The organism is Chryseobacterium caseinilyticum, from assembly GCF_014837145.1.
In the GTDB taxonomy this organism is placed as follows: domain Bacteria; phylum Bacteroidota; class Bacteroidia; order Flavobacteriales; family Weeksellaceae; genus Chryseobacterium; species Chryseobacterium caseinilyticum.
The window spans coordinates 1-57,671 of record NZ_JACYFS010000005.1 but is presented as its reverse complement, the minus strand read 5'-3'; the positions used below and the strand labels follow the sequence as shown (position 1 = coordinate 57,671).

The following is a 57,671-nucleotide window of genomic DNA, read 5'->3' as shown; positions in this document are numbered from 1 at the left end:
CCTGAAAGCAGGAAAAAAATCTGATGTGTTGAAAAATCAGATTGTGTGTCCCGGGCAAAGAGCTCTTTTGGATGCGGGTTCAGGCTTTACTTCTTATTTATGGAATACCGGTGCTACTACACAGAGTATTTTGGCTGGTGAAGGCAATTATTATGTTGATCTCACATTCAACGGATGCGTTTACAGGCAAAATGTAACGGTAACAAATGCTGTTTTACCAACCATTACAAGCATTACCGTAACGGCAGGAACTGCCACTATCAATGTAAGTGGTGGAACACCTCCATATCAGTACTCTATTAACGGATTCGATTATCAGACAAGCAATATTTTCACCGGACTTTCCAGAGGGCCATTTAAAGCTTATGTAAAAAGTGCCGACGGATGTGAGCCTGTTGTAAAAGACTTCCTCATTATTAATCTCATCAATGCAATTACACCAAACGGGGATGGTCATAATGACTATTTAGATTACACCGATCTTCAGATCAAACAAAATGTAAGCATTGAAGTAGTAGACAGATACGGAGCACCGCTTTACAGATCAACAGACAAAAATTACAAATGGGACGGACGAGTAGGAAACAGAAACCTGCCAACCGGAACTTACTGGTATGTAATTAAGTGGATAGAACCAGAAACGAAGTTACCGGTTTCCTATTCTGGTTGGTTATTAATCAAGAATAGAGAATAATCTTTAAATTTTTGTTAATATTTTTTAATATATCTTAATAATTTGTTTTACTTTTGTAGAAATCCTAATTCCAACTACTATGAAAAGATTTCTACTAAGTTTTACTTTAGTGTTTCTGACGTTCACCAGTCTTTTTGCCCAAAGAGACACAGATCACTGGATAGCACCCTATTACAATTCTAGCTCTACATACGTTAATAGGCTTTATCTTTCCACAGATTCTGTTCAGCCTTTTACTGTAGACATATACAATAACAATGTTGTCATAGAAACCGTAACAATCAGCAAAGGAAATCCCGCAACTTATACTGTTGACAATACTATAATTACAGCAACAACGTCAACACAGGCATTTACAGTGATAGATAAAGGGCTCTATTTAAAGGGCTCAAAACCATTTTACTGTACTTTGAGATTGGCACAATCTGCACATGGAGAAGTCATTACAAGTAAAGGAAAAGCAGGTATTGGTAAAGAATTCTATGTTGCCAATACACCATCTCCAGCAAATTTCACATCAAATAACTTCACTGCTGGAGTTATGGCTACTGAAAACAACACTTCAGTTACAGTAACATGGAATGGATCAATAACTTTTATCGGTGGGCCAGCTGGAATACAAAACACACACACATTTACGCTCAATAAGGGGCAATCCTTTCTGTTTGCAGGTGCGGTAGGTACCACTGCACCGTTTATGGGAGCAAAGATTGTATCAGACAAACCAATTACCCTTACCAATGGAAATGCTAATGGAAATTTTGGAGACAATGCTACAGGATCTTCATCAGATGGAATTTTAGACCAGTCTGTACCTGTAGAAAGATTAGGAAACACCTTTGCAATGGTGAGAACGAGATCTACAACTTCTGATCTTGAAGGTGGGATTATCATTGCAACAGAAAACAATACCCAAATTTTTCTTAACGGATCCTCAATTGCAGTAGCAACTATTAATCAGGGACAATGGTACAGAATTTCTGGCGATGCATATCAAGCACAAGGAACCAATGGTCATTACAATATGCTGGTATCGACTTCGAAAAATGTATACTTATATCAACTTGTATCTGTAGATAATAATAATGCAACATGCGGATTTAATTACATTCCACCATTAAACTGTTTTCTTCCAAGAAGAATTGACGAAATTGGATTAGTTAATGAAATGCCAAATATCTCTACAGCTATTTCGTTAAAATTGAATATCATAACAGAAGCTGGCGCAACCGTTACAGTAAATGGTTCTCCACCGACAGCAGCACAGGGACCTTACACCCTTACAGGAAATACAAATTGGGTATCATATGCTGTAGAAGGAATAAGTGGAAATCTAACAATCATCTCCAATAAAGCAGTAACTGCAGGTATTAATGGCGGATATAGTACAGCTGGATATGGCGGATATTTTGCAGGATTCAACTCTGTACCAGTAATTGCAAAGCAGACAGGAGACTGTGTTCCTGGAATTATTCTTGAAGTAGATTCAGGATACGATACTTACCAGTGGTTTCTTAACGGTGTTGCTATTCAGGGAGCAACTTCTAACACATACACTCCGCTAGCAGCAGGAAATTACACCGTTACCGTGACAATGGGAACCTGTCAGGCATTAACAACTCCTATCTATAAAGTATTCACATGTTTGAAGAATACTACACAGAACATCAATGTGTGTGCATCGAAAGTTATCATTCCAGCATTTACAAACTCTACTCAAACACCTGTAGCCAGCACAGTAACTATAGTTACACAACCATCTCACGGGATTGTAACAGTAAATCCTTCTACGGGACACATTACTTATATTCCAACTTCAGGATACTTAGGCGCTGATTCTTTCACTTATCAATTCTGCGGTAACGCACCGGAATTTGTAGATTGTGAGAAAATTACATTAAACCTAACTGTAGTTCCTTTCATTTTAAAAGACGTAACTATTAAAGCCTGCCAATACTTTGGAAACGGATTCTTTGACCTTACTACTGCACCTGTAACTGATTACAGTCCGGTGGTGAAGAAGTTTTTCCCAACCTTAGCACATTTGAATGCAGGTACTAACGAAATTACAAACCCTACAAACTATTTCTCAGGTGCAGGATTTGTTTATGTACGTGTAACTACAAGCGAAGGATGTATCGGTACTGCAAAAATTACTTTAGATTTCTACCCTGTTCCAGTGGTAACTGATGCCACTTTAACAGAATGTTTCTTAGAAAACAATGAGACCAAAGGAGAATTTGATCTTACAGCCGCACCAGTGAGCAGTCAGTCGCCAATCACGAAGAAGTTCTACCCTACTTTCGTAGATGCAAGCAACGGAACAAACGAGATTGTGACAGCATTAGATCAGTACGTTTCGTCTAACAGCATTTTATATGTGAGAGTTTACAGTGATTTAGGATGTTATGCTATTGCTAAAATCACTTTAAAAGTTACTCCTCCGAAAAGATCACCTCTATTGGTAGACAAATATATTTGTATTGATGACAGAACTGGTCTTGATGCAGGCCCGGGTTACCAGTCTTATACATGGAGTACGGGTGCTACAACTCAGGCTGTTACAGGCTTACCTGTAGGAGATTACTGGGTAATGCTGAAGGATAACGAATGTTCTGTAAAACAGTTTGTAAGCATCAAAAAGACAGTAGATCCTGCGATTACTTCAATTGAAATCTCAAACAATACAGCAACTGTAATCGTAAGCGGCGGTAAAGCACCTTACAAATACGCAGTAGACGGCACATCAACATGGCAGGATTCTAATGTATTCACAGGTCTTTCAAGAGGACAGCATATTTTCTATGTAAAGGATGCTTACAATTGCGCACCTGTAGCAGTGGAAATTACAGTTCCGAATCTGATCAACGCTATTACTCCAAACGGTGATAATGTAAATGATTATATCGATTACAGTGAGCTGAAATACAAAGGTGATCTTAGTTTCGTGATCTATGACAGATACGGCAACAAGATCTTTACAGGAGATAAATTCAATAACTATAAATGGGATGGTAAATTCTTTGATAAAAGTATAGTAACGGGAACTTACTGGTATCATATCAATTGGACTGAGCCAAATGCCCAAAAAACACCAATCAAGTACACAGGTTGGATCTTAGTTAAAAACAGAGAATAAAAATTCTCAGAAAAATATTAATGCCGTGGTCTTTAATCACGGCATTTTTCATTTTCAAAGTTTATTATTGACTTTAAATGTTTTTCGTAAATAATTTTAAACTTAGACAATCTCAACATTTGGCAATAGCTTCTTCCATTTGGAAATCAATTTTTCAGTTTAAACTTATTTCTTTAATAATCATTTTTATAATTATATGATATAAATTATATTTTGATCTTAACATATTTAAAATTAAAAACTTATCATTACAAAAAATTCATTATTTTTGCGAAAATCCTAATTCTGCTTATGAAAAAATTTCTACTAATTCTACTACTAATGATCTCCTCGGTCAATCTGTTTGCCCAGCGAGATACAGAGCACTGGATCGCACCTTATTATGCTTCCACATCCGTTACAGCACAGTCACTTTATCTTTCTACAGATTCTGTGACACCCGTGACAGTAACGGTAAACAGTAACAATACTGTTTTGGGAACAGTGACGATCAGCAAAAACAATCCGCAAACCTATATAGTACCCGGAGGAAATATTGCAGCCACAAGTACTGGGGAGGCTTTTACCGTTATCAATAAAGGTTTGTATCTGAATGGTACCAAACCTTTCTACTGTACGTTGAGAATGGTCAACAGCACACAGCACGCTGAAGTTTTGACCAGCAAAGGTAAAGCAGGTATTGGAACAGAGTTTTTTGTTGCGAACACTCCATCTGTTACGAGTCGTCCCGCTGATAACTTTACGGCAGGAGTTTTAGCAACTGAAGACAATACTACAGTTACCGCGACCTGGAGTGCAGTTACTCCGATAACTTTCCTTGGGGCAACACCAACAACCAATACGCATACTTTCAATTTAAATAAAGGACAGTCTTTTATTTTTGCAGGTACTATTGGTCCTGCGGCGCCATTTATGGGAGCAAAAATCGTTGCAACTAAGCCAATCACCCTGACAAACGGAAACGTAACAGGAAATTTTGGTGCCACAACATCTTCCGGTACTGATATTATCTTAGACCAGTCTGTTCCACTTAACAGACTAGGGAATGAATTTGCGATGGTAAAGACCAGATCTACCACTGCACAGGAACTGGAAGGAGGAATCGTGATAGCTACCGAAAATAATACTGAAGTATATTTGAACGGATCTGCAACTCCTGCAGCAACTTTAAACGCTGGTCAATGGCACAGAATTTCAGGAAGCAGCTATATAACTCAACCTGGAGGACACCCGAACATGTACATTAACACCACTAAAAATGTTTACTTATACCAACTCGTATCAGTAAATAATGACAATGCTACTTGTGGTTTTAATTATATTCCACCTTTAAACTGTTTTTTACCCAGAAAAATCGATGAGATTGGTAAAGTGGGAGAAATGCCTACAGGAGCAGGAGGTGCCAGTGCAGTACCTACTGGTACAATTGTAAAACTTAATATCCTTACCGAAGTAGGAGCCACCGTCACTTATACTGTGAACGGAGGTGCACCTTTAACACCTACAGCAGCACAGGGGCCTTTCCCTCTAACAGGAAACTCCAACTGGGTAACGTATGCTATTCAGCCCATCAACGGAAATATTGCAATTCAATCTAATAAAGCAGTTACTGCCGGGATAAACGGAGGTCACAGTACTTCAGGTTACGGTGGATATTTTGCAGGTTTCTCATCAATTCCGTTAATTGCAAAGCAGACCGGAGACTGTATTCCAGGACTTGTTCTAGAGGTTGATGATGGTTATGATACTTATCAATGGTTTAGAAACGACGTTGCGATTCCGGGTGCAAATTCTTATTCTTATACACCAACAATTGCAGGAAATTACACAGTAAGAATTACGGTAGGATCATGTCCACCTGCCACGACACCTACATATAAAGTTTTCACTTGTCTAAATGTATCTACAGATGCAGAAACGGTTTGTGAGGGTTATTATAATATTGTACCTCAGTTTACAAGTTCTACACAAACGTATGTTCCTTCAACCGTTACAATTGTAACACCTCCAACGAACGGAACGGCAATCATTAACCCTACCACCGGTGTTATAGGATATACTCCGAATTTCGCTTATGTAGGAACAGACACCATCACCTACAAATTCTGCGGAAACGATCCTGAATTTGTAGACTGTGAACAAATTACACTTACTTTCACTATTTCTGAAAGCCCAACTGTGAATAACGCAACATTGAGATCTTGTTACTTAACAAGCAATGTCTCTACAGCATTATTTGACCTTACAGCAGCAAACGTAACCCTTCAGCCATTAACTACTAAGAAGTACTACCCTTCTTTGACGGATGCTCAGAATCAGACTAATGAAATTACAGTTCCTGATAACTATGTTGCTCCAAACGGAGTTGTTTATGTAAGAGTAAGCAATGCAAACGGGTGTTATAGAGTAGCAGTAATTACATTAATTGTTCTGCCTCCTGTTTATTCTACAGTTTTAGTGGATAAAGAAATTTGTATTGAAGACAGAACCACCTTGGATGCAGGAACAGGATTCGACGGATATGCATGGAGCAACGGAGATACTACACAAATAATAAGCAATGTAACTGTTGGTAATTATTGGGTTGACTTGACAACTGGTGATTGTACAACAAGACAAAACGTAACTGTTTACCCTACTCAACAGCCGGTAATTTCTAATATTGAGGTATCTAATACAACAATTACTGTAACAGTTGCTGGTGGAACGGCTCCTTATCAATATTCAACTGATAATATCAAATGGCAGGATTCTAATATCTTCACGGATTTGGTAAGAGGCGACGTAATAGTTTACGTAAAAGACAGTTTCAACTGTGTACCTCAACAGGTAAATGTTACGATACCAAATATCATCAACGTAATTACTCCAAATAATGACGGTGTAAATGATGTCTTGGATTACTCTTCATTGGCTCATAAGCCTAATCTTACCTTTTCTATCTTCGACCGTTACGGTGTGAAAATCTTTGAAGGAAACAAAGACAAAGGTTACAAATGGGACGGAACAGTAGTTGGCAAGAGAATTTCTACCGGAAATTACTGGTACAGCATCTCCTGGAACGAAAACAACAGAACTCAAACTCCTGTAAAATTCTCAGGGTGGGTTCTTGTAAAAAACAGAGAATAATACTTAATTTTCATCAATAATTCAAAACCACAGTCATTTGGCTGTGGTTTTTTATATTATTTTAAACATTTAATATAAATTAATTATTAAATTTGTAGAAACCGTATCACCGATGAAGAAAATTCTATCTTTTTTTCTTTTAATCTTCATATATTCCGTTTCGCTGGCTCAGCTTGATCGTGAACATTGGTTTGCACCAATGGTAGACCGTACCGGAAACCCCAACCCTTATCAGACATTATACCTTTCTACCAGCAGGACTACACCGTTTCCGGTTACTATTTACAATAACAATACAGTAATCGGTACAGTTATAATCAGTAAAAATAATCCTCAGAAATTTGTTGTTTTGAGAGATTACATCATCACAACATTACAATCTGAATTATTCACAACTTCAACAAAAGGTTTATATCTTAAAGCAGAATTTCCGTTTTACGCGAACTTAAGATTTTCTGTATTTAATCACGGAGAAATTATAACCTCAAAAGGAATTCCTTCTACCGGAAATACTTTTCATGTAGCTTCAGCTCCTATTACCGTGAGCAATGGCATTCTCAACTTTATGACGAGTGTTTTGGCTACAGAAGACAACACACAAGTTACAATTTCGGGGTATAAAAGCACCGTACAGTTTTCCAACGGTACAACCGGACTCACCAACCCAACTTTAAGTTTCACTTTAAATAAAGGCCAGTCGTACATTCTTGACGGAAATGGAACTATTCCCGGGAACTGGGATGGCTTTATTGGAGCAAAAATACAATCAAACAAACCCGTCAACGTCACCAATGGAAACTTCAACGGTCAGTACGCAGGAAATATTCCCTTAAGCTCAGATATTCTGATGGATCAGTCTGTTCCCGTCAATCGCCTGGGAAGTGAGTTCGCACTTGTAAAAGGAAACGGAAGCATCACGTCTAATATGGAAGGCGCAATCGTAATTGCCACAGAAAACAATACTTTGGTTTACGTCAATAATGAAATTCCCCCTGTAGCAACACTGAATATCGGACAATATTACATTGTTCCAAGTTCTAAATATATTTTGCAAGGCTCGGGACACTATAATTTATATTTAAAAACAAGCAAAAACGCATATGTCTATCAAATGCTGGCCGGAAATTCTTCTGCAGCTGATGAGGTGGCAACAGGTGGTTTTAATTTCATTCCGGCACTTAACTGTTATCTTCCGAAACAGATCAATGAGCTCGGATTTATCAATGAAAATTTTGTTCATACAGGAGTAAATCCTTCAGGAATATTAAATATTCCAACTAAATTAAATTTAATTACAGAAAGAGATGCTGTTGTTACCATCAATGGAGTTCCACCGCCAGCAGGAACAGGTCCCTTCACGATGACCGGAACTTCAAGTTGGGTTACGTATGGAATTCCTAACGTTACAGGAACGCTTACAATAGTTTCTACCAAAGCCATCACAGCAGGAATTAATGCGGGAAGTGATGCGGTGGGTTACGGAGGATTCTTTGCAGGATTTCCTACACAACCTGTGATTTTAAAAGCAGGCACCTGTATTCCGGGAGTTGTGCTTACAGTAGATCCCATTATTTACGATACTTATCAATGGTATAGAAACGGAAGTGCAGTTCCTGGAGCTAACGGAACATCTTACACCCCTGTTCAGTCTGGAAATTATACCGTTTCGGTAACGATGGGAAGCTGTGCTCCTTTAGTTTCTGTCGCAGTTCCTGTACAAAACTGTACAAAACTGACAACCGAAAGCTACGATATCTGTACAACTAAAACGTTCACGCCTGCATTTTCAACTTCTACTCAAACGCCTGTGCCATCAACGGTTTCAATTGTTACAAATCCTTCACTTGGAACCGCTGTACTTAACACTACCAGCGGAGCAATCAACTATACAGTTACTAATCCTACAACTGCCGGAACCGATACTTTTTCCTACACTTTCTGTGGAAATGATCCGAATTTCCCTGATTGCGAAACGGTAACGGTAACTTTAAACATTGCTCCCGTAACTGTTACCAATACAACGCTCACAGCCTGTAGAGTTAATGGAATCGCAACGTATAATCTCACAACAGCAAACGTAACGACAAACACGCCAGTTGTAAAAACTTATTACACCAGCTTTACAGCTGCACAGACAGAAAATACTGCAGGATTAATTACCGTTCCAACAAGTTATCCAGCATCATCAGGTACAATTGTTTATGTTCTTGTTAAAAACAATACCGGATGCAGCAATATTGCACAAATTACACTTAATCATTATCCCGTTGCGATGATTAATCCTATCAATGTAATTGCTTTGTGTGATGAAAACTTAGACGGAGTAGTGCCTGTCATTTTATCCGATCTCACATTGTTAATTTTGAACAATCCAACTTATTTCACGAATGTAAGGTATTATACAACATTAGCAGATGCTAATTTGGGAAACAATAACAATTTGCCTAACAACTGGAGTTATTCAACAAACACAACGCTCTATATTCGTGTGGAATCTCCTGATGGTTGCGCTACAGTAATAGATAACTTAGACTTTGTTGTTGGCGGAAGACTTTCCTTACTAACGACATCTGCCAACCAAAATTATTGTGATGATGATTTGGATGGTACAAAACAATTGAATCTATCACAATTTGTAAATCAGTTTACGGCCGACCCATTAGTCGCTGTTAGTTATCACGCAACTTTGGCTGATGCTCAAAATGATGTAGCTCCTATCAGCAGCACCGTGAATCTTACAGGAACTCAAACCTACTTTTTAAGATTCAAAAAGACCGGATTCTGTTCAAATGTTGCATCAATTACGCTTACTTTAAAAATTCCAAAAAAATCTGATATTCTTACTGATAAAGTAATCTGTCCTAAAGCTACAACCACATTAGATGCAGGTTCCGGTTTTACTTCTTACAACTGGAGTACAGGAGCAACGACACCAAGCATATCTAATGTTTCTGCAGGAAATTACTGGGTTGATCTCACTTTTGATGGTTGCACATACAGACAATTTGTAACTGTATCAGATTCTTCACCACTTACCATTACTTCTATTGATATTAACGGAACCAAAGTGACCATTGGTGTAAGCGGCGGCACTCCTCCTTATGAATTTTCACTGGATGGATTCAACTGGCAGGCTTCAAATGTTTTCACTGATGTTCCTACGGGAAATCATATTGTCTATGTAAGGGATTCTGAACAATGTGAAGTAGTACAGCAGACTTTTGTAATCATCAATCTTATCAACACAATTACCCCTAACGGTGATACATTGAACGACGTGATTGATTATTCTGCATTAATGAATAAAGAAAATCTTGTCTTCAGAATTTTCGACAGATATGGAGCAGAACAGTTCCGTGGGACACCACAAAACAAATTTACGTGGGACGGCATGGTGAAAGGCAGACATGTCTCTACAGCCACTTACTGGTATTTTATTTCATGGACGGAGAATAAAATTATCAACGTAAAATACACGAGTTGGTTGCTTGTAAAAAACCGTAACGACAGTCTCTGGGACAAGTAAATTGAGTTTAATAACAATAATTAACAATTTGAGTTGAAGTTTAATATAACTTTAACCCGTTTTCTCACTTAGGAAGGCAAAAAATAAATATAATGTTGTGTAATTTTGCAACATTATATGAAGAAGATTATTACTCTTTTGTTTTTGGGTTTTATCGCTCAGATCAATGCGCAACTCTATTCCGGTGAAGTTTTTTTGAGAGACAATTCGCAGATGTATCTTAATCAGGTTTACGTTACCAATCTCAAGACCATGCAGACTGTATTGGCCAATTACAATGGTAATTTTCAGTTAAATGCCAGCACCGGAGATGTTATCAGATTCACAAGTATTGTTACCGAAAGAAAGGATATAAAAATTACACCCAATATGCTTTCGGGAAATAATCTTGTAGAATTAATGATTGCCTATTACGACATTCAGGAAGTGGTCATCAGCAGATTTAGACCAACCGGAAATCTTCGGTTTGATGTAAACTCCATCCGCAAAGAAGATAAAAAATACGCACTGAAAAAAATAATCGGACTTCCGGAACCGAAAGGTGACGGTACATCACCCCAACTTCCTATTGCAGGCTTCCGTGATGGCGGACTAACATTCAGTATCGAAAGTATTTTTGATGTGTTGTCTGGGGAAAGAAAGAAAAAACAGCGTTACGTAGCTTACGAAAGAATGAATTCCTCGGTTACTCAAATAAAAGATGTCTTAGGAGTAGATTATTTCACAAAAATAAGAATTCCGGAAAATTTAATTGATAACTTCTTACATTTCGTTTACACCTCAGAAAATATTGAAGTGTATGTACAGACCGGGAATTTTGATGCCATAAAAATGCCCATTGAAAAATACCTTCCAATTTATCAGAGAAGATTAAAAAATTCTCATTTGCAGGATATTATCAAGAATTAATATCGGTCTGAATTTTTAACATTTTTAAATTTTTAAAATCAAAAACAGAACAAAACTGATAAAAATTTATTTAAAAATATAATATTTAGCATCCAGAACATTGATTAACAAGGTTTTAATATTAAATTTAAACAATACTTAACCATGTTTTCACAAGTCTGCTACTTTTAAAATCCTTATTTTTGTCAAAAATTTGAAGCAACAAATCAATTAGTACATGAAAAACCTTTTTATTTTTCTTTTGACCCTATCTTTCGCAGGATTATCGGCACAAAAAAAAGGAAAAGACTACAGCAATATTCTTAAAAGTAAAAGTATTTACGAAATCAACGCTTTTCTTCGCGATGCCCATCCTGACGATCCTAAAAGAATCATTTTGAAACCAAGAGTGATGGAAATGATGAAAGAATACATCAGCAGTGCAGCGGATCCTAACGACAAAAGGGTGAAAGAGATGCAGGAAGATCTAGCAATGCTGAAAAGAAAACCTTCTACAAAAATCACTTTTGAAGAGTTTAATCAGAAAATCAAAGACAAGCAAATTGCCAAATACCGTGCGATTTTGGCTGCCAATAAAGTTCCGGTTAACTACACCAAAAGTAACCGTCAGAATGTTTATGTAACCGCTACTCCAGCCAACGCAAAAGCACCGGTAATTGCCGACACAGAAGCTGATGAATTTAATATGCTGATGGGAATGAGCTCTGCTGAACACAAGGATAAGACAGTAAAAATCCTGAATTCACTTTTTGACAATGACCCGAATTCAAAAGAGGCCATTGTGATGATTGAAAATAAATCTGACTGTAACATTATTGTAAGAATGGAAGGCATCGGTAACACAAAATACAGACTGGCTGTTCCTGCTCATGATGATAATTCTGTGGTAGTTGCAAAAGGTAACTATTTATTCACAAGTATCGTTTGCGGAGCCCAGTATGCTTCACAGAAAACCATTCAGAAACCAATCATGGTGGCATTGGGAAGTTCAAAATAATTTAGATTAAAATCTTTATATCAACTAAAAGAGACGCTTGCTGTCTCTTTTTTTGTATTTTTGCACCTTTGAAAATTGAAATATGGGTAAAAATAAATTAGCAAGATTTGCAGAAAACAAAACACTTCCAAACGTCGTGCAACCCACAAGAGAAGAAGCTTTAAACGGTTTTTCGCTGAAAGGAAACTGGAATAAAGATTTCTTTAAAAACGACAATCCTATCGTACTTGAACTGGGCTGTGGCAAAGGCGAATATTCTGTAGGTCTCGCAAAAACTTTTACCGACAAAAATTTCATAGGAATTGACATCAAAGGAGCCAGATTCTGGTTTGGTGCGAAAGAAGCAGTGGATAATAATATGCAAAACGTTGGTTTTCTGAGAAGTCAGATTGAGCTGGTAGAACATTATTTTGCTGAAAATGAAGTAGATGAAATCTGGATTACCTTCCCCGATCCACAAATAAAATACCGCCGAACAAAACACAGACTCACCCACCCGGATTTTCTGGAACGCTATAAAAAATTCCTCAAACCCGGTGGAATCATCCATTTGAAAACAGATTCAGAGTTTCTGCACGGCTATACTTTAGGCTACCTTCAGGGCGCGGGGCACGAAATCATTTCTGCCCATCATGACATCTACGGAGCGGCAGAATACGATCCGAACACTCCGCATCTGCGGGACATTAAAACTTATTATGAGGAACTTTTTTCTGCAAAGGGAAAAACGATAACCTACATAAAATTCAGATTAAAAAAATAATTTCAAAAAACACAAATCCGATGAAGAAAATTCTGTTTCCGCTTGTTTTCTTCAGTCTCATCATTCAGTCATGTGTTACCAATGAGCACAGAGACAGCATTTTAAACAGTACAAATATAGCTGAGATTGAAGATTACATTTCAAAAGCACATCCTGAAGACCCTAAAAGAAGGGTTTTAAAACAACGCGTTATCGCCCTTAAAAACGCAGAGTGGGTAAAGGGAAGAAAAAATGCCAGACCCATGGCTGCAAGACCCGTCATTCTTGATTTACCTTCCCGAAATTCATTCAGAAAAAACTCCCCGGAGTCTGAAGCCATTTTTATAAAGCTTTTAGCAGAAACTCCGGAAGAACACATGCTGAAAACAACGCAGCTTCTGAATACTGTTTTTAATCAGGATCTTACGAATAATGAAGTGATTTTACTGCTGAAGAATAATTCAGACTGCAATCTCGTTCTCGAAATCTCAGGAAAGAAATTTTACAATCTTCCCGTTCCTTCCAAAGGCGAAAATTCTGTGGTTTTGGATAAAGACACTTACACTTTATCCGCGACGGTCTGTGACGTGCCTTACAAAAGCATAAAAGAATTCAGCAAAGGTGCGGTCATTATTCTTAGCAATCCCGAAGCTGTTAAAAATGAACCAGTAGAAAAGAAAGCAGAGAAAACGACTGTTACTTCTAAAAAGAAAGTTTCTTCTAAGAGCAAAAAGAAAAAATAATTACAGGAAAAGCTATTAGCTTAAAAAATTTAGAAAAAATTACCCTTTCGTAATGCTTATTACCAAAGGGTTTTTGTTTTTTGATTTATCAAATTGATATAATAATTTAAAATAACATTGTTTTAATTCATTTAAACTCTAAATTTGATGAAAATTTCATACAGCCATGCCAAGCCTCTTACCCAAAACCAATGCCTTGGGATTTTCGAATGCGTTCCATCTTTTGAGACGTACAACTTACAATATAACCAAGGCAAAGATTATAGAATTTTCCACGAAAACACCGCAGGAAGCTATCACCGCACTGTTTACGTTTACAGCTCCGAGTCCGCCTTCTCCATTAAACAATATTGGAGAAACCATTGTTCCTACAGTTGCAAATCCTACGATCACAGATACTCAGGCAACGGCTAACAGTGTGAGAAATGACCTGTACTGGTGGTTGCACAGTGCCTTGAAAGACCCTTCGGCTCAGCACAAAATTGCTTTTTTTCTCCATCTGCTTTTTATAACTGATGATGACACATCGTTTTGGACAAATTATGATTATAAAGAACTTTTAAGATATCATGTGAACGGAAGTCTTAAAGATTTAGCCGTGAGAGTGACTCAAAATCCGAGAATGCTGATTTACCTGAATAACAATGTCAATCAGAATACAAGTCCGAATCAAAACTATGCCCGTGAATTTCTCGAACTTTTTACCATTTTAAAAGGACCTCAGATAGCAACCGGAAACTACACCAATTACACTGAAACCGATGTGCAGCAGGCAGCAAAAGTATTGACCGGCTTTTCAGTTACATCAGCTGTTCATTTAGATAAAACGGCAAGGCTAACCTCGCTGGATCCTGCAACTAACCTTACAAGAGGCGAAATAAAATTGAACAAGCACGATACCGGAACCAAAATTTTTTCATCCGCATTTGGAGGCCAGAATATCACCGGAGGAACTACCGAGGCAACCATCAGAGCAGAATTACAGAATTTCGTGAATATGATTTTTGATAAGGATGAGACAGCAAAAGCCTATTGCAGAAGAATGTACCGCTACTTTGTAGGTAGAGAAATTACTACTGAGATAGAAAGTGACATTATCGTTCCACTCGCTGTAGCTTTAAAAGCGGATAATTACAATATTCTTCCCACTCTCACTACCCTTCTGAAAAGTAAACATTTTTACGATGAAGAAGATGCCATCGTAGGCGATAAAATCATTGGAAGTCTGGTAAGAAGTCCTTTGGAACTCTATCTACACATGTTTTCACTGTTAAATTTATCTTTGCCGCTTTATACTGTCAATCCTTCCGCGATACACAGTCTGATGAATGTTGTTTACACGTACTCCAATAATGCGGGAATGCCGATTTTCAGACCTCAATCTGTGAATGGCTATTCGGGTTATTCCAGCAGTCCGCATTACGATAAAAACTGGATCACAACTTCATCACTCAGAATCAGATACAACAATACAATCGACTATTTCATCAATGGTTTAACGTACAATGGTTTTAGTTTTAAACTCAATAATGCTGCTTTCGTAAAAGACAGTGGTTATTTTTCAAATCCCGGAAACGCAGATGTGCTCGTAACCGAATTTCTGCAGATGATGATGGTAGAAGTTCCGGATGGTGACCGCTATATTTACTTTAAAACTGTTTTTCTGAACAATTTAAGTGCTACCAACTGGCTTAATGAATGGACGAATTACATCAATACAGGTGTTGCCACTAATGTAAAAATCCCTATCGACAGACTCGTAAAAGCAATTATCAAATCTCCGGAATTCCAAATAATTTAAAATCATGAACAGAAAAGACTTTCTAAAATTAGTTTCTCTTGCAGGTGTGGGAACTCCGTTTTATTTAAATGGAATGCCGTCAAGATTTATGAACCAGTTTTTGGATCTGCAGATGAACTGTGATACGGTAAACGACAGGGTTTTGGTCATTCTGAGACTTGCCGGCGCCAACGATGGGCTCAACACAGTAATTCCTGTCAGTCAGTACAGTACTTATGCTGCTTTAAGACCGAATATTAAAATTAATAATACAGGAACAGGGAGCTACATTCCACTTGACAGTACTGTTTCTTCGGGAAAATTGGTTGGTTTAAATCCTTCCATGACCGGTTTTAAAGATTTGTATGATTCCGGAAAACTTTTACTGATGAATGGTGTAGGATATCCGAATCCGAATTATTCGCATTTCAGATCAGAAAATTTAATGTTTTCAGGAAAAGACGGCTCCACAAGTGCTGATCTTTTGGATGGAATGTTTGGAAGATATTTGGGTGCACTTTATCCAGGTCTTGCAGGGAATCCTACCACTTTAAGCCCGGATCCATTGGCAATTCAGATGGGAAATCTTAATCCCTGTCTGTTTTATGAGCATACAACAGAGAAAAATATTGAATACAATCTCTCAGGTTTTCAAAACCAGATGTTTACCAATTTAAATCTTATCAACTCAGAATATCAAGATCTTCTGACATACATCAGAGGCGTTGCAACAAGTATGGATGCTTATTACAACCGTGTAATGTCGGTTTTCAATACGGGTGTGAATTCCACTACCACTTATCCAAATTCATCTTTAGGTAAGCAGCTTAAAACTGTTGCCCGAATGATTCAGGGAGGAAGCAAAACCAAAATATTTCAGGTCAACATCAGTGGTTTCGACACGCACGTCAGCCAGGTACAGACGGGAAGCACTCATCTGGGAACCCATGCCAATCTTTTGGGTGACATTTCCAATTCCATTGCAGCGTTTCAGGCAGACATTCAACAACTTGGGATTGCCAACAAAATTATGACTGTAACCTTCAGCGAATTCGGAAGACAGGTCCGCGAAAATGGAAGTGTAGGAACAGATCACGGTGATCTCGCTCCGTTTTTTGTGGTCGGAAATGGTGCTGCGCCAGGAATTTTAGGTGACCATCCTGTATTTACCAATGCTACAAGTTATTATTACAATCAAAACCAAAGAAGGTATGATTACCGACAGATTTTTGCTTCACTTCTGCAGGATTGGCTGGGTGCGAGTACAAGTTTAATGGTAACTTCAGAACTTGATTATTATGTAACGGGAGCACAAAAAGTAAATATCATTAAAGACACTCAAAAAGCAGATGTGGTTTGTGCAACACTGGGAACAAATGAAACAAGAGCCGAAAATGGGATTAAAGTTTATCCTGTTCCTGCAAACCAATATGTTTATGTAGAGTTTGAAAACAGACGACAGACTGATGTAAATTATCAGATTTTAGATATGAGCGGAAGAATCATCATTCAAAAATCGGAACATGTGGTTTCAAACCGTCTGGAGATTAATGTATCGTCTATTTCAGAAGGAACTTATATGCTGAGAGTAAAAAGCAGTTCTGATGAGCTGACGAAAAAGATTATTATTTCTCACTAAACTATGTACGAAAACAGGAATTATTCAGTTTTAAACTTAAAAAGTTTTATGGAAAAATATCTGGCTGTAATGGCGATCATGTCGGCGATTGCGTGCGGAACAAAACCTGTTCTGAAAAAGCCTGTACAACCTCAGTCTTCCAAAAAATACACTTCGGCGCCCGTCAAACAGACAGAAACAGCATATAGGAATTTATCTAAAACAGAAAAACAGGAAACTGCCGAAGTTTTGAATGATATTCTCAACGGATCGTCAGATAGTCCAAATACTTCCATAAGTGTGCATAATAAATCCCGCTGTAATATGGTTCTGAGCATCAGCGGGCCCAATTTTTCAAAGCAGATCCCTATTCCAGCTGGCAAGACCGGAAGTACAATGGTTCCGAAAAATCAGAAATACAACTTATCGGGAATGGTCTGTCAGTCGGTTTATAACAACTCCAAATATGTGACGGGTACATACTCAATATCATTATCTGAATAAAAACAAATGGTAAAACCTGACGATGTCTCTGCTAATCACATTAAATAAATTTTATTAATTTTGATTTTAAATTTAGCTAGAAATGAGTTTACAGTATATAAAAGATGCACAAGGAAATAACACTGGAGTTTTTATTCCTATAGATGAATGGCAATTGCTTACAGAAAAATACATTGGACTTCAACAAATAGAGCTTGAAGGAATCGATATTCCTGATTGGCATAAACAAATTTTAGACGAGAGACTAAAGGATTACTATCAAAACCCTGAGAATAATGCTGATTTTAACAGCACGCTCAATGAGATTAAAGCGAAGTACGTTTTATGAATTTTGTTTTTAAAAACAGACCCCGTGTTTATAATGATATAACAGAAGCTGTAGAATATTACTTAGAGATCAGCCCAAAACTGGCATCTCAGTTTCTTTTTCGGGTTGAGGAAGCAAAACAAAGAATTTTAAAGTCACCGAAAGGTTTTCAAATAAAGCATTCCGAAAAGATAAGGACAGTTTTACTAAAACAATTTGACTATCATATTTACTACATCCTCGAAGAAGATCATATCGTAATTCTCGCAATACTGCATGCTCACAGTGGTGGACATAAAATCGCAAAGGTTTAACAGTAATTTTTTATCAATATTCATTATAAAAATTCCAAACATCCTTGTAAAAACAAAAGCCGCAGAAAAAATCTGCGGCTTTGATATTTTAAAGATAATCTTCAATTATTCTGCGTCGAAGTCTGCATCTTTATCAGCAGAAACTACTTCACCATCTTCTTTCGATTTTTCTTTATCAGCTTTTCTCTGAGTCTGACCTTCTTTGATAGATTCTGAAACAACGCTCAGGATCATATCGATAGATTTAGAAGCATCATCGTTTCCTGGGATAACGAAGTCTACTTTTCTTGGGTCAGAGTTTGTATCAACAATACCGAAAACCGGGATACCTAATTTCTTAGCTTCAGTTACCGCGATGTGTTCTCTCATGATATCTACAACGAAGATTGCAGAAGGAAGACGCACCATGTCTGAGATAGAACCTAAGTTTTTCTCTAAGTTAGCTCTCTGTCTGTCTACCTGTAATCTTTCTTTTTTAGATAAAGTTTCGAACGTACCGTCTTTTTTCATTTTGTCGATAGAGTTCATCTTCTTTACAGCCTTTCTGATAGTAACGAAATTCGTCAACATACCACCTGGCCATCTTTCTGTAATATAAGGCATATTAAGTTCAGCAGCATGCTTAGCAACTACTTCTTTCGCCTGCTTCTTAGTAGCTACGAAAAGAACTTTTTTACCTGCAGAAGTTAATTTTTCTAAAGCGCTACAAGCTTCATCCAATTTAACAGCTGTTTTATGTAAGTCTACAATGTGAATACCGTTTTTCTCCATGAAAATGTATGGAGCCATATTTGGGTTCCACTTTCTGGTCATGTGACCGAAGTGTACGCCAGCCTCTAGAAGGTCTTTTACATTTGCTTTTGCCATGTTTTTGTTTTTTGTTAGTTTACTTTCCGCTTTTTAAACAATCAACGCATTCTTTAGATGGGAGAAGCGTTTGGATGCTAAACGTAACGGGCAATTGGCGTTTGGCTTTTTGCTTTTAGCAATTGGCTTTTCGCCGGGATTAAGTTTAAATAAAATTTAATAAATTCCTGTAGCCAATAGCCAGAAGCCATTCGCCAGCAGCAAATCTTAACGTTTTGAGAATTGGAATCTCTTTCTTGCTTTTTTCTGACCTGGTTTCTTTCTTTCCACCATTCTTGCGTCTCTTGTAAGTAAACCAGCTGGCTTTAGAGCTAATCTGAATTCAGCATTGATTTCGCATAAAGCTCTTGAAATACCTAATCTGATAGCTTCTGCCTGACCTGTATTTCCACCACCGAAAACATTTACGGTAACGTCGTACTGACCAACAGTTTCAGAAAGGATGAACGGTTGGTTTAGTTTGTAAACCATCACGTCTGTAGAGAAATAAGTTGCAGCCTCTTTACCGTTTACTGTAATCACACCAGTCCCTGGCTTTACGTAAACTCTTGCTACAGAAGTTTTTCTTCTTCCGATTTTGTGAACTATAGACATAATTTAATTATTTAAATTCGTTAACATTAATTGTTTTCGGCTGTTGAGCTTCGTGCTTGTGCTCAGTTCCTTCATATAAATAAAGGTTTTTAAGCAATGCAGATCCTAATCTGTTTTTTGGAAGCATACCTTTTACAGATTTTTCCAATACTTTTAAAGAATCTTTTTTCTGAAGTTCAAGAGCTGTCATAGACTTCTGACCACCAGGGTAACCTGTATGCCAGATGTAAGTCTTATCGTTCCACTTGTTTCCGGAAAGAGTAACTTTCCCAGCATTCAAAACGATTACGTTATCACCACAATCTACGTGAGGTGTGTAATTCGTCTTGTGCTTACCTCTCAAAATCTTTGCAACCGTAGAAGCTAGTCTTCCTAACGGCTGTCCTTCAGCGTCTACCACAACCCATTCTTTATTTGCAGTAGCTTTGTTCGCTGAAACAGTTTTGTAACTTAATGTATTCACACGTTTTAGTTAAAGATTAAACATAATTTTCCCTTAAAAGGGTGTGCAAAGGTACACTTTATTTTTTGAACAGAAAAATAATATTTAAAATGTCTTGAGAATATCTTTCATCTTCATTTTCACCTCTTTACTTTCGAGAAGCTCTGTTTGATCTGAAACTTGCAATAAAATAATAAGCAACAAAGACCGTAGAAAATTTCAGAATAGACGGAATGGCAAGTTCAACATTAAAGATCAAAACACCCACAACAACTAAAATAATCATCGCTAAAAACGAGAAACTCATTTTCTGAATCAGTTTAAAATCACCCATATCAAGATAATAGGCCAATCCCCACGCGATCCCGAATGATAAAGCATAATAAACTTCCAACCCTAGATCTTTGGTGTCTGTAAAAAAATAATTAATTAAAAAACTGACAACCGTTCCGAGCGCGAAATACAACAATGCTTTTTTCATATCTAAAATTATGGCTACAAAATTAGAGAAATTATTGTGATCAAAATTTAGATAATTTTATTAAACAATGCATTTGAATGTATTATTAAAAGCAGTGTTCCAAAAGAATATCTGGAAAACAATCACATTATTAAAAATTGAACTATCGTTATTTCTTAATTATTTTTGAATCGTAAATATAGTTTTCCTGATCATCTTTTACATTCAGAAAATAAATTCCGCTGACCAAATCCGTCATGTCCAGTTCAAAATTAACTTTGTCTTTAATTATTTTTTTATCTAAAATCATACTACCTGACAAATTGTATAGTGTAATTTTTAAAAAAGAAGATTTTGCATTGATGAGTAATTTATCCTTTACAGGATTAGGATACACATTAATAATATTATATTCAGAATCATGTACAGCGAGATTTCCTGCCCAAAAAATGGCTTTATCACCATTGGGATTTGTTAAAGTAAGTTTAAGCTGATTATTTATATTTTCAATTAAATACGTATTTGTTGGATAAAATCCGTTTGAAGTATTGCTTCCGAAAAATTGTCCAAAATAATATCCTTCAAAAACATTGTATTCATTATTATTAAAATTTGGGCAGCTGCCAAGTGTTAAACCCGAGCCGATAAAATTAATCTGATTATTGTTATACGTCACAGTTGCACTCATTGAATTGCAGATAACGGAATGTAAAGAGTTTACAGAAAAAGTTGCTGTAGCATATATTGTAGATACAGAACTGGGAAAAAAATGATCAACATTATTAAGAATCACTTTTTCCAGATTCCATGTATTACCGGTAAGCGCTGGCTGTTGTGCTTTTACAGAAAATCCCGTCATTAAAATAAATGCGATTATAAAAATGTTTTTCATATCATCTTTTTTTACAAAGTTTTTTTGAATCTAAACTTTTCAAATTAAAATTAATTAAAACTACCTGGTTCGATCCGGGTACATATTTAGGAAAATTCATTATCATATTTAAAACACCAAACTAAAAAAAACAGTTTCAATCTTGGCAATTATCACCGAACATTTTTAAATTAATATGCTTAAACAGGGATTTGCTAAAAAATCCTGAAACAGCTCAAAAAAATATTATTAAAGCTTGTTTTTCAAAGTTTTTCATCAATATATTTTCTTATCAATTCACTCATTTTCAGTTCTAAAAACTTATTTTTCAAAGATAATATTTGCGATTGACAATAAAGGTAAATCATCGGATTTCAAGTTTATATTTAAGTCAATTTTACATGAAATTAAATAGTTTTAAAATATTTATATTTGAAAACTTAGAAATTTTCTACAAACAATATGGAAACCCAAAAATATACTCCAACAAACAAAGTAAGAATTGTAACCGCAGCTTCGCTATTTGACGGGCACGATGCGGCCATCAATATTATGCGCCGTGTGATTCAGGGAACAGGATGCGAAGTCATTCACCTTGGCCACGACAAATCTGCTGAAGAGGTTGTAAACACAGCGATTCAGGAAGACGCCAACGCAATTGCCCTGACCTCTTATCAAGGCGGTCACAACGAATATTTTAAATACATCTACGACCTTTTAAGAGAAAAAAACTCTCCGCAAATTAAAATTTTTGGCGGCGGCGGCGGTGTAATTCTGCCCGAAGAAATCGAAGATATTATGTCTTACGGAATCGACAGAATTTATTCTCCGGACGACGGCCGCGAACTTGGTCTTCAGGGAATGATCGACGATTTGGTGAAAAGATCAGACTTTGCGACAGGAAAAGAAGTGACTGCTGAAGATTTGGATAACATCAGTTTCGAAAACTCGACCAGCATCGCAAAAATCATTTCTGCGGTTGAGAATTTCTCAGAAGAAAAACCTGATTTGGTAAAAGCCATTGACGAAAAATCAAAAGATTTAAATATTCCAATCATCGGAATCACAGGAACCGGTGGAGCGGGAAAATCTTCTTTAACAGACGAATTGGTAAGACGTTTCTTACGTTCAAATCCGGGTAAAAAGATTGCGATTATCTCCATTGACCCTTCAAAAAAGAAAACCGGAGGCGCACTTTTGGGTGACAGAATCCGTATGAACGCCATCAATGACCCAAGAGTTTATATGCGTTCGATGGCGACGAGGGAAAACAATGTTTCTGTTTCTCCGTTCATTCATTCAGCATTAAATGTGTTGAAACTGGCTCATCCAGATGTTATCATTCTGGAAACTTCGGGTATCGGACAGTCAGGTTCGGAAGTTTCAGATTTTGCCGATGTTTCAATGTACGTGATGACGCCTGAATACGGAGCTTCCACACAGTTGGAAAAAATCGATATGTTGGATTATGCAGACTTGGTTGCTTTAAATAAATCCGACAAACGTGGCGCGCTTGATGCACTTCAGGCTGTAAGAAAACAGTTTCAGAGAAACCATTTGTTGTGGGAAAGTCCGTTGGATGATATGCCGGTTTACGCTACAAAAGCATCTCAGTTCAATGACCACGGAACTACTGATTTGTATAATAGATTAGTCGATAAAGTGAATGAGAAATATTCTGATTTAAATCTAAAAGGATTTGTTGAACAGGAAGTTTCAGAAGACATCACGATTATTCCACCAAAAAGAGTTCGTTATCTTTCTGAAATTGTTGAAAACAACAGACAGTACGATGCCAATGTTGAAAAGCAGGCTGAGTTAGCAAGAAAAATGTATCACATTGAAGGCGTAAAAAGTTTCCTTTCAAACGAAACTCTGGATGCTGAATATCAGAAGGCTGAAAAAGACCTTCAACAGGAAAACATCGACTTCCTGAAAAATTGGGATGATACGAAACAGGCTTTCAAAGCTGAGTTTTACTCTTATTTCGTTCGTGGAAAAGAAATCAAGGTGGAAACCTCAACAGAATCCTTATCTCATTTAAAAATTCCAAAAATATCTCTTCCAAAATATACCGATTGGGGTGATTTGATTAAATGGAAAGGTCAGGAAAATCTTCCGGGCGGATTTCCTTACACAGCCGGAATTTATCCTTTCAAAAGAACCGGGGAAGACCCGACGAGAATGTTCGCTGGAGAAGGCGGACCCGAAAGAACGAACAGAAGATTCCACTACGTTTCTGCGGAAATGGATGCAAAACGTCTGTCAACAGCGTTTGACTCCGTGACTTTGTATGGACAGGACCCTGCCCTACCACCGGATATTTATGGAAAAATCGGAAATGCGGGAGTTTCTATCGCTACATTAGATGATGCAAAAAAATTGTATTCCGGATTTGATTTGGTGAATGCAATGACTTCCGTTTCAATGACCATCAACGGACCTGCGCCGATGTTGCTGGCTTTCTTTATGAACGCGGCCATTGACCAGAATGTTGAGAAGTATATTGCTGAACATCAATTAGAAGCAAATGTTGAAAAAGCTTTAAAGGCAAAATTCGACGATAAAGGTTTAGAAAGACCAAAATACAATGGCGAACTTCCACCATCAAACAATGGTTTAGGTTTAAAATTATTAGGTTTGACCGGAGACGAAGTGATTCCTGCGGAAGCTTATGCTGAAATTAAAGCTAAAACCATCGCAACCGTTCGAGGTACCGTTCAGGCAGATATTTTAAAAGAAGACCAGGCTCAGAATACCTGTATTTTCTCTACTGAATTTGCCTTGAGACTGATGGGTGACGTTCAGGAATATTTCATCACAGAAAAAGTGAGAAACTTCTACTCGGTTTCAATTTCCGGTTATCACATTGCAGAAGCGGGCGCAAATCCGGTTTCTCAGTTGGCATTTACCTTGGCAAATGGTTTCACGTATGTTGAATATTATCTGTCAAGAGGAATGGACATCAATGATTTTGCACCGAACTTATCGTTCTTCTTCTCCAACGGTATCGACCCTGAATATTCAGTAATCGGACGTGTGGCAAGAAGAATCTGGGCAAAAGCAATGAAACTGAAATACGGTGCAGACGAGAGAAGCCAGATGCTGAAATACCACATTCAGACTTCAGGACGTTCGCTTCACGCTCAGGAAATTGATTTTAATGATATCAGAACAACGCTTCAGGCACTTTATGCAATCTACGACAACTGTAATTCATTGCACACCAACGCTTACGACGAGGCGATTACAACCCCGACCGAGCAGTCTGTAAGAAGAGCAATGGCGATTCAGCTGATTATCAATAAAGAATTAGGTTTGGCGAAAAACGAAAATCCGCTTCAGGGTTCATTTATTATTGAAGAGCTGACAGATTTGGTGGAAGAAGCAGTTTATGCAGAATTCGACAGAATTACAGAAAGAGGCGGTGTTTTGGGTGCTATGGAAACGATGTACCAACGTTCAAAAATCCAGGAAGAATCGATGCATTACGAATGGTTGAAACACACCGGAGAATATCCAATCATTGGGGTGAATACTTTCTTAGGAAAAGATGGCTCGCCAACGGTTCGTCCTGGAGAAGTCATCCGTTCGACTGAGGAAGAAAAGCAGGTGCAGATTGAAACGCTACATAATTTCCAGAAATCCAATGAAGACAAATCTGAAACTGCCCTGAAAACTTTACAACACGCAGCCATTAATCAGCAAAACTTATTTAATGTGATGATGGATGCTGTGAAATACTGTTCGCTAGGGCAGATTACCAACGCTTTGTTTGAAGTGGGTGGGAAATACCGTAGAAATATGTAGTCCGTAGCCGGACGGGCAGTTTTTACTACTAACTGTTTTGTCCCGTCCTAAAAATCCGATACAGATTATAGGTCAAAAATAATTAATTTAAACCAAAGCAAAAACGTTTTTGCTTTGGTTTTTTGTTTTGTAGGTTTTCATTTTCAATTCAGACTGCTCGTGCATCTGAGTTGGAGTTAGATAATGATTTGAAAAATGAGGTCTTATTTCATTATAGATTTGAATCGATTCATTTACAATCCGTCTTCCCAATTTTGTTTCCAGGTCATATTTATCAATATCAAATTCTTGTTTTAAAATACCATTAATCCTCTCTGCTACTGCATTTTCATAAGGATCCGAGTTCTGTGTCATGCTGCATTTAATGCTATTTCTTTCCAATAAGTTTTGATACTCATTTGAGCAATATTGTAAGCCTCTATCCGAGTGATGAATCAAGGATTCTAAATTGACTTTTCTGTTTTTCAAAGCTTTCCTCAGGGCTATTAAACTGCTTTCTGTATTCAAATTGTCTGCTACATGATGTCCCATGATTTTCTTTGAATAAGCATCCGTTATCAAACTTAAGTAACTCGGATTCGCCCTGTTTCCAATATAAGTAATGTCTGCAACCCAGACTTGATTTGGTTTGGTGATTTGGTAATCCAATATCATATTTTTATGCTTTCTAAAGCGATGATGCGAGTTTGTCGTGACGTGATAACTTCTCTTGGGAACGATCAGTAAATGATTGGCCCGTAGAATATCAAAGAATTTATCTCTGCCAATATTCAATGACTCCAATGGTTCTTTTAACATAAAATACAGCTTTTTGCCGCCTATTTTCGGCTGCATCAACCGTTTTTCTTCTACCAATGCGACCACCTGCTGAGCTTTGTCGGTTCGCATATTGCTGCGTTTTAAACTTCGATAATAGACTTGTCTATCTAATCCGGACAATCCACAGGTAAAAACTAAAGTTTCTTTTTCTGTTCTGCGGAAGTTGCTGATTGTGCGGATGCGGAGTTTTTTCGTATATCAATCTGATATTCACTCTCCGCAAGATCGATCATCATGTCGAAGAAAATCGCTTTCTTATCGGCTATGTAGGCTTGTCTTTCCAGTAATGCTTTTTGTTTTTCGAGCACTTTTACTTCAGCCTCCAGTTCCATAATTCGTTGTTCGGGTGTTTTTTGCATAGCATTTGATGTTTGATTGTCCCAATCAAAGTTACCATATTTTCTGAGCCAATTTACAACGGTGGAATGGGATTGTATCGCATATTTCTTACGACATTCGGTAATTCCTAATTTACCTGCTTCAATTTCTTTTACAATCTGAAGTTTCAAACTCAAACTGTAATCTTTCTGTGTACGCTTTACATAAGGCGTTTCTAACGGTTCTTTCATAACGATTGTTTTTTTTGTGTATCGCTATTTCAGGACTAGACATTTAAATATAAATAAAACCTCAAGGATTTTCTTTGAGGTTTTTTTGTATTTTAGATTTAAATAAAACCTTAAGATGAAAAAACAATTCCAAATAAAAGAACCGTGTCAACAACTTTGGGAGGATCTGCATAAAGTTAATAATGGAAAATATTGTGATGTATGCAATAAAAAAGTTTGGGATCTAGATAAACTTTCAGAATCTGAAATTCATGAGATTACAGAAAGTAATGATTCAATTTGTGGCAAAAAATCTTTAATAAAACCTGCTTTTTCAAGATTTCTTTTAGTCTTGACATTAACATCAGTAACAAGCGTACATGCTCAAAATGAAAATAAATCTTTGATTGAAAATATTCATCGAAATGAAATTGAAATTAAAGGTAAATTAGTTTCAAAAGAGAAAAGAAAACTAGTTTCTGGAGAAATTTCTTTGGTTACTTTAGAAAAACTGTATTCAGCAAAAGCCGATGAAAAGGGAAATTTTACACTGAAATTTCCAGAAAAAATATTATCAGAATATAATATTATCAGAATTGATTATACTGTTTTAGAAGCTAACAATAAAGAATTTACGGATTATAAATCTTCAATTTTTAGAACAACTGAACTTCTAGGAAAAGAAAACTTTGAAATAGAAGAAAGATATGTAACAATTGGTGCGGTTGTAATTACAAATCCAAAACCACCAGATTTCTATTATTTTGATGGAAAAAAAATAGGAAAACGTAAGTTTGAAAAATTAAAAAAAGAATTCCCTGATTATAAATATTTGGCATTTTATGATGAAGTGACTGTACAAAAACTTACTAAAAAAAGCTTTGTCGACAATTTATATTTGCTCTATTCAAAATAAAAATGAAACCAAAAGCCATTTTCAACTGGAGCAGCTGAAAAGATTCTGCACTTGCTTTGTACAAAATTTAAAGGAGGCCAATAACTTCAAGATATTCCCTTTATTTTTTTTGTATTTTTACTATTCCAACAATACCAAATGCTACAAAAAACCATTCTTCTGTCTACAATCTTAATTAGCATTTTTTCATTGGCTCAGAATACAAAAGCGTCAATGCAGATAACCTATCAGATGAATTTGATTTCCGATTCGCTGCAGAGAGAAAAAGTTAAAACTGCCGAGTTTATTTTACTTTGTAATACAACAGAATCTGTATTTTACACAAAGGAAGCGAAAGACTATTATGATAATGAATCAGGAAAAAAAGGAAGTTCCACATTGAATTTAATTAATTCCAGTGTAGGAGCGATTCCCAGATTCCCAAAACACCGGGAAAGTGTTCACAGAAATGAAGGAAAAACAATAGTAAACACTGATGTGGGAAAATACATTTTTACTTACGAAGAACCGGATTTAAAATGGGAAATCCTCAGTCAGAAGAAAGATATTTTAGGCTATACCTGCAGGTTGGCGTCAGCAATAACAGATACAAACGACACCTTTTTTGTGTGGTTTGCTGAGGACATTTCTATCCCTGACGGACCGTTCAGATTTAAAGGACTTTCAGGACTTGTTCTCGAAGTATATAATACAAACAGAACAATCAAATTTACTGCTGTCGGAATTACAAAATCTGAAGAAACGATTGAACCTATTACTTATCCCAACAAAATCATGACGAAAAATAAAGAACAGTATCTGGAAGCAAGAAAAAACTACCATGCAAATCCATCTGCGTACAATGGAAACCTAAGAATTTTTGATGCATCTGGCAAAGAGACGACATACAAAATGCATGAAAGACTAAAAAAAATTAATGTTTTTTTAGATTAAATATGAAACCCAAAGCCATCTTCAACTGGAGCAGCGGAAAAGATTCTGCACTTGCCTTATACAAAATTTTAAAAGAAGATCATTTTGAAGTCACATCCCTACTGACCAGCATCAATAAAGATTTTCAGCGAATTTCTATGCACGGAGTTCATGTTTCTTTACTTGAAAAACAGGCTGAAAGTTTAAATTTAGATTTAATTAAAATGGAAATTCCTAAAGAGCCGTCGATGAAAGAATATCAGGACATTATGTTGAAAACGATGAAGGGAATCAGATCTCAGGGAGTAACACATTCTGTTTTTGGAGATATTTTTCTTGAAGATTTAAAGCAATACCGTGAAAAACAACTCGATACCATCGGAATGAATGCTGTTTTTCCGCTGTGGCAACAAAATACAACTGACCTCATCCATGAATTTTTAGGTTTAGGTTTTAAAACAATCGTTACCTGTGTCAATGAAACCTATCTCGATAAAAGTTTTGCAGGAAGAATTATTGATGATAATTTCATTAAAGACTTACCAGATAACGTTGATCCCTGCGGCGAAAACGGAGAATTTCACACCTTTACTTTTGATGGCCCGATTTTTAAAAATAAAATAGATTTTGAGGTGGGTGAAATTGTAAAGAAAACTTATCCTAAACCCAAAGTTGACGGAAATGAAGATGGCGATTATGTTTTTTGGTTTTGCGATTTGATTTTAAAATAAATACTGGCTCATTTTCGTTTAAAATTGAAAACTAAATACCAATGAACAATTTTATAAAAATCACAAATCCTTGCAGCGAAAAATTAGAAAATATGCGCGATGTTTCCGATGGTAAATTTTGCGGTGTCTGTAATAAAAATGTAGTCGATTTTTCTGAATTTACCTCTTCGGAAATACAAGATTTTTTCGTAAAAAACAGAGTTCAGCAAGTTTGCGGGAATTTTACGAAAAACAAAACTGAATTTAAGCCAGATCAAAAAAACGTGCAGAATAAACATTTGAAAAGAAATACAGGTTTTTCCAAAATCGCCGCCGGAATGGCTCTTTCAGCAAGTATCATCAGTTTATATCCTGCACAAGCTGTAAAACCTATCGTAAAAGAATCGGTAAAAAATCAGGCTGAACAAAAAGATGAAAAACAGGAAAATAAAAAGGACGATGGCAACTTTATAATTTCCGGAAAATTGGTCTCTATAAAAGAAAACCAACCCCTTGTCGGAAGTGTAAGCTTTCTCACTACAACAAAAATTTACATCGCAGAAACAGATGAAAATGGCTATTATCATCTTGAAATACCGAAAGAGATTTTAAAGTATGAAAGTCTGCTGGAATTTTCTCCAAAGGATATCTATCACAGTACAAAACTCGAAATCATAACCATTGAAAATCTCGGCAAGAAAAAGACAGTCCAACTGGAAAATAATGGATGGGGCAACTATTATGGAATTATTGAATCTCCTTTGCCTGGAAAAAATTCGCTTGTAATAGCAGAAGGTAAAATATTAGACAGCAAAACATTCACAAGGAGTTATTCATTATTTCCAAACAAATATATTGTACGGTATATCCCAAAAGAATTTGTAAAGTTTTTCACAAAAAAAGATTACGAGGATGTTTATCTTGTTTTCATAAAACCATGATCTGAAAATTTACTAGATACTAAATTCCCGACGTTGTCAATTTTTTTCTTATTTTTAGGAAAAACAAATTTGATGCTTTACAGAATATTTCTCATTTCGATCCTTGGATTTTTCTTTTTTTCCTGCGAAAAAGCAGCACCGCAAAAACCCGTCAATACAAAAGCCATCTCCGATTCGGCAGTTTTGGATTATAAAAAGAAACTGATTGCTTCACAAATCGATTCGGTTTTTAATCAATATCAGTTTAACGGAAGTGTCGGCATTTTTAAAGACAGTATTGAGCTGTACAGAAAAAATAATGGCTTCTCAGATTTTGAAAATCATACTAAAATTGATAAGCCGACCGTTTTCTCAATTGCGTCGATCAGCAAACAGTTTACAGCCGTTTTGATTTTGCAGGAAATGGAAAATGGACAGCTCAGTTTAGAAGATAAAGCTTCAAAATACATCAAAGAATTTCAGAAAAAAGAATACGATAACATCACAATTCATCAACTTTTAAATCACAGTTCGGGTCTGAATAATTTTGGTGAAAAGCTGATGTTCAAAAGCGGTTCGGGTTTCAATTATTCCAACGATGGTTTTAATGCTTTAGGAAAAATTGTGGAAGCTGTTTCAGGAAAATCTTTTGATGAAAATATGCTGGATCTGTTCAAAAAAGTGGGAATGAAAAACTCCTCAACAGGAACAGCGTTTCAGGGACAGAATTTTGCCAAAACATACGTGGGTAATTCAAAATTACAAAAGGTGGTCAACGGAATGCCGAAACGATTAGATAAAAATGAAATCGGAATTCCTGCAGGCGGCATTTTGTCGACAGTGGATGACCTGCATTTGTGGAACAATGCTTTGTACGGAGGAAAAATTTTAAAACCGGAAACCCTTAAAAAATTTATGTCCAAAAGCACCGAAAGACAGCATCCTGTTTTCGGAACCATGGGTTACGGATTGGGAATTATGACGGATAACAAACCAGTTTCTTATTTCCACAGTGGTTATGTAAAAGGAGCGCCGTCGCTGAATATTTATTATCCCAAAACTAAAACTTCCGTTATCATCTTATCCAATATTGCAGATGAAGAAAAAGGAAAATCTGCTGCTTTTAAACCTCATCAGAAGATCAAGGAAATTATTGATCAGCTGGAGAATGTGAATTAACAGACTTTAAAAATTGTTTTGAATCTCAATTAAATTAAAACTTCGCATATCTTTGCAACAATGATTTCAGCAGAGAAAATAATTTTAGGAATTGATCCCGGAACAGCGGTTATGGGATTTGGTTTAATATCGGTAAAGAAAGGAAAGATGGAAATGATTTCCATCCATGAACTGATTCTGAAGAAATACCCCAATCACGAAACCAAACTGAAGTATATTTTCGATAAAACTTTAGCGTTAATCGATGAATTCCATCCTGACGAAGTGGCTCTTGAGGCGCCATTCTTCGGGAAAAATGTACAGTCAATGCTGAAACTGGGCAGAGCTCAGGGAGTTGCCATGGCAGCAAGTCTTCACAGAAACATTCCGATTACAGAATATTCTCCTAAGAAAATAAAAATGGCCATCACCGGAAACGGAAATGCCAGTAAAGAACAGGTAGCGGGAATGCTTAAAAGTCTTTTAAACTTAAAAGAATTCCCGACAAAATATTTGGATGCTTCCGACGGTCTGGCGGTTGCGGTCTGCCATCACTTTAATTCAGGAACAGTTACTGATACCAAGTCCTATTCCGGATGGGACAGTTTCCTGAAGCAGAATCCGGATCGTTTAAAATAAAATATTATTTATACTCTTCGGGAGTAACCGAAAAATCAGTGGTTATTTTTCCGTTTTTATCGTAATAGACGTAATCAAATTTTATTTTTTTATCTTTCAAATCAGCCATTTCCTGTGAAGATTTCAGACTTTTCTCAGCTTCAAGCTTTGCTTCGTCTTTGAAAACTTTAATTTCTTCCGCAGTTACATTTTCCTTGACGTCTTCTGTAAGCGTGTAATGATATTTTAAGCTTAAATGTCCGGCAGAAACACTGTCAAGCCTTATTCCATCGCTTAAGATCTGAGGCGTCATCTTGTTCATGTCCATTGCAGCGTCTTTTAATTCTTTATCTACAGGATCTTCGTTTTTACACGAAACCATAAGAAGTGCGACTGAAAGTGCTGAGATTTTAATACCGTTTTTCATAATACTATTTTTTTGTGATGCGCTTATTACTGCAAGAATTATGCAATTAGGGAAAGCTGAAATCACTTACAAATTAAAATACTTGGTAAAACCTATTACTATTTGTAACAATGGTATGTTATTTAATACTAATTTTGTATAAATTTTTATAATGAAGAATACACAGGCTACTCTATATCAAAACAATTACAGGATCAATTTGTTTCAGAAATTTCTGTTGCTTTGCTCAGGTGGCAACATCCATATTTTAAGAAAGACACCAAGCGAGTGGAATAAATTTTCAGGGATAGGCGGTATCGTTTTATTTACTGCAGTTTTTGCAACATTGTCTGCGGCTTATGCAATGTTTACGATTTTCGACGACATCTGGGCTTCTATAGGTTTTGGAATTCTGTGGGGTTTAATGATTTTTAATTTAGACCGATACATTGTTTCCTCAATAAAAAAAACGGGAACGTGGTGGAATCAGATCCTGATGTCTATTCCCAGATTAATTTTAGCAACATTTTTAGGAATTATTATATCTAAACCTTTAGAACTTAAAATCTTTGAAAAAGAAGTCAACAAGCAGTTGAATACAATTATCCAGCGAAACAAAACGGAACTTCAGAAGCAGATGAACGGCAGAATTCTACAGCAAAGCGGCCCTTTTGAAACCGAAAAAAATCTGATTGCCGAAAAAACAGCTCAGTATCAAAAATCCTACGACTCGGCAGCGGTGGAACTGGAGAAGGAAATTTTAGGAAAACAATCCAGCTTAACGAGCGGGAAAGTTGGTTTTGGAACGAACGCCAAAAGAAAACAGGAACTGAAAGAACAGCGCAGACAGGATCTGGAAAACTATCAGAAGCAGACAGCTCCAAGACTGGAATATTTAGACAAAGAAATTTCCAAGGTTTACACAAATCTTGAAACGGAAAGAAAATCTACCGAAACATTTGAAGATAAGTTCAACGGTTTTGCAGCGAGATTGCAGGCTTTGGATGAGCTGGGAAAAAACTCAGCTATTATTGCCACTGCAGCAGCTTTCATTATGGGACTTTTTATCTGTCTGGAAATTTCACCGGTTTTGGTTAAACTCATTTCTTCGGTGGGACCGTACGATTATCTTTTAGAAAAAACAGAAAATGATTTCAGGCTTTATTCAAAGGAAAAAATAGAGAAAGGAAACGCACAAACCGACTTTAGAATTGATGATTTTAAAGAGAATTTAAAAAATAAAATCTAAAATAAATATTCCTAACCAATTACCTTCCAGTACATTCCGGAAGGTTTTTTTTATGAATTTATGTAAACGAATGAAAAGAAATCTTAACTTAGCATTACAAATTTCAAAACTAATATATCATGAAAAACTTAATCTTAATGGGTGCTCTTCTTATGGGCATCTTATCTTCATCACTCGTAAAAGCTCAGTATCAACCTTACATTGGGCAAATTATGTTCGCTCCATATACCAACACTCCAACCGGGTGGGCAGAGTGTAACGGACAGTTACTTTCCATAGCACAGAACACGGCATTATTTTCACTGTTGGGAACCACTTTTGGAGGGAACGGCCAAACTACTTTTGCTTTACCGGATATGAGAGGAAGATCATTAATACATCCGGGAACAGGACCAGGACTTACACCAGTTGTATTGGGGCAAGTGGGAGGCGTAGAATCTGTGACACTTACCACAGCCCAAATGCCCCTGCACACTCATACTGTAGCTGCTGTTTCTACAGAAGGAAACCAAAACTCTCCTACCAACAATCTTCCTGCGGACACAAAGGCACTTGATAAAGAGTATTCTGATGCTGCCGGCAATACCCAAATGAAAAATACGATGATCAGTCCAGCGGGAGGTAGCCAACCCCATGAAAACAGACCGCCATATCTTGCGGTGAAATGTTATATTGCATTACAAGGTGTATTCCCATCATTTAATTAATAAAAATGAAGGTTTTATATGCACTAGCTCTGGCCATCGGAAGCTCAGCTTTCGCCCAGACAATAACATTTAAAGGTTGTTATAATCTTTTTGACAGCAGTAATACTTTTACTTTTACAAAAACGGGTGTAGATTCTTTCGGTAAAAATATTTATATCACCATTCCTGTAAATGGGGATCAGGATTGTGGCGGACTTGGTGTGTGCGAATTTAAAATTCAATGGAACAACTCGCTCAGCAGATGGGAATTTTTAGCTGATACCGGAAATGGAGATTTTGTAAATCCATATTTGATTTATTATAATTCTACAGGAAATAATGTTGTAGCCAATCCACCTGCTAACAATTTCGGTACATGGGTAGAAAATACGGCTGTTACTACAGGAGCTTGTGGCGGAAATCTTTCTGCTGCCAATTCTACCATGACCGGCGACGTGCATTCTTCATTTTTGGCAACAGCGGAAAGTCTGAAAAATGCTAAAATTCAGTTATTCCCCAATCCTGTTTCAGATTTTATCAGAATTTCGGGGATTACGAAGGCTGAGGTTGTCGAAATTTATAATATTTCAGGACAGCTTGTAAGAAAAGAAAATTTCAAAGAAAGATTGAATGTTTCTGATTTAAGTTCTGGAACCTTCATGCTCAGAATTAAAGATTCTGATGGTAAAAACTATGAATTTAAATTTATCAAAAAATAATAAATTAATAATGAAAACCGGCTTTCACTTTGCGACCGCCGGTTTTTGTTTAAAATGATTAAATTACTTTTTAATAAACATCATTTTTATAAGTTCTCCCCTATCATTTTGGTCATTTAAATAATATATTCCTGAAGACAATGCATCAACACTAAATTCTCTTCCGTTTAAATTTTTCATAACAACTTTTCCTGAGAGATCGTAAATACTTGCATTTTTTAAATCTCCTGTAAGTTTAAGCGTATTTCGCACTGGATTTTCTACAATTTTAACTTTCTGACCAATGTTTGCATCAATCACAGAAAGTGTTTCGTTAGGAAGTAAAATTCTTTTCATATAAAAACTTTCACCAGTATTTTCCGCAAACATCATATACAAACTGCCGTTTGGATGAACGAAATTGTCAGCATTACTGCTGTAATTTTGAGAATTCGGAACAGACATTGTCCATGTTCCTCCCTGCCCAAATCCTGTACTCAAAGTTCCGTTTGAATTTATTCTGGTAAACATGTGATTTGTACCGGAACCACTGGATTGATTATTATACAAAATAACACTGCCTCCTGCCTGAAAAAGCATATCTGAAATGTACTGTTGTGAAACAGTAATTTTTCCGTTGGTTCCAAAACCTGTATCAAGAGCTGCATTAGAATTCAATTTGGTTAATTCAGAGTTTCCAAAGACGAAAAAATTTGAATTATTTTGATAAACAGTCCCCGGTCCATAATTGTAAGATGCTGAAATACCGGCGGTTTCGTTCAGGAGCTTTGAAAAGGTTCTGTTATTATAATTATTTGGAGGATAAGTGTCAAGGTAAATATTACCTCCATTTTCAAACATTCTGACAATCCCAAAACTGACTGTGCGTTTTCCGTTTACACCATAGGTTGTATCTAAACTTCCATTGGCATTAAATCTCATTAAAAAATTTTCTCCATGACCAAGATATTTTCCGGAAGGGAGTAATTCAAAGCCATACAGCGCATTATCAAAATCTGTAACACCAGTCCATGGACTCGTAAATGTGGCGTCAGGAGTACCATTCGCGTTTAACCTCATCAAATTTATGGTCATTGATTCAGGATCAATGCCATTGTCAAATTCTACTCCGTGGGCAAAAAACAGTTTTCCGTCACTCTGCACTTCAACTTTTGAAAAAGCTTCATAATAATCATAATTTGAGTATTGATCTACTGTGAAAACACCACCGCTTGCGAAAGTCTGATCCAGAGAGCCATCCACATTAAGCTTTAAAAGTACGGCTTTGGAAATATTATTTTCATCATAGTTGCCACTGAGAATGATCTTACCATCCGGCAATAATGTGGGGATAAAATAACTGCCATTATTTAAATGGGCGACAGTGCCACCGTTTCCAAAATTGGGATCAACTGACTGAGCGTAGTTACATAAACTGCAAAACAATGCTGTAAAAGATAGAAGTAGTTTTTTCATGATTGCTAATTTTTCTTCAAAAATAGCCTTAATAAAAACTCAAAAAAATAACCCGAAAGTGTAGTTTATTACGATGAAAATCCATTTAGGATGAAAACAGAGACGATTATTATATTTCAGAGTCTAAGCAATCCTAATCTATTTTTTAAAATTAGCGGGAGAGTTAGTTTACAACAAAAACCGGCGGGCAAAATGTGCCCGCCGGTTTTTGATGATTAACATAAAACAGTTTAACAGTATCTGTCGCTTTATTGTTTCTGTAATTTATTTCTTGATAAATTTAAGTTGAACAGTCTGTCCCTTAGAATCTTTATTATTAATAATGTAAACACCCTTAGACAAAGAACCAACTGAATGCTCGCGACCTTTAAGATTTCTGAACATCAGTTTTCCTGAAACATCATAAATATTTGCATTTTCTAAATCAGCAGAAAGCTTAAGTGTATTTCCAACAGGATTTTCCAAGATAGAAATTTTATCAACTGTACTTACGTTATCCTTTACTGAAAGAGTTTCGTTTGGAATAAGAATTCTTTTAAGATATATATTATTAGTATTATTATTTCCGTAGAACAAGCTGTAAATACTATTATTTGGATGAACTAGATTTTCAGCATAAGGTTGAAAACCTGATGAAGCTGGTAATGTCATAGTAAATGTTCCACCCTGTCCAAAACTTGTATTTAGAGATCCGTTAAAGTTCAATCTAGTGTATTTATGTTCTGTATATGCTTGTGAGACATTGTTGATATTGGAATAAAGTATAACACTTCCTCCCGGTTGAAATAACATATCTGTCACATAAGTTTGAGTTGGCAAAGTTACTTTTCCATTTGTACCAAACCCCGAAACAGGTGACAGATTTGAGTCTAATTTCGTCAATTCATGTGTTGAAATATTATTACTATCTATATAAATTGATCCTTCATTGTGAAATATTCTCCCTGTAACAAAGTTATTAGAACTTGCAATACCTGAAGTTTCGTTTTGCAATTTGTAAAGAGTTCTGTTTGAATAATTGCCATTTGGATTTCCGTCGATGAAAATATTATCTCCGTTTATAAAAAGTTCATTGATATTGAAGGTAATAGTTCTTATACCATTAGTCCCATATGTGGTATCGAGACTACCATTTGCATTAAACCTCATCATATAATTCGGTCCATAAGTAAGATATTTTCCTGATGAAAGCAACTTAAATTCGTATGGTGCATTATCAATATCTGTGGTTGTAGTTGAATAAGGACTGGTAAATGTTGTATCAGTAGTACCATTCGCATTCAATCTCATTAAATTGATTGTCAAAGATTCAGGGTCGATGCCGTTATCTAATTCATGACCATATGCAAAAAACAACTTACCGTCATTCTGAACTAAAACCTTTGTAAAAGCTTCATAATAATCCGTACTTGCTTGCAGATCCATGGTAAAGATGCCACCATTAGCAAAACTCGTGTCGAGGGAGCCGTCTGTATTAAGTTTCATCATCACAGCTTTGTTCGATGAGCTACTTTCATAACTTCCACTGATAATAATTTTACCATCAGGCAATAATGTATGCTCAAAGTAAGAACCTTTTTCTGCATGAGTCACAGTTCCGTTGCTTCCAAAATTTGTATCAATGGATTGAGCAAATCCAAATTGAAGACCGCATAAAATTCCTAAAGAAAGGAGAGATTTTTTCATAAAAATTTTTGCGTAAATATATATAAATAAATCACATATCAAATACCACATTGCTGTGATTTTTAGCAGATAAATTATTTAGATACAAAAAGACTTAACCACCTGTTTATCAATGCAATTAATTAACTTTCACGTGACTAAATACCACAAAATATTTTAAATTTCAGTAAAACCGCTTAACCAGAAATGCTGTGCAGGTACTCATATAACAAAACCGGCGGTCACAAAATGACCGCCGGTTTCAATATTTTCTACATCAAATTTCTATAAAGAATAATTTGGAGCTTCCTGAGTGATAATAACGTCATGAGGATGAGATTCTTTCAAACCGCTTCCGGTAATCATCACCATTTTAGTGTCTTTCTGCAAAGCTTCAATATCTTTTGCTCCACAGTAGCCCATTCCAGCTCTTAAACCTCCGGTAAGCTGGAAAACAACATCTTCTATTTTACCTTTGCTTGGCACACGTCCTTCAATTCCTTCAGGAACAAATTTCTTAGCCTCACTCTGGAAATATCTTTCTTTTCCTCCACGTTTCATGGCAGAAAGACTTCCCATTCCCTGGTATGTTTTGAATTTTCTACCCTGGAAGATGATTTCTTCTCCCGGTGCTTCATCTGTTCCGGCAAGAAGTGAACCCAGCATTACTGCTCCTGCTCCACTTGCAATTGCTTTTACGATGTCTCCTGAAAGTTTGATTCCACCATCAGCGATTACCGCTACATTTTTAGACTGAGCATATTCGTAAACATTATAAATTGCAGATAACTGAGGAACTCCAACTCCTGCAACTACTCTTGTTGTACAGATTGAACCGGGACCAACGCCTACCTTTACAACATTCGCTCCTGCATTGATCAGATCTTCGGCAGCTTCGGCGGTTACAATGTTTCCACCTACAATATCCAGATCCGGATAGGAATTTCTGATTTCAGAAATTTTATCTAAAACACCTTTTGAATGTCCGTGAGCAGAATCGATACCGATAATGTCAACTCCGGCCTCCACCAAAGCAGCCACTCTATCCATCGTATCTTCGCCTACGCCAACTCCTGCACCAACAATCAGACGGCCTTTATGATCTTTATTTGAGTTGGGATATTCGAGCTGATTGTCGATATCTTTAATCGTAATTAAACCTACCAGTTTATTGTTTTCATCAACGATCGGAAGCTTTTCTACACGGCTTTTCAAAAGAATTTCTTTGGCTTTTTCAAGGTTTGTATTTTTATCAGAAGTGATCAGATTATTTTTGGTCATAATCTCCTCTACCTTCAGATCAAGGTTTTCCTGATATTTTACGTCTCTGTTGGTGATAATTCCTATTAGCGTGTTTTCGGCATCTACTACAGGAAGACCTGAAATTTTATATCTTGCCATCGTTTCTTTAGCCTCGGCCAAAGTGTGATCTTTTGAAAGCGTTACGGGATCAGAGATCATTCCGTTTTCGGAACGTTTTACTCTGTTGACCTGAGCAGCCTGCTCATCGATCGTCATATTTTTATGAATGAAACCCAAACCACCAACTCTTGCCAGTGCAATCGCCAAATCAGCCTCCGTCACCGTATCCATTGCTGCGGAAACGATAGGAACGTTAAGCGTAATTTTGTCGGTAAGTCTTGATTTTAATGAAACCTGATTAGGTAAAACTTCAGAATAAGCAGGGACTAGAAGCACGTCATCGAAAGTGATGGCTGTCTCTACAATTTTGTTATGAATAGACATCTTTACTTTCTTGCAAAATTAAGACTTTTTACCGGAATACGAAAATGAGTTTAAATAGTTTAAATAAAACTTAACAATACATAAAATAAATGTAAAAATGACCGTCTCAAAAAGACGGTCATTAAAGTTAAATATAAATGAACTGTTAATCTATTTTTCTCAGACTTCCACCGGAAACTTTGCTGATGTCTGAATCAATTTTAGGATTTCCCTTATACTCTATAGTTCCTCCTGATGAAGCTCTTGCAGAAAGTTCGTCAAGAATATGGGTTGAAATTCTTGCTCCGGAAGTTGACTGAACTTTCAGTTGACCAAATTTAAAACCTTCTGCATTGAAAATCGCTCCGCTGCTCATATCAACCGTACCAAATCTTGCATTGCCTTTAAGGTTTGCTGTTGAACCGCTTGATGATTTTAATGACAGATCATTGGTATTAAGCTGAGAATTCATTACTGCTCCGGAACTTATTTCTAATACTGCATTTTCTTTAATATTTAGCGTTCCGTTCAGAACAGATCCGGAAGAAATATTGACGGCCAAACGATTTTCATTAATATTATTTATCGAATTAAATATCGCTCCTGAAGAAGTTTTAATCGACTCGATCTTGGGTGCTGAAACATTCACGCTGATGTTTTTGATCTGTAAATTTTTCTTATCCTTATTATCAATATAAACATTAAGAATTCCATCCTCCACTTTTGTAACAACATACTGCATTTTATCAGCATCAGCCACCACTCTTACACTGACAGGATTTTCCTGTTTAAAATTAACTACAACTCCCGTAGCTGCACTGATACCCAGAAACTGGCCTACATTTCTATCTTCTCCACTCAGGTAAACGCTGTTTTTATTTTGACTTGTATTTTCTTTCTTACCGCTTTTTACAGTCAGTGTATTTTCTGACGAACTGATCATTTTATTCACATCATCCATCTTCATCTTTCCATTCAGCATAAAAATCACAATCTCATCCTTAGAATCAACATTGAAAATCAGATTTTCAAGAATGCCGTTTTTTGCGTTTTCGGCAAGAAATTTCATTGAGACATCGTCACTTTTCAATGACATTAATTCATTAAGATTCAGATCAGAAAGCAGTTTTGACACCCTTTCACTTTTCTCTTCATTCATTTTGATCTGACCTTTATTTTCAGATTTCAAATGATCGGGAAATGTAATTTTATTAAAAACCAATAATTTCAAACCATCCACATCGCGCATTACAGGCTTAATTTTACCTAAATACTCATCGCTGATATCGATGCTGTTGAGCAAAGCAAACATTGGTTTTTTAATTTCAATTGAAGTCACACCCTTTTTCTGCATATCGTTGAAGAGCTGATCAATTTTTTCATTCTGAGCTGTACAGGTCGTAAAGCTGCCCAGAAAAAAGAGGATGAATAAAACTATATTTTTCATTGTATTTCTATTTTAATATTCTTCTGTAAAACCTTCGTCTTTATTAAAAGAAGCTACCGTTTTCCTGAATTCTTTACCCATTTTCATCAGTGAAAAAGTGGTGACATCCATCGCTTCTTTCTCACTCGAAATTTTTCTTCCGTTTACAATTACATAAGAATCTCTGTACCCAGAGGAATCTTCAGAAACTACATTCTGGACAAATTTTGGTTTAATCTGTTTTTTCATTCTGGCCTTTTTAGAAAGAATTTCATCCAAAACATCATTCTCGGCAACGGTATTTTCAACAAAAACAGAATCTCTTTTTTCTCCTGAGACCGAGTCTGAATAATGCACTGCCACCTGATTTTCATGTTCGTGATTTTCGGCAACAAACTCGTTTTTCTGTTTTAAAACTTCGTTTTTGACTAAATTTTCCTGCTCTGCAACTGTGTTTTTATTTAAACTAAAAATCAAGGTCAAACCTAAAACAATAACGGCACTTGCAGCCATCCAAAACCATTTCGGAAACGATGGTTTCTTATTTTGGATAGGAATTATGGTTGCCAATTCTGCGTTCCCTTCTGCTTTCTGAAGAAAATCCTCAAAATCCCAGTTCATTTTTTCTTCCTTTAAACTTTGGAAGACTTCGTTGTATTTATCTTGAAATTTGTCGTTGCTCATAGCTCATCAATTGTGAGATTTGTTCTTTTACTTTTTGTCTCGCCCGCATCAGATTGACTCTTACTGCGTTTTCTTCCATTTCCAACATTTCAGAAATTTCAGACACTTCATATTCTTCTACGTCCTTCAAATGGATGACCATTTTCTGTTTTTCAGGAAGCTGGTTGATAAAACCGATAATCTGCTCCTTCATATTGTTCACGTCCATGCTGTAAAGCTCAGATCGATGAAGTTGCAAATCAGCAAACCCCAATTTCACGTCGTGATGCTTCAGTCTGTTCAGACATTCATTTTTGACAGATTTTAAAGCGTAGGATTTAAAATTTCCGAACTGAGCCAGTTCCTCTTTTTTCTGCCAGAATTTGATCATCAAATCCTGAACTACATCTTCGGCTTCATCGCTGCTCATCACAAACCTTTTCGCAAAACGATACATCTCATCTCTGAGAATAAATACCGTATTCCTAAAAGTTTCATGGGTCATAAATCTGTTTCTATTAGTAAGACAATCTGAATTGGAAATATATTACACTTCAACGAAAAAAACTTCAAAAAAATTTGAAGTTTTAATTTTTATTTGCTGTAAAACAAATTATTTGTGAAACATTAAGATCTACTAAGTTTTTTAGAATTAATAAGTTGAGCTTCGCTTTAAGCCACATGCTTAATTAATATCTTCGGATATTTACTTAAAAAAACTTAACAACTAAAACATTTTAATAGTTCAAATTTCTCCTCAACATTTTTTAATAATTTTCAAAAATATGCTTAAAGATTGCCTTGTCATGCTCAGTTAAAGGCAATTTTCGTCTTGCCATTACTTTTTCAGCGACCTCATAAGCTTTGTCTAATTTAAACCGTTCATCATCTTTAAATCCGCCCCAGGAAAAATTTTCTATTAAATTTGGAGGAAAACCTTCTTTAAAAATATTGGAAGCAACACCGATTACAGTTCCGGTATTCAATTGCGTATTAATCGCTGTTTTGGAATGGTCTCCCATAATTACACCGGCAAACTGCAATCCTGTATCCTGAAAATCTTTGGTTCTGTAATTCCACAATTTTACGGTTCCGTAATTATTTTTTAAATTGGAAGAATTGGTATCTGCACCCAGATTACACCACTCTCCAATCACAGAATTTCCGATAAATCCGTCATGACCTTTATTGGAATATCCAAAAATAATGATGTTGCTCACCTCACCACCCACTTTTGAATGTGGACCAACCGTTGTCGCACCATAAATCTTCGCGCCCAAATTGAATTTTGAACCTTCACAAAGTGCAATCGGACCTCGAAGATTACAACCTTCCATTACTTCTGCATTTTTTCCAATGTAAATCTTTCCGGTTTTGGTATTGATGGTTGAAAATTCAACTTCTGCACCTTCTTCAATAAATAAATCTTCTTTATTGCCTAAAAACCCATTTGTAGATGATAATTCCTGAGACGTTTTTCCTTGAGTCAGTAATTCAAAATCAAAATCGATTGCTTCTTTATTAAAAGTAAAGAGGTCGGTTGGTTTTTTAAAGAAAATCAATTCTTCTTTGATATCAGTCATCTTTTCAATCTGATTCAGAGAAAAGCCATCCATATTGATTTTTGCAGCAACAAGTTCATCTTCATACACCAATGCTTCACCTTGTTTCAGCTCTTTAATCTGCTGAATTACTGTTTCCGTAGGCAAAAAATTGGGAACTAAAAACAGACTTTCTTTTTTCTCCGGCTCTCTGAATTTCCCTTGAAGGTACAGTTCGGTGAACCATGAAATTTCGGCAGAATCTAATATTTTCTGCCATCTTTCGGAAAAAGTAAGAATTCCACAACGCATTTCTGCGACAGGACGGGTAAAAGTAAGCGGAAGAAAATCTTCCCAATATTGTGCATCGGAGAATACGAGTTGCATACGGGTTTAAGGTTTTATGTTTCGGGTTCCGGGTTCCATGATTCGAGTTAGGAGTTACAAAATCAAGAATTCGGGATTCTACTGTGACAAAAATACAAATCCTGGGATAAATTTTTGCCATGGAGATTTTAATTTTGAGTGATGCGCACAAAAAAAGCCTCCCGAAAACCGGAAGACTTTAAAATATTGTAAATTCAAAAAATTACTTAGCGAATTTTTTGTATTTGTTCATGAACTTATCTACTCTACCTGCAGTATCAACCAATTTAGTTTTTCCTGTGTAGAAAGGGTGAGAAGTTGAAGAGATTTCCATTTTGATCAATGGGTACTCAGTTCCTTCATACTCGATTGTGTCTTTAGTGTCTGCAGTAGATTTGCATAAAAATACCTCGTCGTTACTCATATCTTTGAAAACAACAAGTCTATAATTTTCTGGGTGAATTCCGTTTTTCATAATAAATTTTTTAAAAAATTAAAGTTTTGCTTTCGAAATAGTAATGGTATTTCTTCTGCTAAATTTTAGGTTGCAAAAATACAATTTTTTTTAAAATATCCAAACACCTTGAACATTATTTTTCTGAAATAAGAAAATTGAAGTATTTTTCGTTAAATTTGGAACTCTTAAACATGAATTTCAATGAAATTTAAAATCATTCTTCTAAGTTCCTTCTGGATACTTTTATTGGCCGTTTCCTGCAACAGAGACGAAATCTCTTTCGACACGCCGTCTCAGGAACTCAGCTTTAACCGTGATACAATATTTTGTGATACCGTTTATCATCAGGTAAGATCTGAAACGTACGCCGTAAAAGTGTATAACAACGAAGACAAAGATGTTCTGATCCCAAGAATCAATCTGGAAAAAGGTGCAGCATCTTTATACAAAATCAATGTAGACGGTAAACCTGGTTATGATTTTAAAGATATTCCTTTAAGAAGAAAAGACAGTCTGTTCATTTTTGTTGAGATTGCTCCTACAGCAACAGGACCGGAGGCGATTGCCGAAGACAGGATATTATTTACAAGTCCTGCAGGACAGCAGCATGTAACGCTTTTTTCAGTCGTTCAGGATGCTGAATTTTTTATTCAGACACCAACGAATCCTAATGTAATTGATGCCAATACCAACTGGACCAACTCTAAAGCTAAAATTATCTACGGAAATCTGACTTTGGATGATGGCATTGCTTTAAATGTACAGTCGGGAACTAAAATTTATTTCCACAAAAACAGCGGAATGAAAATTTCCAACGGTGCTTCTCTGAATCTGAACGGAACCCAAACCGAGCAAATCATCATGCGTGGTGACAGAAACGAAACCTATTACGACACGATCCCAAACAACTGGAACTCGGTAAAAATGGAAGCCGGATCAATTTTAAATATGAATCATACAAGGCTTTTCGGAGGAATCAATGGTCTTGACATGAAACAGGCTACTGCGAATATTAACAATTCTTTTATTCATAATTTTTTAGATAACGGGATTTATGCTGTTGCGTCGACGGTAAATGCAAGCAATCTGGTAATGAACAACTGTGGAGACGCATGCGTTTCTATTTTTAAGGGTGGAAATCATTCTTATGTCCATTCTACAATTGCCAATTATTCAGATCTTTTGAGTTCCAGAAACCGAATAGGAATTTTTGCCACCAACGAATGGAAAAACGAGAGCGGACAAACAGAACAGGGTGCCTTACAACAATTAAACATCTGGAATTCTATCGTCTACTCAGACAGAGATAATGCTGTGAATTTTGAGCAGACGCCTGGGCAGCAGTTCAACTTTCTGATCAGAAATTCTCTTCTTAAATATTCAGGAACTTCCGAGGCAGGTTTTCCTTTTGACAATAATCCAACTTTTGTTGTTCAGAGTTTAAAAAACGAAGATCCTAAATTCATTAATTTCTTTGCTGCACAGATGAATCTCCGCGTAAAAGCAGATTCTCCGGCGAGAAATAAAGGCAATGCAGCCATCGCTGCTTCGGTTCCAACAGATATCATGGGCGTTTCGAGAACTTCAAATACAACTTTGGGAGCGTATCAGTAAATTTGAGATTTGAGATTTGAGATTCGAAAATAAGTGATGAGCAATTAGTAATGAGTAATTATTAATGCAATTGACACAAGTTTGATTAAAACAATATCAAGGATTTAACCCATTGGCTCTTTTTACTTTTGCCTTGATTCTTTACTTGGCTCTTTTAACTCTAAACCTGGCTCTTTTTTAAACATGGAAATTACAACACTACAAACACAGGTCGACGAATGGATCAAAACCATTGGTGTCCGATATTTTAATGAACTGACCAACATGGCAATGCTAACCGAGGAAGTAGGAGAAGTTGCCAGAATTATTGCCAGAAGATACGGCGAACAAAGCGAAAAGGAAAGCGATAAGACCAAAGATCTGGGCGAAGAATTAGCCGATGTTTTGTTTGTAACTTTATGTCTGGCCAATCAAACCGGTGTCAATCTGCAGGAAGCTTTTGACAAAAAAATGAAGATAAAAACTGATCGCGATAAAGACAGGCATCAGAATAATCAAAAATTGAAATAGAAACTCATGAAGTATCGCTTTATTTATATATTTTTCATTCTTACTTATTCATTTTATACCTCTCAAATTTTCCTACCCTATCGCAAAGGTGACAAATTTGGAATTTCTGACGAAAACGGAAAACTGGTGGTTCCTGCACAGTTCGATAAAATCGCTGTTGGATATAATAATGATTTTACAGGAATTAAAATCAGCCCAAGTTTGAAAAAATCTTACATTCTAAATGACAGAATCATTTTGAAAGACACCGATTTTGCCTATTTTGAAAATGAAGGAGATTTTGTAAAAGCTGTTAAAATAAAGGATAAAGAAGCCTATAATGGTTCGCACGGAAATCCGAATTATCTTTCAAAGTTTCTATACAATCTCAAAGGTGAACAGATTCTTGACCGGGCTTACAACAATATTATTGTAATTGATGAAAGCGCAACCAAAGGAAATGCTTTAAAAGAAACAGCACTTTTACTTTTGTACTCTTACGAAAACCATTATGGATTATACCAAATCGATAAAAAGCAAAAGAAAATCATCAAAACTTTTTTTGAAAATTCTTATGACGTAGATACAGATTATGAGAAGTTTCCAAAATCTTTTGCCGTAACGTACGATGCAGGCGGGATGAAAAAGAAACTGCTAATCGATTTTGAAAACGGAAAGATTAGATCATCAAAAACAGAAGAATTAGGATATAGCAACGATAATGATCGTATCGGTTATGGCCGCTCCGGTTATTCTTCGTACGAAGCCACAAAAATGCCGAATTTTGAGATAGAAAAAAATCCCATACCAGAAAACTCAGAAGGAAAAATCATTCACGTAAGAGAATCTTTTGAGGATAAAACAACGGAAGAATTATCTTTTGAAACAAAGGACGCCTCTTATGATTACGCCTATCTGAAAAAAGTGAAAAATAAATACGGATATTTTCTCACTAAAGAAAATCATTATTTAGTCGCTCCGAAATATGATAAAATAATGATTGCGGACGGTCACGGAGTTTTTGCCAGCGGATTTATAGTTAAAAATTCAGAAAACTATCAATATCTGGTATTCATGAATAAAACTCAGGAATTCATAACACCTGAATCTAAAATGATTCCCTATTTTTTCCGGAGAGATTATGGAAAAAAAGGGTTTCAACTCTTCAAAATGTTTGATAAGGACAATAAATTTTTCTGCTACGCAGATCAAAACGGCAAATTATACTATTCAAAATGATTCTAAAAAAATCTTCACTTAAAAACAATACAACCATACAAATCAGCGGTTCGAAAAGTATTTCGAATCGTTTGTTGATTTTGGAAAGCCTGTTCGAAAACATAGAAATCAGTAATTTATCCAATTCTCAGGATACCCAGTTATTAAAAAAAGCATTATCCGAAAATTCTGAAACTGTTGACATTCATCACGCAGGAACAGCGATGCGTTTTTTAACATCTTATTATTCAATTCAGGATGGGAAAACGACAGTTCTTACCGGTTCGGGAAGAATGAAAGAAAGACCAATCAAAAATTTGGTTACCGCTTTGCAAAATTTGGGAGTTGAAATCGAATATTTGGAAAATGAAGGTTTCCCGCCTTTGAAAATTACGGGAAGAAAAATTACTGAGAAGAAAGTTGATGTTCCGGCTAATATTTCAAGCCAGTTTATCACTTCTCTTCTTTTAATTGCCGGAAAACTGGAAAACGGTTTGGAAATCAATTTGGTTGGCGAAGTTACTTCACGTTCATATATCGAAATGACTCTCAATATTTTAACCCGTTTTGGAATTAAAAATAAATTTGAAGGAAATACAATCAAAGTTGAATCATTCATCAACCACCAACCATCAATTATCAATTATGAAGTAGAAAGCGACTGGAGTTCTGCGTCTTATTTCTATTCATTCGCAGCGATTGGAAGAGAAACTATTTATCTGAAAAGTTTTTACAAAGACTCTACTCAAGGGGATTCTGCGATTTCAAAAATTTATGAAGATTTCTTCGGAATTAAAACCATTTTCACTAAAGAAGAACACCAATTGACACTCCAACTTATTAAGGATTTTAAGTTTCCTGAAAAAATTGTTTTGGATATGAACAACTGTCCGGATATTGCACAAACCCTTTGTGTAACGGCCGCAGCTTTAAAAATTCCATTCGAAATTTCTGGATTGGGAACATTGAAAGTGAAAGAGACTGACAGACTTTCAGCTTTAAATATTGAATTAAAAAAACTGGGTTGCGAAACTGAAATTGGAGATTCAACTATCAAATCAATCAACTTTAGAGAAGCACATGAAAACATTTCCATTAAAACCTATCAGGATCACCGGATGGCGATGAGTTTTGCACCGTTTTGCCTGATTAAAGAATTAAATATTGAAGATGAGGATGTTGTGGAAAAGTCTTATCCGATGTTTTGGGAGGATTTAAACTTTTTTTTGAAATATTAATTTACTTTTTCTCAGTAAACTTTTGGAGAAATAGTCTTCAGCCGTAATCATCACTTTTAAAATGAAAATATTATTCAGACAAAGCATTAAAAAGAAACCTAACAAAATCAACAGAGGAAAAAGTATCTGCCAAAGAATATCATCAAGAGTTTATTCATAAATTTACCATTCTTATCAAATTAAACCGTTTGAGAATGAAATTATAAATTCACAAACCGTAATTCAAATAAATATTTCAGTTTTAAATGTCACACCACAAAACAATCATCATCACCGGAACCTCCTCAGGAATAGGTTTCGTACTTGCAGAATATTTCGGAAAAAAAGGTCATCGTGTTTATGGACTGAGCCGGAAATTTACCGAAAGTCAATATTTTAAATCAATCCCTACCGATATTACAGATAATGATGCCGTTCAGAATGCAATTGCCGAAGTTTTAAAAACCGAAAGTAAAATCGACGTGCTTATCAACAACGCCGGAATGGGAATGGTAGGTGCTGTGGAAGATTCTTCGAAGGAGGATATCTTAAAATTATTTAATCTGAATCTTGTGGGAGCAGTACAAATGATGACCGCCGTGATGCCGAAAATGCGCGAGAATAAATTCGGGCAAATTATTAATGTTTCAAGTATCGGAAGCGAGATGGGACTGCCTTTCCGCGGATTTTATTCAGCTTCGAAATCGGCTTTGGATAAAGTAACCGAAGCGATGAGATATGAAGTTTATCCGTGGAATGTGAATGTCTGTTCGCTACATCTGGGTGACATAAAAACCAATATTGCAGAAAACCGCGTAAAAACAAAAGTGACTGAACCTTACAAAAGTGTGTTCGATAAAGTATATGCTTTGATGAATTCCCACGTTGGCGACGGAACCGAACCTCTGGAAGTTGCTGAATATATCGATCAACTTTTAACTAAAAAGAAGTGGAAAGCTCACTATTATTTCGGTAAATTCGGCCAGAAAATCGGTGTTCCTCTGAAATGGATTCTGCCACAGGGAACGTATGAGAATTTGATGAAGAAATACAATAAATTGTAAGATTTATAGTTTGAAGTTTGAGATTTGAAATTAGTTCTGAACATATTCTTTATCCTGATCTGCGTTTTTGCACAAGCGCAGAAAAAACAGTATTTTCTGATTGACACTGAAACTAAGGTCAGAAAAAAGGTAAAAGATTCTGCGACGGCGGTAAAATTTCTCGATTCACTGGCGCAGAGCAACTACTTTTTCACAGAACTGAAAGAGGTTAAAATAAAAGGAGATAGTACAGAAATTTTCTTTGACAAAGGGAAAAATTATAATATAACTTATGTTTCACTTTCAGACTCCATCGTCAAAAAACTGAAAACTGAGAAAGAGTTTTTCACCAAAAATCTGGATTCCACAAAAAACAGGATTAACAAAGCCTATATCGATGACGGTTTTGCATTCAGCCGTTTAAAATCTACAGTGAAAACCAAGAAAAACGGTTATCCAGTAGTGGAACTTGACATTAATAAAAACGATAAACGTACGGTCGACGGCTTTGTGATGAAAGGTTACACCCGGGTTCCGAAGCGTTTTGTGAAAAATTTAAATAAAGAGTTTAAAGGTAAAAATTACGATGACAAAAACCTGATTGCCATCAACAAACAGTTTCAGGGACATCCTTTTTTATCGCTTGAAAGGCAGCCGCAAACTTTATTTACAAAAGATTCCACGCAGATCTATCTTTTTTTAGAGAAGAAAAAAACAAATACTTTTGACGGAGTCATCGGTTTTGGAAATGACAAGACCGAGAAATTTACCTTAAACGGTACGCTTAACGTGAATTTCAAAAACATGTTCAACGGCTTTGAAACCATCAATCTCTACTGGCAGAGAAACCCTGATAAAGGACAAAATTTCGATCTCCAGACTGATATACCGTATCTGTTTAATTCCAATGTGGGAATGAACATGAAGGTGAATATTTTCCGCCAGGATTCTACGTTTGCCAATGTGAAAGCTTTGCCTGCATTTTATTATCATATCAACAATCGCCAGAAAATCGGTTTAAGGGGAACATTTGAAAATTCAACCATTCTGGACAGCCTTTATGTGCAGGGAAAAGACTACAACAAAAAAGGTCTGGGAATTTATTTTGAAATGACTGAGCCCAGCGACATCGACCTTTTTCTGTACAAGAGCAGGATAAATTTCGGCTACGATTATCTTACGACAAGTTATACCAGAGAGAATATAAAATCACCGCAAAATCAGTTTTACTTTTTTGGTGAATACAATTATCATATCAACGGAAACCACTTCCTCAACATCAAAGGAGAAGGCGCTATGCTCGACTCCAAGGTTGACTTCACAGCCAATGAACTCTACCGTTTCGGTGGATGGAACTCATTACGGGGCTTTAACGAAAACTCTCTGACGGCAGATTTCTTTTACTACGGTGGTCTGGAATACCGCTATCTCATCGGCAATCAGGCATTTTTTGATGTTTTCGGTCAGTACGGTCAGCTCAATAATAAATCTCTGGGTGTAAAGCCAAAACTGTACAGTGTTGGCCTTGGTTTCAACTTCTTCATCCCTATCGGATTGATGAGTTTCCAGCTCTCCAATGGTAATGAATTTGGCAATCCGTTCAAATTTAATGACATCAAAATTCACTGGGGAATTCTAAGTCGTTTTTAGAAAAATTTCGTTATTTATAATAATTATAAATTACATTTTTTTAATCATATTTATTTATGTTTGTTGATTCTCCATTTTCAAAAAAAACCGTTTAAATATAAACTCAATCAAAAATTTATCAAAATAAATTTAATACCAAAATATATTTGTGGTTAAAAATATTTTAAAAGTTACTTGAATAATAAAGTAACTTACTGATTATTAAGTGGTAGCAATGATAAAAATCAAGTGAAAAAATTCATTCTAGTTTGAATTTTTTATAATTTTGCAAAAAAAATCATTGTTTATGAAAAAATTAAAATTTTCTTTATTAGCATTAGCTCTTGTTACAATCTCGGCTAATTTGAGTGCACAAGCTGATACAAACGTTGCAAGCCATAACATCGTCATTGGTGTTCCTAATGTTGCTTTATTAGACATCGAATCTGGAGTTGCCAATAACAATATTAACATGTCATTTACAGTTCCTACGGAGGCTGGTCAACCGATTACGCCAGTTGCTGACAATAATACACTTTGGCTTAATTATTCTTCAATTAAGAAAAACACTACTTACAGCCGTACTGTTTCTGTGAAATTAGGAGCCGTAATACCTGGTGTTGCTATAAAAGTAACTGCCGCTGGACATACAGGAGGCGGAGCCGGAACATTTGGGACTTCAACAGGACAACTGACTCTTACCGCTGTCGACCAACCTATCTTAACTGGAATTGGAAGCGCTTGGACAGGTGATGGCAATACTAATGGACATCAGTTAACGTATAATGTTGGTTATGGTGGTACCGGAACTGGTACTGGAACTGCAAACTATGCAGATTTGGTAGTAAGCACTACCACAGCAGTAGTGACTTATACTCTATCAGATATTTAATCTTTAATGTAAGAAATAAAGAAGAAGCTTATGGGGTTTCTTCTTTATTATTTTAAAATTCAAATATGATAAAAAAGTTTTTATTGTTTCTCTTATTCATAATAGCTTCACAATTTGTAAAAGCAGGAATTGTAGTAATAAACGGGCTCACTCACAGCTATCAGGTAGATAAAGGACAAGTTTACAAAGGAACGATAGAAATAGAAAACACTTCTACTAATCCCCAAAACGTTAAGCTTTTTTTACAGGATTTTAGTTATCAGTCAGATGGTTCGATCTTCTATACAGAACCCCTTACAAATAAAAGAACAAACTCAAACTGGATCAAGCTTAATACTAATCTTATCACTCTAAAAGGAAAGGAAAAGACTGAAGTTCGCTATGAAATTACAGTACCGAATTCGATTGCCGGACCTGGAAGTTATTGGAGTGTTATTATTGTTGAGCCTGTGGATGATATAACGCCTTCCGATAATAAACCGGGAGTAAATATTACATCCATTGTTCGTTACGCCATTCAGGTCATTACAGATTATAATACAGAAAAAGCAAAACCCGAATTAAAGTTTGAAGGTGTAAAAATAGAGAAACAGGAAAAACAAAAAATTCTAAAAATTGCAATTGCCAACACAGGCAATCTATACTGTAGACCAACAGCTAACGTAGAAATATATGATCGTAAAAACGGTCAGAAAGTGGGAAGTTTTTCTAGCCAGACAATGGGACTTTTACCAAATACTTCAAAAACATTTGATATAGATATCAGCAAAATTCTTCCCAATAAATATACCGCAGTATTATTGGCAACAGATGAAGACGAAAACGCTTTCGCTCTCAATGTTGAACTAGAGGTAAAAAATGATTAAAAATTGGATTCTTTATTTTATCTTATTGTTTCCCGTATTTATTTTTTCTCAAGATCAGAAAGAGTATGTCTATAAAAATGAAATTCTACAACCGGGAACAGCTACTTCTATTTCTTTCAAAATAGAAAACATTACTGATGAAGATAAGGTATATAATCTAGCAGTTGAAACGTCAAATCCCGGGATTACCACCTTACTCTCCGCAAACAAAATTGCAGTTGAAAAAGGGAAAAGCATTATCTACATAATACCTATCCATATTTCTTCAGACACTCCAAAAGGCACATACAACATTTCTTTACATATAAAAGATGAAAATGGCACAAAATTGACCAAGTACTCTCCAATGGTTATTTCAGGTGTGCGAAAAATCTCACTCGTCGCGGCATCAGCACCGGAGTATGTAAAAGCAGGAGATACCATCAAAGCTTCTTTTGTAGCCAAAAATAACGGCAACATGTCTGAAAAACTTTTCCTGAAAGCAGAAAATGCGCAAATAGATGTGGGAGGTGAAATTATTGTACCACCCGGAGAAACCAGATTAATCTATCTCAAGATTAATACTGATTCTGAAATAGGAAGTACCGGATACCAAAATGTACATTTGAATGCAGTGACAGAAAATCATCCAAAAGAAAATCTAGATGCGTTCAGCAATGTAACAGTCATACCCATAAAACCGGTTGATAAAGATATTTATTATCGCTTTCCTCTTGCAACATCAATAAACTATATTGGCAGAAGAGATCGGGGGGAATATCAAGACGGTTTGCAAGGAGAAATTTATGGCATTGGCAGCTTATCAGATAAAAACGAAGATGTTTTAGAATTTCATGCTGTTACAAAAAACCCAATTGAACTTAATTCCTTTACTCCGTACGAAGAATATTATGTTTCTTATAGAAGAAAAAATTTATTTGCCCATTTAGGTGACAAATCATATTCTGCCTCTTATCTTACTGAATTTGCAAGATACGGGCGAGGTGCCGAACTGAGCTATCAATTTAAAAAAATTACAGTCGGAGGTTTTTACAATCATCCCCGTTTTTTTCGGGACATAAAGGATGAATTTAATGTGTACTCAAAATACAACTTTAATAACCGGACTGAAATTACCGCAGGCTATTTATACAAAATACCGATTACAGAACAAGATGGATTAAATACTCATCTTCCCTATGTAGCCGGTAAAACCCGATTATTTGAGATAATAGATGTACAGGGGGAAGTTGCGTACAGCAAAAACAGACAAACTGAAGGTACTGCCTATATGATACAGACACAAGGCAATTTTAATAAAATGAGTGCAGGATTAATATATATGAAATCTACTCCACTGTTTGCAGGATACTTTACAAATACCAATTCTATCACGGCAAATATCCAATACAAAATATCAGATAAGATAGATCTGTCTGCTAATTATAGAGAAGATGCAAGAAATTTTAAAAGAGATACACTTTATGGCGTTGCACCTTATCAGAAATTTGCGCAATCAGGTTTTAATTATAAATATTCTTCTAAAGGATCGCTACTTATTTTTGGTGGCTATCAAAATTATGAGGATAGAATGGAAAAAAAACAGTTTAATTATGAAGAGATTTTTGTGCGGGCAGGAATTAGTCAGGAGGTAGGAATTTTCAGATTAGGAGCCGAAACTCAGTTTGGGAAAACAAATAATTTTTTGCTGGGAATTTCAGGACAGTCTAATACATACACATTAAATTTTGGCCTCGAAAAATTCAAAACCTCATTGAATGTTTACGGAAGCTATGCAAAAACTTCGAGGTATGAATTAAGAGATTATGAACAAATTTATTATGGAGCAAGATTAATAAGTAGATTTAATGGAAAAAGTTCTTTAAGTATATTTTACCAAAATAATTACATTCCGGAGCAGACTTTTAATGACAGAAATCTTTTTGAAATTCTCTACCATCAGCAACTGTTTCGAAATCATGAGTTTGATATTTCAGGAAAGTATACTTTGCAACGCGGGCAAATCGGAGATAAAGATTTCACAGTATCAATGCGGTATACATTACGGATTAATACACCAATAAAAAAAATCGCAGAATATGTTACTCTGTCCGGAAATATCGCAAATTTTGGTGTAAAAAAAGTGAATGGCATAAAACTGACATTAGGAAGCCACATTACAATCACTGACAAAGACGGTAATTTTCTTTTTAAAAACATTTCTCCCGGCAACTACTATTTGGAATTGGATCGTTCAACCACAGAGATTACGGAAATTCCTGACGTACCATTTCCAGCAGAAATAAATCTTATTAACAAAGAAAATATCTTTAATTTTGGACTGACAAAGGCTGCAAAGATTGAAGGTTTTATTCAGCTTAATGAAGACAATGGAAAAGATCAATATTCATTTGCTCATTTAGCTGCCAAAGAAAAAAAGAGGCAGGAAAGTATTATCGTTGAGGCTACAAATGGCAAACAGGTATTAAGAAAAATTTGCACTGTAGGTGAAAATTTCGACTTCACTTATCTTCGTCCAGGTAATTGGACAGTCAAAGTATATAGGAATGGTATGGATAAACGTTACAAAATAGCTGTTGAACAATTTGATTTCATATTAAAAAGTGATGAATCAAAAAATATTCTTATCAATATTACAAAACAACAGAGAGAAGTAAAATTCCAGCAGGAAACGATTAAGGTAGGTTATAATGATAATAAAAAGAAATGATGAAATTAAACTTTACAGTATTAACAGTCTTTTTTTTTAATATGATGTCCTTTTTGTCGTATTCACAAACTTCTGTAAGTAACAAAACCATTAATATTTCTCTACCAATTAAGGCTATTGTAGATTTGGAACCTTCGACTAATGTTAGTTTAACTTTCATAAGCCCCGCGGAAGCTGGAAATCCCTTAACAATATCTTCGCTTAATGCTACAAAATGGATTAATTACACTTCAATAGTTTCCTCTATTGGGCTAAACAGAAAGATTACGGCAAGAATTAGTGAAATAATCCCTGGTATAAACATAAGACTTTCCGTTGCTAACGCTACAGGAAGTGGCGGCGGCGTTTTAGGTACATCCACGGCTACTAATCCAGTCACACTTTCTCAAGCAGAACAAATTATTATTACCGGAATTAGAGGTGCGTATACTGGAGATGGCATCAATAATGGTCATCAAATAAACTTATCTGCGAGTGTGCAGAATTATGCTGACATAGTAAAAACTGATAAATCTATATCAATTACTTATACTATCAGTGAATAAAAATTGAACGATGCTTAAATTTTATTTATTAATTAGACTGTTTGCTGCTACTCTTATTTTTAGTGCTACTCTCGTAAATGCTCAGATAAATTCTGGAGGAAGTGATTGGAACATTACTCCAACAACTAATATTACAGAAGCTGGAACCGACTATCCACAGAATATTCCTCCATACACATCTTCACAAAATCAAATAGTACTAAGTGGAACCTTACCCGCTTCTCTACTAAGCCTCTTTAATTCTAATAGTGTAAAGGTAGGAGTACATTATTTACCTACACCAAATAGATGGCATAATTCCCTAAAAATAGGAGTAAAAAGAACAGGAGGAACAGCTGTAGTTAATGGTTTGTGTTTTGGATGCTCAGCTAATATATCCAATGGTCCTGTTACTGGTTTTCAACTAATTTCTGATAATTCCCAACTGCTTTTTTATATAAATTACAATGGAGGTATCGGATTAGGTAACTCTGTAAGTTATTCAGGTGTAAATATACAGCTTGAGTTAATTGGCATATCTGCCGTTGTTCCTGCTGATGCTCAAGCAGCAATTCTTTTCACCATTATGTCACCATAACAATATTTTAATTTAATTTGATTAGCATTAACATATTAAAATAGAAAACAAGCACGACTTTAAACCATTTCAAAATTATCTTGATATTTATTACAGACAAAAAAATTGTTGGTAATAGGAAAAACATAAATCAAAATAATCAGCGACAGTTATTTTAGTTTTAATATCATTTATTTCATATATTATTTCAGCAATCATCAAATTCATTTATTAATATTAGACAAAATACTAAATCCCACATCTCGCACCTTAAATTTGAATCTTTAACATTGACTTTCAACCTGAACCTTTTTGCGTTTAGCACAAAAAAAAATCCTCAATCAATTAAATGATTGAGGATTTAAATAAAAACTGGCGGCGACCTACTCTCCCGCTTTCGCAGTACCATCGGCGCTGGTGGGCTTAACTTCTGTGTTCGGAATGGGAACAGGTGAGCCCCACCGCTAAAACCACCCTAAAGGCTGTA

50 protein-coding genes and 1 rRNA gene (1 of these 51 running past the window's edge) are annotated in these 57,671 nt (G+C 35.9%); 34 read left to right on the top strand and 17 right to left on the bottom strand.

Annotated elements, in window-relative coordinates; genetic code table 11:
• From IC610_RS15020 to IC610_RS14960, 13 genes are all read left to right on the top strand, one after another.
• Positions 1–694, top strand: partial view of a T9SS type B sorting domain-containing protein gene (locus IC610_RS15020; protein WP_191737586.1) — the 3' portion only. Its footprint begins 3,449 nt before the window's first position; the window shows 694 of its 4,143 coding nt (coding positions 3,450–4,143); the start codon falls outside the window, past its left edge; its stop codon occupies positions 692–694.
• A gap of 79 nt (positions 695–773) precedes the next feature.
• On the top strand, positions 774–3,833 hold the full coding sequence (locus tag IC610_RS15015) for a T9SS type B sorting domain-containing protein (RefSeq protein WP_191737585.1): 3,060 nt from the start codon (positions 774–776) through the stop codon (positions 3,831–3,833).
• 291 nt (positions 3,834–4,124) lie between these two features.
• On the top strand, positions 4,125–6,962 hold the full coding sequence (locus IC610_RS15010; protein ID WP_191737584.1) for a T9SS type B sorting domain-containing protein: 2,838 nt from the start codon (positions 4,125–4,127) through the stop codon (positions 6,960–6,962).
• A gap of 112 nt (positions 6,963–7,074) precedes the next feature.
• Positions 7,075–10,488 (top strand): T9SS type B sorting domain-containing protein, encoded by a 3,414-nt coding sequence (locus IC610_RS15005; RefSeq protein ID WP_191737583.1) that lies wholly within the window; start codon positions 7,075–7,077, stop codon positions 10,486–10,488.
• Positions 10,489–10,605: 117 nt separating this feature from the next.
• On the top strand, positions 10,606–11,397 hold the full coding sequence (locus tag IC610_RS15000; protein ID WP_191737582.1) for a hypothetical protein: 792 nt from the start codon (positions 10,606–10,608) through the stop codon (positions 11,395–11,397).
• A gap of 217 nt (positions 11,398–11,614) precedes the next feature.
• A complete protein-coding gene (locus IC610_RS14995; RefSeq protein WP_191737581.1) occupies positions 11,615–12,394 on the top strand; it encodes a DUF6759 domain-containing protein in 780 nt (259 codons plus the stop codon).
• A gap of 82 nt (positions 12,395–12,476) precedes the next feature.
• Positions 12,477–13,157, top strand: coding sequence for a tRNA (guanosine(46)-N7)-methyltransferase TrmB (trmB, locus tag IC610_RS14990; RefSeq protein WP_191737580.1), 681 nt, complete (start codon positions 12,477–12,479; stop codon positions 13,155–13,157).
• Between the two features lie 20 nt (positions 13,158–13,177).
• Entirely contained in the window at positions 13,178–13,879 is a 702-nt protein-coding gene (locus IC610_RS14985; protein WP_191737579.1) for a DUF6759 domain-containing protein, read from the top strand.
• Between the two features lie 166 nt (positions 13,880–14,045).
• Positions 14,046–15,680 (top strand): DUF1800 family protein, encoded by a 1,635-nt coding sequence (locus IC610_RS14980; RefSeq protein WP_191737578.1) that lies wholly within the window; start codon positions 14,046–14,048, stop codon positions 15,678–15,680.
• A gap of 4 nt (positions 15,681–15,684) precedes the next feature.
• Positions 15,685–17,298, top strand: a complete 1,614-nt coding sequence (locus tag IC610_RS14975; protein ID WP_191737577.1) for a DUF1501 domain-containing protein — start codon at positions 15,685–15,687, stop codon at positions 17,296–17,298.
• Positions 17,299–17,346: 48 nt separating this feature from the next.
• Complete coding sequence (locus tag IC610_RS14970; RefSeq protein WP_191737576.1) at positions 17,347–17,781, top strand: DUF6759 domain-containing protein; 435 nt, start codon at positions 17,347–17,349, stop codon at positions 17,779–17,781.
• A gap of 82 nt (positions 17,782–17,863) precedes the next feature.
• Entirely contained in the window at positions 17,864–18,109 is a 246-nt protein-coding gene (locus IC610_RS14965; protein ID WP_191737575.1) for an addiction module protein, read from the top strand.
• A complete protein-coding gene (locus IC610_RS14960) occupies positions 18,106–18,402 on the top strand; it encodes a type II toxin-antitoxin system RelE/ParE family toxin (protein ID WP_191737574.1) in 297 nt (98 codons plus the stop codon). The genes IC610_RS14965 and IC610_RS14960 overlap by 4 nt, the downstream gene beginning before the upstream one ends.
• Before the next feature lie 105 nt (positions 18,403–18,507).
• Here IC610_RS14960 and rpsB read toward each other — a convergent pair whose 3' ends face one another.
• The 5 genes from rpsB to IC610_RS14935 all read right to left on the bottom strand — a co-directional run bounded on the left by rpsB (position 18,508) and on the right by IC610_RS14935 (position 21,657).
• On the bottom strand, positions 18,508–19,269 hold the full coding sequence (gene rpsB, locus IC610_RS14955; protein ID WP_056075138.1) for a 30S ribosomal protein S2: 762 nt from the start codon (positions 19,267–19,269) through the stop codon (positions 18,508–18,510).
• Between the two features lie 207 nt (positions 19,270–19,476).
• On the bottom strand, positions 19,477–19,863 hold the full coding sequence (gene rpsI, locus IC610_RS14950) for a 30S ribosomal protein S9 (protein WP_056028995.1): 387 nt from the start codon (positions 19,861–19,863) through the stop codon (positions 19,477–19,479).
• A 7-nt stretch (positions 19,864–19,870) separates the two neighbouring features.
• The gene (gene rplM, locus IC610_RS14945; RefSeq protein WP_056075141.1) at positions 19,871–20,326 is read right to left on the bottom strand and encodes a 50S ribosomal protein L13; all 456 of its coding nucleotides are present in this window, start codon (positions 20,324–20,326) and stop codon (positions 19,871–19,873) included.
• 127 nt (positions 20,327–20,453) lie between these two features.
• A complete protein-coding gene (locus IC610_RS14940; protein WP_191737573.1) occupies positions 20,454–20,786 on the bottom strand; it encodes a hypothetical protein in 333 nt (110 codons plus the stop codon).
• 148 nt (positions 20,787–20,934) lie between these two features.
• Positions 20,935–21,657 (bottom strand): T9SS type A sorting domain-containing protein, encoded by a 723-nt coding sequence (locus IC610_RS14935; protein WP_191737572.1) that lies wholly within the window; start codon positions 21,655–21,657, stop codon positions 20,935–20,937.
• Positions 21,658–22,098: 441 nt separating this feature from the next.
• Here IC610_RS14935 and IC610_RS14930 point away from each other — a divergent pair, with 441 nt between their 5' ends.
• Complete coding sequence (locus tag IC610_RS14930; protein ID WP_191737571.1) at positions 22,099–25,446, top strand: methylmalonyl-CoA mutase family protein; 3,348 nt, start codon at positions 22,099–22,101, stop codon at positions 25,444–25,446.
• A gap of 87 nt (positions 25,447–25,533) precedes the next feature.
• Here IC610_RS14930 and IC610_RS14925 read toward each other — a convergent pair whose 3' ends face one another.
• Together IC610_RS14925 and IC610_RS20030 are read right to left on the bottom strand one after the other, a co-directional pair.
• Positions 25,534–26,385: an IS3 family transposase gene (locus IC610_RS14925; RefSeq protein ID WP_228462942.1), complete on the bottom strand. Its 852-nt coding sequence runs from the start codon at positions 26,383–26,385 to the stop codon at positions 25,534–25,536.
• A gap of 14 nt (positions 26,386–26,399) precedes the next feature.
• On the bottom strand, positions 26,400–26,834 hold the full coding sequence (locus IC610_RS20030; RefSeq protein ID WP_228462941.1) for a hypothetical protein: 435 nt from the start codon (positions 26,832–26,834) through the stop codon (positions 26,400–26,402).
• A 115-nt stretch (positions 26,835–26,949) separates the two neighbouring features.
• On the opposite strand from IC610_RS20030, the gene IC610_RS14920 reads away from it, so the two are divergent.
• From IC610_RS14920 to ruvC, 6 genes are all read left to right on the top strand, one after another.
• The gene (locus tag IC610_RS14920) at positions 26,950–27,729 is read left to right on the top strand and encodes a hypothetical protein (protein ID WP_191737570.1); all 780 of its coding nucleotides are present in this window, start codon (positions 26,950–26,952) and stop codon (positions 27,727–27,729) included.
• Positions 27,730–27,867: 138 nt separating this feature from the next.
• A complete protein-coding gene (locus tag IC610_RS14915) occupies positions 27,868–28,662 on the top strand; it encodes a GLPGLI family protein (protein ID WP_191737569.1) in 795 nt (264 codons plus the stop codon).
• Between the two features lie 2 nt (positions 28,663–28,664).
• Entirely contained in the window at positions 28,665–29,372 is a 708-nt protein-coding gene (locus IC610_RS14910; RefSeq protein ID WP_191737568.1) for a Dph6-related ATP pyrophosphatase, read from the top strand.
• Positions 29,373–29,413: 41 nt separating this feature from the next.
• A complete protein-coding gene (locus IC610_RS14905) occupies positions 29,414–30,292 on the top strand; it encodes a hypothetical protein (protein ID WP_191737567.1) in 879 nt (292 codons plus the stop codon).
• A gap of 72 nt (positions 30,293–30,364) precedes the next feature.
• Positions 30,365–31,450 (top strand): serine hydrolase domain-containing protein, encoded by a 1,086-nt coding sequence (locus IC610_RS14900; protein WP_191737566.1) that lies wholly within the window; start codon positions 30,365–30,367, stop codon positions 31,448–31,450.
• Positions 31,451–31,513: 63 nt separating this feature from the next.
• On the top strand, positions 31,514–32,068 hold the full coding sequence (gene ruvC, locus IC610_RS14895; RefSeq protein ID WP_191737701.1) for a crossover junction endodeoxyribonuclease RuvC: 555 nt from the start codon (positions 31,514–31,516) through the stop codon (positions 32,066–32,068).
• Between the two features lie 4 nt (positions 32,069–32,072).
• On the opposite strand, the gene IC610_RS14890 is transcribed toward ruvC, so the two are convergent.
• Positions 32,073–32,474, bottom strand: coding sequence for a hypothetical protein (locus IC610_RS14890; protein WP_191737565.1), 402 nt, complete (start codon positions 32,472–32,474; stop codon positions 32,073–32,075).
• 151 nt (positions 32,475–32,625) lie between these two features.
• Here IC610_RS14890 and IC610_RS14885 point away from each other — a divergent pair, with 151 nt between their 5' ends.
• The 3 genes from IC610_RS14885 (at position 32,626) to IC610_RS14875 (ending at position 35,107) form a co-directional block, all read left to right on the top strand.
• Positions 32,626–33,702 (top strand): DUF4407 domain-containing protein, encoded by a 1,077-nt coding sequence (locus IC610_RS14885; RefSeq protein WP_191737564.1) that lies wholly within the window; start codon positions 32,626–32,628, stop codon positions 33,700–33,702.
• Positions 33,703–33,821: 119 nt separating this feature from the next.
• On the top strand, positions 33,822–34,409 hold the full coding sequence (locus IC610_RS14880; RefSeq protein WP_191737563.1) for a phage tail protein: 588 nt from the start codon (positions 33,822–33,824) through the stop codon (positions 34,407–34,409).
• 5 nt (positions 34,410–34,414) lie between these two features.
• A complete protein-coding gene (locus IC610_RS14875; RefSeq protein WP_191737562.1) occupies positions 34,415–35,107 on the top strand; it encodes a T9SS type A sorting domain-containing protein in 693 nt (230 codons plus the stop codon).
• A gap of 63 nt (positions 35,108–35,170) precedes the next feature.
• On the opposite strand, the gene IC610_RS14870 is transcribed toward IC610_RS14875, so the two are convergent.
• The 8 genes from IC610_RS14870 to IC610_RS14835 all read right to left on the bottom strand — a co-directional run bounded on the left by IC610_RS14870 (position 35,171) and on the right by IC610_RS14835 (position 44,423).
• Positions 35,171–36,562 (bottom strand): T9SS type A sorting domain-containing protein, encoded by a 1,392-nt coding sequence (locus IC610_RS14870; RefSeq protein ID WP_191737561.1) that lies wholly within the window; start codon positions 36,560–36,562, stop codon positions 35,171–35,173.
• Between the two features lie 264 nt (positions 36,563–36,826).
• Positions 36,827–38,248: a T9SS type A sorting domain-containing protein gene (locus IC610_RS14865; protein ID WP_191737560.1), complete on the bottom strand. Its 1,422-nt coding sequence runs from the start codon at positions 38,246–38,248 to the stop codon at positions 36,827–36,829.
• 264 nt (positions 38,249–38,512) lie between these two features.
• The gene (guaB, locus tag IC610_RS14860) at positions 38,513–39,973 is read right to left on the bottom strand and encodes an IMP dehydrogenase (RefSeq protein WP_191737559.1); all 1,461 of its coding nucleotides are present in this window, start codon (positions 39,971–39,973) and stop codon (positions 38,513–38,515) included.
• Between the two features lie 145 nt (positions 39,974–40,118).
• Positions 40,119–41,399 carry a DUF4252 domain-containing protein gene (locus IC610_RS14855; RefSeq protein ID WP_191737558.1) on the bottom strand — a complete coding sequence of 427 codons (1,281 nt, stop codon included), beginning with the start codon at positions 41,397–41,399 and terminating at the stop codon, positions 40,119–40,121.
• Positions 41,400–41,411: 12 nt separating this feature from the next.
• On the bottom strand, positions 41,412–42,062 hold the full coding sequence (locus tag IC610_RS14850; RefSeq protein ID WP_228462940.1) for a hypothetical protein: 651 nt from the start codon (positions 42,060–42,062) through the stop codon (positions 41,412–41,414).
• Positions 42,037–42,546: an RNA polymerase sigma factor gene (locus IC610_RS14845; RefSeq protein WP_191737557.1), complete on the bottom strand. Its 510-nt coding sequence runs from the start codon at positions 42,544–42,546 to the stop codon at positions 42,037–42,039. The genes IC610_RS14850 and IC610_RS14845 overlap by 26 nt, the downstream gene beginning before the upstream one ends.
• A 262-nt stretch (positions 42,547–42,808) precedes the next feature.
• Positions 42,809–43,969, bottom strand: a complete 1,161-nt coding sequence (locus tag IC610_RS14840) for a GlmU family protein (protein ID WP_191737556.1) — start codon at positions 43,967–43,969, stop codon at positions 42,809–42,811.
• 202 nt (positions 43,970–44,171) lie between these two features.
• Entirely contained in the window at positions 44,172–44,423 is a 252-nt protein-coding gene (locus IC610_RS14835) for a type B 50S ribosomal protein L31 (protein ID WP_056075185.1), read from the bottom strand.
• A 183-nt stretch (positions 44,424–44,606) separates the two neighbouring features.
• Here IC610_RS14835 and IC610_RS14830 point away from each other — a divergent pair, with 183 nt between their 5' ends.
• The 11 genes from IC610_RS14830 (at position 44,607) to IC610_RS14780 (ending at position 57,205) form a co-directional block, all read left to right on the top strand.
• The gene (locus IC610_RS14830; RefSeq protein ID WP_191737555.1) at positions 44,607–46,019 is read left to right on the top strand and encodes a hypothetical protein; all 1,413 of its coding nucleotides are present in this window, start codon (positions 44,607–44,609) and stop codon (positions 46,017–46,019) included.
• A 183-nt stretch (positions 46,020–46,202) separates the two neighbouring features.
• Positions 46,203–46,529, top strand: a complete 327-nt coding sequence (locus IC610_RS14825) for a nucleotide pyrophosphohydrolase (protein ID WP_056075266.1) — start codon at positions 46,203–46,205, stop codon at positions 46,527–46,529.
• 6 nt (positions 46,530–46,535) lie between these two features.
• On the top strand, positions 46,536–47,747 hold the full coding sequence (locus tag IC610_RS14820) for a hypothetical protein (RefSeq protein WP_191737554.1): 1,212 nt from the start codon (positions 46,536–46,538) through the stop codon (positions 47,745–47,747).
• Positions 47,744–48,964, top strand: a complete 1,221-nt coding sequence (locus IC610_RS14815; protein WP_191737553.1) for a 3-phosphoshikimate 1-carboxyvinyltransferase — start codon at positions 47,744–47,746, stop codon at positions 48,962–48,964. Before IC610_RS14820 ends, IC610_RS14815 begins: the two co-directional genes overlap by 4 nt.
• A gap of 245 nt (positions 48,965–49,209) precedes the next feature.
• A complete protein-coding gene (locus tag IC610_RS14810; RefSeq protein ID WP_191737552.1) occupies positions 49,210–50,007 on the top strand; it encodes an SDR family oxidoreductase in 798 nt (265 codons plus the stop codon).
• Positions 50,008–50,031: 24 nt separating this feature from the next.
• Positions 50,032–51,636, top strand: coding sequence for a BamA/TamA family outer membrane protein (locus IC610_RS14805; protein ID WP_191737551.1), 1,605 nt, complete (start codon positions 50,032–50,034; stop codon positions 51,634–51,636).
• A 343-nt stretch (positions 51,637–51,979) separates the two neighbouring features.
• Positions 51,980–52,507 carry a hypothetical protein gene (locus IC610_RS14800; RefSeq protein WP_228462939.1) on the top strand — a complete coding sequence of 176 codons (528 nt, stop codon included), beginning with the start codon at positions 51,980–51,982 and terminating at the stop codon, positions 52,505–52,507.
• 83 nt (positions 52,508–52,590) lie between these two features.
• Positions 52,591–53,373 (top strand): WxL protein host-binding domain-containing protein, encoded by a 783-nt coding sequence (locus IC610_RS14795; protein WP_228462938.1) that lies wholly within the window; start codon positions 52,591–52,593, stop codon positions 53,371–53,373.
• Positions 53,366–56,083 carry a hypothetical protein gene (locus IC610_RS14790; protein ID WP_191737548.1) on the top strand — a complete coding sequence of 906 codons (2,718 nt, stop codon included), beginning with the start codon at positions 53,366–53,368 and terminating at the stop codon, positions 56,081–56,083. Before IC610_RS14795 ends, IC610_RS14790 begins: the two co-directional genes overlap by 8 nt.
• On the top strand, positions 56,080–56,628 hold the full coding sequence (locus IC610_RS14785) for a hypothetical protein (protein WP_191737547.1): 549 nt from the start codon (positions 56,080–56,082) through the stop codon (positions 56,626–56,628). The genes IC610_RS14790 and IC610_RS14785 overlap by 4 nt, the downstream gene beginning before the upstream one ends.
• A gap of 10 nt (positions 56,629–56,638) precedes the next feature.
• On the top strand, positions 56,639–57,205 hold the full coding sequence (locus IC610_RS14780) for a hypothetical protein (RefSeq protein ID WP_191737546.1): 567 nt from the start codon (positions 56,639–56,641) through the stop codon (positions 57,203–57,205).
• A gap of 349 nt (positions 57,206–57,554) precedes the next feature.
• On the opposite strand, the gene rrf is transcribed toward IC610_RS14780, so the two are convergent.
• Positions 57,555–57,662 (bottom strand): 5S ribosomal RNA (gene rrf / locus IC610_RS14775).
• Positions 57,663–57,671: the final 9 nt, after the last annotated feature.

What these genes read in the sequence shown, in the direction of transcription:
- IC610_RS15015 (WP_191737585.1), top strand. Translation starts at nt 774, where the DNA reads ATGAAAAGATTTCTACTAAGTTTTACTTTAGTGTTTCTGACGTTCACC.
- IC610_RS15010 (WP_191737584.1), top strand. Translation starts at nt 4,125, where the DNA reads ATGAAAAAATTTCTACTAATTCTACTACTAATGATCTCCTCGGTCAAT.
- IC610_RS15005 (WP_191737583.1), top strand. Translation starts at nt 7,075, where the DNA reads ATGAAGAAAATTCTATCTTTTTTTCTTTTAATCTTCATATATTCCGTT.
- IC610_RS15000 (WP_191737582.1), top strand. Translation starts at nt 10,606, where the DNA reads ATGAAGAAGATTATTACTCTTTTGTTTTTGGGTTTTATCGCTCAGATC.
- IC610_RS14995 (WP_191737581.1), top strand. Translation starts at nt 11,615, where the DNA reads ATGAAAAACCTTTTTATTTTTCTTTTGACCCTATCTTTCGCAGGATTA.
- trmB (WP_191737580.1), top strand. Translation starts at nt 12,477, where the DNA reads ATGGGTAAAAATAAATTAGCAAGATTTGCAGAAAACAAAACACTTCCA.
- IC610_RS14985 (WP_191737579.1), top strand. Translation starts at nt 13,178, where the DNA reads ATGAAGAAAATTCTGTTTCCGCTTGTTTTCTTCAGTCTCATCATTCAG.
- IC610_RS14980 (WP_191737578.1), top strand. Translation starts at nt 14,046, where the DNA reads ATGCCAAGCCTCTTACCCAAAACCAATGCCTTGGGATTTTCGAATGCG.
- IC610_RS14975 (WP_191737577.1), top strand. Translation starts at nt 15,685, where the DNA reads ATGAACAGAAAAGACTTTCTAAAATTAGTTTCTCTTGCAGGTGTGGGA.
- IC610_RS14970 (WP_191737576.1), top strand. Translation starts at nt 17,347, where the DNA reads ATGGAAAAATATCTGGCTGTAATGGCGATCATGTCGGCGATTGCGTGC.
- IC610_RS14965 (WP_191737575.1), top strand. Translation starts at nt 17,864, where the DNA reads ATGAGTTTACAGTATATAAAAGATGCACAAGGAAATAACACTGGAGTT.
- IC610_RS14960 (WP_191737574.1), top strand. Translation starts at nt 18,106, where the DNA reads ATGAATTTTGTTTTTAAAAACAGACCCCGTGTTTATAATGATATAACA.
- rpsB (WP_056075138.1), bottom strand. Translation starts at nt 19,269, where the DNA reads ATGGCAAAAGCAAATGTAAAAGACCTTCTAGAGGCTGGCGTACACTTC.
- rpsI (WP_056028995.1), bottom strand. Translation starts at nt 19,863, where the DNA reads ATGTCTATAGTTCACAAAATCGGAAGAAGAAAAACTTCTGTAGCAAGA.
- IC610_RS14940 (WP_191737573.1), bottom strand. Translation starts at nt 20,786, where the DNA reads ATGAAAAAAGCATTGTTGTATTTCGCGCTCGGAACGGTTGTCAGTTTT.
- IC610_RS14935 (WP_191737572.1), bottom strand. Translation starts at nt 21,657, where the DNA reads ATGAAAAACATTTTTATAATCGCATTTATTTTAATGACGGGATTTTCT.
- IC610_RS14930 (WP_191737571.1), top strand. Translation starts at nt 22,099, where the DNA reads ATGGAAACCCAAAAATATACTCCAACAAACAAAGTAAGAATTGTAACC.
- IC610_RS20030 (WP_228462941.1), bottom strand. Translation starts at nt 26,834, where the DNA reads ATGAAAGAACCGTTAGAAACGCCTTATGTAAAGCGTACACAGAAAGAT.
- IC610_RS14920 (WP_191737570.1), top strand. Translation starts at nt 26,950, where the DNA reads ATGAAAAAACAATTCCAAATAAAAGAACCGTGTCAACAACTTTGGGAG.
- IC610_RS14915 (WP_191737569.1), top strand. Translation starts at nt 27,868, where the DNA reads ATGCTACAAAAAACCATTCTTCTGTCTACAATCTTAATTAGCATTTTT.
- IC610_RS14910 (WP_191737568.1), top strand. Translation starts at nt 28,665, where the DNA reads ATGAAACCCAAAGCCATCTTCAACTGGAGCAGCGGAAAAGATTCTGCA.
- IC610_RS14905 (WP_191737567.1), top strand. Translation starts at nt 29,414, where the DNA reads ATGAACAATTTTATAAAAATCACAAATCCTTGCAGCGAAAAATTAGAA.
- IC610_RS14900 (WP_191737566.1), top strand. Translation starts at nt 30,365, where the DNA reads ATGCTTTACAGAATATTTCTCATTTCGATCCTTGGATTTTTCTTTTTT.
- IC610_RS14890 (WP_191737565.1), bottom strand. Translation starts at nt 32,474, where the DNA reads ATGAAAAACGGTATTAAAATCTCAGCACTTTCAGTCGCACTTCTTATG.
- IC610_RS14885 (WP_191737564.1), top strand. Translation starts at nt 32,626, where the DNA reads ATGAAGAATACACAGGCTACTCTATATCAAAACAATTACAGGATCAAT.
- IC610_RS14880 (WP_191737563.1), top strand. Translation starts at nt 33,822, where the DNA reads ATGAAAAACTTAATCTTAATGGGTGCTCTTCTTATGGGCATCTTATCT.
- IC610_RS14875 (WP_191737562.1), top strand. Translation starts at nt 34,415, where the DNA reads ATGAAGGTTTTATATGCACTAGCTCTGGCCATCGGAAGCTCAGCTTTC.
- IC610_RS14870 (WP_191737561.1), bottom strand. Translation starts at nt 36,562, where the DNA reads ATGAAAAAACTACTTCTATCTTTTACAGCATTGTTTTGCAGTTTATGT.
- IC610_RS14865 (WP_191737560.1), bottom strand. Translation starts at nt 38,248, where the DNA reads ATGAAAAAATCTCTCCTTTCTTTAGGAATTTTATGCGGTCTTCAATTT.
- guaB (WP_191737559.1), bottom strand. Translation starts at nt 39,973, where the DNA reads ATGTCTATTCATAACAAAATTGTAGAGACAGCCATCACTTTCGATGAC.
- IC610_RS14855 (WP_191737558.1), bottom strand. Translation starts at nt 41,399, where the DNA reads ATGAAAAATATAGTTTTATTCATCCTCTTTTTTCTGGGCAGCTTTACG.
- IC610_RS14850 (WP_228462940.1), bottom strand. Translation starts at nt 42,062, where the DNA reads ATGAGCAACGACAAATTTCAAGATAAATACAACGAAGTCTTCCAAAGT.
- IC610_RS14845 (WP_191737557.1), bottom strand. Translation starts at nt 42,546, where the DNA reads ATGACCCATGAAACTTTTAGGAATACGGTATTTATTCTCAGAGATGAG.
- IC610_RS14840 (WP_191737556.1), bottom strand. Translation starts at nt 43,969, where the DNA reads ATGCAACTCGTATTCTCCGATGCACAATATTGGGAAGATTTTCTTCCG.
- IC610_RS14835 (WP_056075185.1), bottom strand. Translation starts at nt 44,423, where the DNA reads ATGAAAAACGGAATTCACCCAGAAAATTATAGACTTGTTGTTTTCAAA.
- IC610_RS14830 (WP_191737555.1), top strand. Translation starts at nt 44,607, where the DNA reads ATGAAATTTAAAATCATTCTTCTAAGTTCCTTCTGGATACTTTTATTG.
- IC610_RS14825 (WP_056075266.1), top strand. Translation starts at nt 46,203, where the DNA reads ATGGAAATTACAACACTACAAACACAGGTCGACGAATGGATCAAAACC.
- IC610_RS14820 (WP_191737554.1), top strand. Translation starts at nt 46,536, where the DNA reads ATGAAGTATCGCTTTATTTATATATTTTTCATTCTTACTTATTCATTT.
- IC610_RS14815 (WP_191737553.1), top strand. Translation starts at nt 47,744, where the DNA reads ATGATTCTAAAAAAATCTTCACTTAAAAACAATACAACCATACAAATC.
- IC610_RS14810 (WP_191737552.1), top strand. Translation starts at nt 49,210, where the DNA reads ATGTCACACCACAAAACAATCATCATCACCGGAACCTCCTCAGGAATA.
- IC610_RS14790 (WP_191737548.1), top strand. Translation starts at nt 53,366, where the DNA reads ATGATTAAAAATTGGATTCTTTATTTTATCTTATTGTTTCCCGTATTT.
- IC610_RS14785 (WP_191737547.1), top strand. Translation starts at nt 56,080, where the DNA reads ATGATGAAATTAAACTTTACAGTATTAACAGTCTTTTTTTTTAATATG.
- IC610_RS14780 (WP_191737546.1), top strand. Translation starts at nt 56,639, where the DNA reads ATGCTTAAATTTTATTTATTAATTAGACTGTTTGCTGCTACTCTTATT.